Source organism: Methyloversatilis sp., from assembly GCF_030696805.1.
Classification (GTDB): Bacteria; Pseudomonadota; Gammaproteobacteria; order Burkholderiales; family Rhodocyclaceae; genus Methyloversatilis.
On sequence record NZ_JAUYRO010000053.1, the window covers coordinates 113,340 to 169,784 of the forward strand.

A 56,445-nucleotide genomic window follows, 5' to 3' on the forward strand; every position below is an offset into this window, starting at 1 on the left:
CGCGCAACCGGCGCGTCTGGTCAGCGTGGAATTACCTGGCGGGCGAAGGCGCGCCCGACGAGCGGCCGGTCAGCGTGTCCTACCTGATGAATCGTTTGCAGCCGCTGCCGTTCAGGCAGCCTGTCGTGGTGACGCTGAACCCGTTCATCGAACCCGATCCGGCCAGCGTGATCGCGCGCATCGAGTATGCGCACCCGCTGTTCGACGGTCCGGCGATCGATGCGCAGCAGCGGCTGCCGGAAATACAGGGCCGCGATCGCATCTGGTTCTGCGGCGCGTGGACCGGCTACGGTTTTCACGAGGACGGCCTGTCATCGGCGGTGCGCGTGGCGCGTCAGCTCGGTGCCGACGTGCCCTGGCAACGCAGCGAACCGGTGCTTGCCGCATGATGGCTGCAAGCGATGTCAGCCTGTGCCGCGGCGCTGTCATGCACGAGCGGACCGCACAGGTCCGTCGCCGCTTTGCGTACCAGTTGTTCTTCATGCGTTTTCGCCTCGATGCACTGGGCAAGGCGAAGATTCCGATGCTCGCACTGAACCGCTGGGCGCCGTTGTCGCTGCACTACCGTGATCACGGTGCGCGAGACGGATCGCATCCGCTGCCCTGGATACGCGAATTGCTGGCGCATGAGGGGCTGGCCGGCGTCGATGGGGAAGTCATCCTGCAAACCATGCCGCGGCTGTTCGGTTATGTGTTCAACCCGGTCAGCTTCTGGTTTTGTCACGACGCCGACGGTGCCTTGCGCGCCGTGCTGTGCGAGGTCAGCAACACCTTCGGCGAACGCCATGCCTACCTCGTGTCGCATGACGACCGTCGCCCCATCCTGAATGGCGAGTGGCTGGAAACGCGCAAGGTTTTCCACGTGTCGCCCTTCTTTCCGGTCAGCGGTCGCTATCGCTTCCGTTTCGATCAGCGCGACACCCAGCATGCGGTCGCGATCGACTACTTCGAAGGCACGGATCGGCAGTTGCGCACGCGTGTCTCAGGGCGCGCCGTGCCGATGAGTCGCGCCGTGGCGTGGCGTGCGCTGGCGGCTTTCCCGCTGATGACGCTGGGCGTGATCGCGCGCATACACATTCAGGCATTTCACCTGTGGCGCGCAAACGTGCCCTTTTTCAGAAAACCCGCTCCTCCAGTACAGGAATTGACCCGATGAACCAACCGGATGCCATCATCGCGCTTGCGCGACACGGAAAGCTTCCATCGGCCGCGCGCCACGTATTCAAACTGCTTGAACGCATCGAGCACGGCTGGCTGATGATGTCGCTGCCGGACGGCGAAATGGTGTCTTTCGGCGGCCGGGGCGAGCCGGTTGAAATGCGCGTTCGCGACTGGGGAGTGTTCGACCGCGTGATCGCGCGTGGCGACATCGGTCTCGGCGAAGCGTGGTTCGACGGCCTGTGGGACACCGACGAGCTCGGCCGCGTCCTGACGCTGTTCGCGCAGAACCGCGACGCGCTGCAGCGTGCGGTGCATGGCAATCTGCTCGCGCTGGTGTTTGCGCGCATGCGACATCTCGGACGTGCCAATACACGACGCGGCAGCCGCCGCAACATCGTCGCTCACTACGATCTGGGCAACGAGTTCTACGGCCTGTGGCTGGATGGCAGCATGACCTACTCGAGCGCACTGTACGAGGGCGACACCCGACGCGACCTGGAAACGGCGCAGCGCGCCAAGTACCAGCGCATTGCGCGCGTGATGGGGCTGTCGGCCGACGACAGCGTGATCGAGATCGGTTGCGGCTGGGGTGGTTTCGCCGAGGTCGCCGCGCAGCGTTCCGGTGCGCGCGTGCACGGCGTCACACTGTCGCCCGCACAACTTGCATGGGCACGACAGCGCGCCGAGCGTGGCGGCTATGCCGACCGCGCGACCTGCGAATTGCGTGATTACCGTGACCTGCGCGGCAAGGCTTCGCACATCGTATCGATCGAAATGCTCGAGGCGGTCGGCGAGCGCTGGTGGCCGACCTATTTCGCGAAGCTCGACAGCCTGCTGGCATCCGGCGGACAGGCGGTGGTCCAGACGATCAGCATCGCCGACGATCTGTTTGCGCGTTACCGTAAAGGCACTGACTTCATCCAGCAGTATATTTTCCCCGGCGGCATGCTGCCGTCGCCCAGCGTGTTCGTGCAGCAGGCGGAAAAGGCCGGCCTGCAGGTACGCGACGATTTCCGTTTCGGGCTGGACTATGCGCTCACCCTGGCACGCTGGCGCGCCATTTTCGAAGCGCGCACCGACGCCTTGCGCGCGCTGGGCTTCGATCGGCGCTTCCAGCGGCTGTGGCGCTTCTATCTCGCTTACTGCGAGGCGGGCTTTCGTGCCGGTTCGATCGACGTTCATCAATTTCATCTGGAGAAAACCTGATGCGCCGAATTCTTGTCTTGCTGTTGATGGTCGCCGGCATTGCCTCCGCCCAGCCTCTGGCGGGTGCCGGCGACTTGCTGCCCGACCTGAAGCCGCTCGGCAAGGGGGAAATGCGCTGGTTCGGTTTCAAGCTGTACGACGCTTCGCTGTGGGCCAGCGGCGGCACCTATTCGCCGGACGGCGGTTTCGCGCTGAGCCTCCGCTACGCCCGTTCGTTCGAGGGCTACAAGCTGGCGGAAGCGAGCATTGACGAGATCAAGCGGCTGGGCGAGCGTGACAAGAAGCGGCTGGCACGCTGGAAGGACACCTTGACGGGCGTGTTTCCCGACGTGAAGGAAGGCGACGTGCTGACCGGCGTGAAGATGCCTGACGGCAGCGCGCGTTTCTTCCACCAGGGTGTCGAACTGCCGGCGATCGAGGACACGGCGCTATCCGACGCCTTCTTCGCCATATGGCTTGACGCCCGCACGCGTGAGCCCAGGCTGCGCACCCGCCTGCTGGCCGAATCGCTCCCTTCAAGTTGAGATCGTCTCGCCTGTTTGCCTATGGCGTGCTCGGCGCGCCACTGGCCGCCGCGGCGTTGCCCATTTACGTCCACATACCGAAGCTTTACGCAGACAGTTTCGGCGTATCGCTGACGGTACTGGGCATCGTGCTGTTCGCAGCGCGCTTGCTCGACGCCCTGATCGACCCGCTGATTGGCGCTGCCAGTGATCGTGCGCGGAGTCGCCGCCGACTGGTGTGGATAGGTCTGCTGCCGCTGGCGCTCGGGCTGCTCGCACTGGTGCGCCCGCCCGAAGGCACCGACCCGGTGTTCTGGCTGATCGGTGCGCTGGCACTGGTCTATGCCGGCTACAGCATCAGCACCATCAACTATTACGCCTGGGGCGCCGAACTATCGGCAACGCCGGCACTCGGCACCCGACTGGTCGCGGTGCGCGAAGGCTGCGCGCTGGTTGGCGTCGTGGCGGCGTCCATCGCGCCCGGCCTGCTGGCGCCGGATGCGGCACAGGGTCTTTGGCAGGCGGTGCTCTACTGGCTGCCCTTGCTGGCGGTGAGCGCGGTCATCACGCTGTTTGCCGTGCCGGAAGCAAGCCATGTGCGGCCGCTGCGACACGAGCCGCTGCGCGCCGTGCTGGGCGAGGTACTGCAGAACCGGCGCTTCCGCCGTCTTCTAGTGGTGTTTGCGCTCAATGGCATCGCGTCCGCCATTCCGGCCACATTGGTGTTGTTCTTCATCGCCGACGTACTCGGCGCAGCGCAGCGGGAAGGTCTGTTTCTGGCGCTGTATTTCGTTGCCGGCGTACTGGCGCTGCCGCTGTGGACGCGCCTGTCGGACCGCTACGGTCGCGCACGCAGCTGGGCGGCGTCGATGGTGCTGGCGATATCGGTCTTCGCCTGGGCGTTCACGCTCGGCCCGGGCGACGACACGGCCTTCATGCTGATCTGTGCCGCATCGGGCATCGCGCTGGGTGCCGACCTCGCGTTGCCGGCGGCGCTGGTGGCCGGCCTGGTCGGCCGGCGCGATGAGCCGCTGTCGGCTGGCGGCAGCTTCGGCGTGTGGAACTTCGTCACCAAGATGAATCTGGCACTGGCCGCCGGTCTGGCACTGCCGCTGCTCGGCCTGCTCGGCTATCAGCCAGGCGCCACCGACGCTGATGCACGACTGGCGCTGGCGGCGGTCTATGGCCTGGTGCCACTGGCGCTCAAGGCGGCCGCTTGCGTGCTGCTGTGGCGCCATGCGGACTGGCTTGAACCGGAAGTGGAACCCGAATTGACGAACGAAACGGCAACCGGAACGGAAGCCGGATATGGAGGACTGAAATCGTGAGATCGATGCTGTGGCGGATGCGGAGCTTCATCGGTGCGCTGTGTGCCGCCGTGCTGGTGGCCGGGTGCGGCGGCGTGGCCGTTGATCGCTATGCAGGCCAGACGCCGGCCATGGACCTGCGTACTTACTTCAATGGCACGGTCAATGGCTGGGGGATGTTCCAGGACCGCGGCGGCGAAGTGATCAAGCGCTTCACGGTGCGTATAGAGGCGCGCTGGGAAGGCGATACCGGCACGCTGGACGAACACTTCTCGTGGAGCGATGGTACGACCAGCCGCCGCGTGTGGACCATCAGGGATCTCGGCAATGGCCGCTATACCGGCCGCGCCGACGACGTGGTCGGCGAGGCGACCGGCGAGGCGAATGGCAGTGCGCTGCGCTGGCGGTATGTACTGGCGCTGCCGGTCGATGGCAGCGTCTACAACGTCGACTTCGACGACTGGATGTACATGATTGACGACAAGGTCATGCTGAACCGCTCGGCAATGAGCAAGTTCGGCATCCACCTCGGCGAGGTGACGTTGTCGTTCACCCGCGGTGCACCCTGATGTTCGCGCCGCTCAACCCACCGCTGGCCGACTGGTCGGGCAAGCGCGTCTGGCTCATCGGTGCGTCGTCCGGCATCGGCGAAGCGCTGGCGCGCCGGCTGATGGCGCAGGGTGCGCGGGTGGCGCTGTCGGCGCGCAGCGCCGACAAGCTCGCAACGCTGTGTTCGTTGTCTGACCAGGCGGTCGCGCTGCCGCTCGACGTGGCCGAACCCGACGCGCTGGCTCATGCGGCCGCCACGCTGACCGCAAGCTGGGGTGGCATCGATGCCGTGCTGTTCGTCGCCGCGCGCTATCAGGCGGTGCGGGCCTGGGAACTGGATCCGGCGGACATCGATGCAACACTCAACACCAATGTTGCCGCCGTCATGAAGGGCTGTGCCGCGGTGCTGCCCGACATGCTTGCCGCGCAGTCGGGTGCGCTCGTCATCCTGTCCAGCGTGGCGGGATATCGCGGCCTGCCCAAGGCCATCATCTACGGTGCGACCAAGGCGGCGCTGATCAACTTCGCCGAAACGCTCTTCATGGACGTACGGCCGCGCGGGCTGGGTGTGCATCTGGTCTGCCCCGGCTTCGTCGAAACGCCGCTGACCGCGCAGAACGACTTCAACATGCCCGCGCTCATTTCCGCCGACGAGGCGGCCGGGCACATCCTGAACGGCCTCGCCCGCGGTGATTTCCACATCCACTTTCCGCGTCGCTTCACGCGCTGGCTTCTGCTGCTGCGACTGCTGCCCTACCGCATGTATTTCGCCGCGGTGCGGCGGATGACCGGGCTTTAAGCTCAGCGGAGTCCGGACTCAGCGCGCTTCGACCGTCGCGGCATCGTCGTCCCGACGCATCGCCAGCGCCGCCAGCCAGTCCAGCACGCAGTAGAACGCACCGGCGGCGATCGGTGGATTGGCGGCGCTAAACGGCAGCCCCGGCACGAGCAGCGCCCAGGTCCAGTTGCCCATCGCCGTGCCGTACAGTTCCATCAGCAGTGCGAGTGCGAACATGGTGCCGTACAACCGTGGTGACGGACCGTAGCGAACGCACAACAGGAAGAAGGCAAACAGCAACAGGCTGATGGTGTCGGCTTCAAACCACGCGAAGGACAGGACCAGACCGGCGCCCAACGCGGGAACGGCATCCGGCAGTGCTGCGGGCAGCCGCTCCGTGAGCCACATGCCGAGCGCGAACAGCAGCACGTGGCCGGGCGGTACGAACAGCGGCAGATTGCCGAGCCGGTATTCGTACAGCCCCCATACCAGCGCCAGCACGATTTCGCCGAAGGTCGCCCACGCCAGGCAAACCAGCCACAAGCGGCGATGGTCGGCGTCGGCGCGCCAGCACAGCAGGCCGAACAGCATCCAGGTCCAGATGGACACCACCGGCTGTGCCCAGGCGAAGGCCTGTCCGTCCAGCCACAGGCCGGCGACGATGGTGAGCACGATGACGAGGGCGAAGCGTTGTGTCATGACGAAGGCGGATGCGATCACGGGTGGCCTGCGCCGGAAAGGCGCGACCGGGGCGCATGGTAAACTCCACGCCTTGAAAAATCGCGGGTTTTCCCATGTCCGGCAACACTTTGGGCACGCTGTTCTGTGTCACGTCCTTCGGTGAATCGCATGGCCCGGCCATCGGCTGCGTGGTCGATGGCTGCCCGCCGGGGCTGGCGCTGACCGCGGCCGACATCCAGCATGAACTTGATCGGCGCAAGCCCGGTACATCGCGTCACGTGACGCAGCGACGCGAGCCGGACGAGGTGGAAATCCTGTCCGGCGTGTTCGAGGGTATGACGACCGGCACGCCGATCGCATTGCTGATCCGCAACCAGGACCAGCGTTCGAAGGACTACGGCAACATCGCCGAAACCTTCCGCCCGGGTCACGCCGACTACGCCTACTGGCAGAAGTACGGCATCCGCGACCACCGCGGCGGCGGTCGTTCTTCGGCGCGCGAGACGGCCGTGCGCGTGGCGGCCGGCGCGATCGCGCGCAAGTGGCTGAAGGAGCGTCATGGCATCGACATCCACGGCTGGATGAGCCAGCTCGGCCCGCTGCGCATCACTTACCGTGACCGCACGGCAATTGCCGACAACCCCTTCTTCGCCCCCGACGCAGCCATCGTTCCCGAGCTTGAGGCCTTCATGGACACGCTGCGCAAGTCGGGCGATTCCTGCGGCGCGCGCATCGATGTCATCGCATCCGGTGTGCCGGTCGGCTGGGGCGAGCCAGTGTATGACAGGCTTGATGCAGACATCGCGCACGCGATGATGGGCATCAATGCGGTCAAGGGTGTGGAGATCGGCGCCGGTTTTGCGAGCGTCGAGCAGCGCGGCACCGAACACTCGGACGAAATGTCGCCGCAGGGCTATCTGTCGAACAACGCCGGCGGTGTGCTCGGCGGCATTTCGACCGGTCAGGACGTGCGTGTGTCGATCGCCATCAAGCCGACGTCGAGCATTCGGCTCGATCGACATTCGATCGACAATGCGGGCAACCCGGTCATCGTGAATACGCACGGCCGGCACGATCCGTGTGTCGGCATTCGCGCAACACCGGTGGCTGAAGCCATGCTGGCGCTGGTGCTGATCGACCATGCGTTGCGTCACCGCGCGCAGTGCGGCGACGTCGAATGTGCGACGCCGCGCATCGCCGCGGCGGCGCCGGCCGACGTGATCGCCGGCATCCGCGCGCAGCGCGACACGGCGGTCGATGATCCGGAGCCGGACGAGGCCTGAAGGCGCCAGCTGCGCGTCAGCCGGCGACGGCCGGGTTCAGCGAGTACACTCCGGTCAGCTTCGCTTCACCGAGTACATGGCCAGCCATCGCCTTGAGTGCATCGGCGGCCGTGAAACGTCCGTCGACCGGCAGCCGCTCGACGTCCAGCGCGTACAGCGTGAACACGTAGTGATGCAGGACTTCGTCGTTCCACGGCGGGCAAGGGCCGTCGTAGCCGTGGTAATCGCCCTTCATCTGCTCATCTGCGGCAAACCAGGCCGTGTAGTCGTTGATGCCCTGGCGGGTGCCGCGCGGTCCGGTCGGACCTGGCTTGCCGCAGGGGGTCACGTCGGACGAAAACTCGCCCTCGGCGATTTCCCCGGCCGGGGCGAGATCCACCAGCACCCAGTGCGAAAAATCGGTGCGCGGCAGGCTGGCGGGGACGGTGCGTCCTTCCTGATTGACGTCGTCCGGCCGGGTCGGTACGTCCGGGTCGTTGCAGATCAGCACCAGCGATCGGGTGCCGGTCGGCAGGCCGGACCAGGCGAGATGCGGATTGCGGTTCGCGCCCAGGCAGGCGTGGCCGGTGTCAGCCGGAATGCAGAAGGCGTTTTCGCCCGGAATGCGGCTGTTGTCTGCGAAGGTGTTGCTCGTCAGTTTCATGCTTTCCCTCCAGTCAGGATGCTGCGCGCCGCGAAAAGTCGCGCAGCCGGAAACCCAGTGCAAACAGCGTGGCGAAGTAGGCACCTGCGCCCGCCAGAACGATCCACGTCAGGTTCAGGATGCGCGTCATCGTACCTGCGCGCAGCCAGTCGCCGGCAAGATCGGCGCTGATGTACAGCACGCCGCCCATGACGGCCAGCGCCACGAGGATTTTCAGCCAGAAAGCGGTCCATCCGGGTGCCGGCAGGTAGGCGCCGATGCGCCGCAGGCCGCGATACAGCAGTGCGGCATTGACCAGCGAAGCAAGACCGATCGACAGCGCCAGCCCGGCGTGCGCCAGCGGTTTGATGAAGGCGAGGTTCATCAGTTGCGTCAGCACCAGCACACCGAGCGCGATTTTCACCGGCGTGCGGATGTCCTGGCGCGAATAAAAGCCCGGCGCGAGCACTTTCACGAGGATCAGCCCCGTCAGGCCGACACTGTAGGCGACCAGTGCGTTGCGCGTCTGCAGCACATCGTGCGCCGTAAACTGGCCGTGGTGGAACAGCGTCGCAACAAGCGGCGTGGCGAGCAGGGCGAGCGCCAGCGCAGCGGGCAGCGTGAGCATCAGGGTCAGCCGCAGGCCCCAGTCGAGCAGGCCGGAAAATTCGCCGGCATTGCCGTCTGCATGGCTGCGCGAAAGCGAGGGCAGCAGGATGGTACCCAGCGCCACGCCGAGCAGACCGGCTGGAAATTCCATCAGGCGGTCTGCGTAATACAGCCACGACACCGATCCGCTCTCGAGGAAGGACGCGAAGATGGTGTTGATGAGCAATGAAATCTGCGACACCGACACGCCGAGGATGGCCGGCAGCATCAACTTGAATACACGCCGCACGCCCGGGTCCTGCAGATCGAGCCTGATGCGCGGCAGCATCCCGATGCGCATCAGCGCCGGCACCTGCAACGCAAGTTGCAGCACGCCACCGATGAATACCGCCCAGGCCAGCGCCAGCACCGGCGGATCGAAAAAGGGCGCCGCGAACAGGCTCATGCCGATGAAGCTCAGGTTCAGCAGCACCGGCGTGAATGCAGGTATCGCGAAACGGCTGAAGGTGTTCAGCACGCCGCCGGCCATGGCCACCAGCGACATGAAAAGGATGTAGGGGAAGGTGATGCGGGTCAGCATGACCGTCAGGTCGAACTTTTCTGCGTCTGCCGCGAAGCCCGGCGCCGATATGTAGATCAGCCAGGGCGCGCCGAGGATGCCGAGCAGCGTCACACCGGTGACGATGAGCGCGAGCAGGGTCGCCACCCGATCGATCAGCGCCCGGGTGTCTTCTGTGCCGCGCCGATTGCGGTACTCGCCGAGAATGGGTACGAAGGCCTGCGAAAACGCGCCTTCGGCGAACATGCGGCGCAACAGGTTGGGCAGGCGGAAGGCGACGAAAAAGGCGTCGGTCGCTGCGCCCGCACCGAAAGCGCGTGCGATGAAGAAGTCGCGTGCGAAACCGAGGATGCGCGATAGCAGCGTCATGCTGCTGACAGTCGCGAGTGTGCGGAGCAGATTCATCGAATGGAGGCGATGCCGGATCAGCGCGCACCTTACCAGAGCGCGCTTCGCCAACGTGGTTGCCGGAGGTGTCGCCGAGGGCTTGCGCCATACGGGCAGCTTACGTATACTCGCGTGTTTTCCCGAACACGAGTTCGCAACATGGCCAATTCAGCACAAGCACGCAAGCGCGCCCGTCAGGCAAACGTTCGTCGCGATCACAACACCAGCCAGCGCTCTGAACTGCGCACGGCGATCAAGAACGTCCGCAAGGCGATTCTCGCTGGCGACAAGCAGGCTGCGCAGGCGATTTTCCTGAAGGCACAGACGACGATCGACAGCATCGCCGACAAGAACATCATTCACAAGAACAAGGCTGCCCGCCACAAGAGCCGCCTGTCCGGTGCAATCAAGTCGATGGCCGCTGCCGCCTGAGCGTCGATTTGAAAGAAAAAGCCGACCTTCTGGTCGGCTTTTTTGTTTTGTCCGGCAGTTTTTCCGGAACGACGACCTGATTCGTCGGTGTGTCGTCCGGATCCCGATCCGGAATTCATACATCTTCCGGGACTTCCGTGCTGGCGGCAGTCTTCATTCCGGACGCGGCATGTCCTTCGCGACCGTGCCGTGCCGGTCAGGACAGCGTGTCGCTGACTTCAAAGTCGACACGCAAGCCGTTGTCACGCGCGAAGTGCATCAGAAAATTGTAGGCCAGCGGTTCGAGTACATACAGCCGTGCATCGACGAAGACACACTTTTCCCCGGTAATCCAGCAACCCGGTCGCACAAATGGCGAATACCGCATCTTGCGCTGGCTGCCGAATGACGACATCACGCCGCACAGGCGGTCGCACCAATCGCTGGGGCGGAATGGCTTGCCATTGGCGGTAGCGCCGATGATGGTGAAACTGCGTGGTGCCCGGTTTCCTTCACGCAATGCGTCCTCGGCAGTGCGTGTCGACAAGACTTCGTTCGCCGGAGAATCGGCAATCGTTAAAGTTGTAGCTTCAATGTGCGGGACGGCGCTCATATCGGATTTACGACCTGTGCAGTGGAATTCTTGACCGAAGCCGCAGATGCATGCGCTTGCAGGCAAAGCGAGTCAACCGAGAAATCCTTTAAAAACAATCGGAACGAATTGTAAAGTTACCAACTAGTTTCTATACTCGCGCTATCTCCATGACGAGATTGCGATTTATGCTTAATTCACCCATGCGCGCTCACAGGGCAGCGAAGCCTTCGACGGTGCGGTCTCCGGTAGCACGGTTCGGATTCACCATTCGCACACGCACTGGCGTGTTGATGGAGAACCTGAGCATTCCAGGTACGTCGGCTGACGATGCCGAACGCAAGCTCAAGCAGATCTACATGGGTTGCTCAGTGCTAGCACGCTTTGTGCCAGATTGATGCCTGCGCATCGCACTTACGGATGATCCTTTCTGGATCAGGACGCTAGCGCTGGTGACGCCGGCTTCAGGGGGCTCTGACGCGATGTGTCACCCGCGTTCGTTGCTGCGCTGCGGTGACGATGTGCGCCGCAACATGAAGGTTTGGCGCTACACAGCGTGACGGCTTTGCACTAAAATCGTGGCTTGATCAAGCACGGCGGCGCGAGCCGCCGTGCTTTTTTCGTTTTCCATAGTGCGCCTCACGGCGCACTCGCCACGCGGTCGCGGAGCTTTCGATGACGCATCTGATGAATACCTACGGCCGGCAGCCGGTCGCCTTCACGCACGGCAAGGGCGCTCGCCTGTATGACGACGCCGGACGCGAGTATCTGGACGCGATGGCGGGCGTGGCGGTCAACACGCTGGGCCATGGCCACCCAGATCTGGTGCAGGCGATCTCCCGCCAGGCCGCCGAGATGATCCATTGCTCGAACCTGTACCGGGTGACTGCACAGGAAGATCTGTCGGACCGTCTGGCAGCACTGTCGGGCATGGATGAGGTGTTCTTCTGCAACTCCGGTTGCGAGGCCAACGAGGCGGCGATCAAGCTGGCACGTTTGTACGGGCATCAGCGCGGCGTTGAACTGCCCGGCATCATCGTCATGGAGCACGCCTTTCACGGCCGCACGCTGGCCACGTTGTCGGCCACCGGCAACCGCAAGGTGCAGGCCGGGTTCGAACCGCTGACACCGGGTTTCTACCGCGTGCCGTTCAGCGACATCGCTGCCGTGAAAGCGATTGCCGAACACAACCGCAATGTGGTGGCCGTGCTGTTTGAACCCGTTCAGGGCGAGGGCGGCATCCACCCGGCAGACCTGGACTACGTGCGCGAACTGCGCGAATTGTGTACCCAGCATCAGTGGTTGATGATGGTCGACGAAGTACAGAGCGGCGTCGGCCGCACCGGCAGTTGGTTTGCCTTCCAGCATGCCGGCATCGAGCCGGATGTGATGACGCTGGCCAAGGGTCTGGGTTCCGGTGTCCCGATCGGTGCCTGCGTGGCGCGTGGCCCGGCAGCCGGCGTATTCAAGCCCGGAACGCACGGATCGACCTTCGGCGGCAATCCGCTGGCCTGCGCCGCCGCACTGACCACGCTGCACGTGATCGAGCGCGATGGCCTCATGGAAAACGCCGTGCGTCAAGGCGACGCCATCCGCACCGCCTTCCGTACGGCACTGGCCGACACCGCCGGCGTGAAGGATATTCGTGGCGTCGGCATGATGATCGGTGTCGAACTCGATCGGCCGTGCGGTGCGCTGGTCGCGCGGGCGCTTGAGGCGGGCGTGCTGATCAACGTCACGTCGGAAAGCACCATCCGTCTGGTGCCGCCGCTGATCTATTCCGATGCCGACAGCCAGGAACTGGTGCAGCGCCTCACGCCCCTCATTCGCAACTTTCTCGCGGGCTCACAGCTCGCTGCCTGACGATGACCCGACCCAGACACTTTCTGCAGCTCACCGACCTGTCGCGCGAAGAACTGGATTACGTGTTCGCGCGCACGCGCTGGATCAAGGACAAGTTCAAGCGCTATGAGCAGTACTGGCCGCTGCAGGACCGCACGCTGGTGATGATTTTCGAAAAACAGAGCACGCGCACGCGGTTGTCGTTCGAAGCCGGCATGCATCAGATGGGTGGCAGCGCCATCTACCTGAATACGCGCGATTCGCAGCTCGGTCGCGGTGAGCCGGTGGAAGACGCAGCGCAGGTCATTTCGCGCATGTGCGACGTGGTCATGATCCGCACCTTCGAACAGACCATCATCGAGCGCTTCGCCGCCAACTCGCGCGTGCCGGTCATCAACGGTCTGACCAACGAATACCACCCGTGCCAGGTGCTGGCCGACATCTACACCTGGATCGAGCACCGCGGCGAGATATCCGGCCGCACGGTGGCGTGGATCGGTGACTCCAACAATATGTGCCACACCTGGATGCAGGCGGCCGAGCTGTTCGACTTCAAGCTGAACATTTCAACACCGCCCGGCTACGAAGTGGAGCCGGAGCGCGCCGGCGTCGGGACCGATCACCACGAATGCTTTGCCGACCCGATGGACGCCGCGCGCGAGGCCGATCTGGTGACCACCGACGTATGGACCTCGATGGGCTGGGAGGCGGAGAACGAGGCGCGTGCCGCGGCGTTCGCCGACTGGCAAGTAGACGCCGACATGATGAAGGCCGCGAAGCCGGATTCGCTGTTCATGCACTGTCTGCCGGCGCATCGTGGTGAAGAGGTCAGTGCAGACGTGATCGACGGCCCGCATTCGGTGGTTTGGGAAGAAGCCGAAAACCGCCTGCACGCGCAGAAGGCGCTGATGGAATTCCTGTTGCTGGGCCGCGTGTCCGGCAGCTGAATCGACGAATCTACTGAAAGCGAAAGACGAAGACGATGAGTGGCACGATGACAAGCGGCGACATCAAGAAAGTGGTCCTGGCCTATTCGGGCGGCCTGGACACCTCGGTCATCCTGAAGTGGCTGCAGGATGTATATCAGTGCGAGATCGTGACCTTCACCGCCGATCTCGGACAGGGTGAAGAGCTCGAACCGGCGCGTGCCAAGGCGATCAAACTGGGCATCAAGCCGGAGAACATCTACATCGACGACTTGCGCGAGGAGTTCGTGCGCGACTTCGTGTTTCCGATGTTCCGCGCCAACACGATCTATGAAGGCGAGTACCTGCTCGGCACCTCGATCGCGCGTCCGCTGATCGCCAAGCGCCTGATCGACATCGCGCGCGAAACCGGCGCCACCGCCATTTCACACGGCGCGACCGGCAAGGGCAATGACCAGGTGCGTTTTGAACTCGGCGCCTACGCACTGATGCCGAATGTGAAGGTGATCGCGCCTTGGCGCGAGTGGGATCTGCTGTCGCGCGAAAAGCTGCTTGCCTACGCCGAAACACACGGCATACCGATCGAAATGAAGCACAAGCAGGGTGGCTCGCCGTACTCGATGGACGCCAACCTGCTGCACATCAGCTACGAAGGCCGTCATCTGGAAGATCCGTCGGCCGAAGCCGAAGAATCGATGTGGCGCTGGACGGTGTCGCCGGAAGCGGCGCCGGATGCGGCCGAATACCTCGACCTCGAATTCGAGCGCGGCGACCTGGTGAGCATCAACGGCACCCGCATGCCGGCGCACGAGTTGCTGGCCACGCTGAACCAGATCGGTGGCAAGCACGGCATCGGCCGCCTCGATCTGGTGGAGAACCGCTACGTCGGCATGAAGTCGCGCGGCTGCTACGAAACACCGGGCGGCACCATCCTGCTGCGCGCCCACCGCGCCATCGAGTCGATCACGCTGGACCGTGAAGTCGCCCATCTGAAGGACGACCTGATGCCGCGCTACGCCAGCATCATCTACACCGGCTACTGGTGGAGCCCGGAGCGCCGCGCGCTGCAGGCACTGATCGACCACACGCAGCAATCGGTCAATGGCTGGGTCCGCGTAAAGCTGTACAAGGGCAATGTGATTGTCGTGGCGCGCGATTCGAAGACCGATTCGCTGTTCGATCCGACCATCGCCACCTTCGAGGACGACGCCGGTGCCTACGACCAGAAGGACGCGGCCGGTTTCATCAAGCTGAACGCGCTGCGCATGCGCATTGCCGCCAACGCGGCGATCAAGCGCGGCAAGTAAGTCTCCGGACGCATACCCACTTACAGGAACGGAAGCATGTCCCAGTTCGACAACGTCAATGTCGTCAAGAAGGCCAACGTCTATTTCGACGGCAAGTGCGTCAGCCACAGCATCCAGTTCGCCGACGGCACGAAGAAGTCGGTCGGCGTCATCCTGCCGGCCACACTCACCTTCAACACCGGCGCACCGGAAATCATGGAAGGCGTGGCAGGCAGCTGCCGTGTGCGCCTGAAGGGTGAGGCCGAATGGAAGACTTACGGTGCAGGCGAGTCCTACAATGTGCCGGGCAACTCGTCGTTCGACATCGAAGTGGCCGGCGAGCCCTATCACTACGTCTGCCACTTCGGCTGAGCGGACACTTCCGGGAACCGACGCATGCCTTCCTTCGACATCAGTTCCGAAATCGACATGGTCGAACTGCGCAATGCGGTCGATCAGGCCAACAAGGAAATTGCCAACCGCTTCGACTTCAAGGGATCGGATGCGCGCGTCGAGCAGGGTGACAAGCTGTTGACGCTGTTTGCCGACGACGACTTCAAGCTCGACCAGGTCTACGACGTGCTGCTCGCCAAGTTCGCCAAGCGCAACATCGACGTGCGTTCGATCGAGCGTGGCGACGCGCAGAAGATCAGCGGCAACAAGTCGAAGCAGGAACTGAAGCTCAAGGTGGGCATCGAGAGCGAATCGGCGAAGAAGATCGTGCGCATCCTCAAGGACAGCAAGCTCAAGGTGCAGGGCAGCATCCAGGGCGAAGAAGTGCGCGTCACCGGCGCCAAGCGGGACGTGCTGCAGGACGCGATCGCGCTGCTGCGCAAGCAGGTGACCGATATTCCGCTGCAGTTCGGCAATTTCCGCGACTGAGCGGCGCGCTGCCGCGTCAGCCGGCGGCGCACTTCAGTCCTTCAGACCTTCGCTCCACTTCGCGTAGGCGCATTCTGCGACGGCGTGCAGCGCCGCCACGCGCGCCTCGATGTCCTGCTGCATGTCGTCGGCAGATTGCACCGTCGGCTGGGCCGACGCTTCGTGGATTTCCTTCTGCCCGCCGACACACCACTCGCGGATCATCGCTTCGGTCATTTCGATGTGGCACTGCATCGCCAGATGCTTGCCGATCGCCCACGCCTGATTGGTGCAGGCGTCCGACGCCAGCAGATGGCTGGCACCGTCGGGCAGCGAAAAAGTTTCACCGTGCCAGTGAAATGACAGGAAGCCCTCCCGGTCGCCGAACCACTCGCGCGCAGCCGGGCCGCTCAGCGTGACTTGGCGCCAGCCGATCTCCTTGACCGGATTGGCGCCCACCGTACCGCCGAGCGCCTTCGTCATCAGCTGCCCACCCAGGCAGTGGCCGATGACCGGGATGTCGGCATCCATCGCGCGGCGGATCAGCGCCAGCACCTCAGGTATCCAGGGTAGCGGGTCGTTAACACTCATCGGGCCGCCCATGAAACACAGGCCCGAGAATGGGGTCGGATCAGCCGGAACGGTATCGCCGCGGTCGATGGCGACCACCTTGATTTCGCGGCCTATGCCTTTCATGTATGTTGCGATATGCCCTGGCCCCTCGGTCAGGCTGTGACGGAAAACTGCAATGGGCTTCATCAATAGACCTCCTGCGCACATTCTAGCGATGCTTCTGTCGCTGGCGAGCGGTTCTGCCTACTCGGCGGACCTCTCGCTGGCGGGCGTGTTTGGCGGCAAGGCGGTGCTGGTGGTCGATGGCGGCGCGCCGCGCACGCTTGCCGTCGGAGCCCGGTCGCCGGAAGGCATCCGGTTGTTGTCGGTTGACCGCGACAGCGCGTGGGTTGAAGTCGAAGGCAGGCGCGTGCAGCTGCGCATCGGCGAAAACGTCGCCTCGTCGCGCAGCAGCGATGCCGGCGCAGTCGCCATCCACCTGAACGCCGATTCGCAGGGGCACTTCCTGTCCGACGGCGCCATCAACGGCACGCCGGTGCGTTTCCTGCTCGATACCGGCGCCACGGTCATCGCGCTCGGGCGCAGCGACGCCCTGCGCGCCAACATCCGCACGGCGTCCGCCCCGGTCATCACGGTGCAGACCGCCAATGGCGTGGTGCGCGCCTGGCGGGTCAAGCTGGCCAGCGTCAAACTGGGCAGCGTGACACTGAGCAATGTCGAGGCGGCAGTGATGGAAGCCGACATGCCGCATGTGCTGCTGGGCATGAGTTTTCTGAACCGCATGGACATGCAGCGCTCGGGCCAGATCATGACGCTGAAGCAGCGCTTCTGATGGACACGCTCCTGCTTTCGACCGCCGGTTTCGATCCGCAAGGTTTGCGCAGTCGCCTGCGCGCACTGCCGCCGTGTCCGATCGACGAGCGCTTCGCCGGCTTCACGCCGGCCGCCGTCCTGGTGCCGGTGGTGATTGGCGGCGCCGAGCCTACCCTGCTGCTGACCCGGCGTAGCGCGCATCTTTACGATCACCCGGGCCAGATCGCGTTTCCGGGTGGCCGGGTCGACCCCGGCGATGTGTCGCCCGAAGCCACCGCGTTGCGCGAAGCGCAGGAAGAAATCGGTCTGGCGGCCGAACAGGTCGAGCTGCTCGGACGCCTGCCCGACTATTTCATCACGGCGAGCGGATTCCGCGTGACGCCGGTGGTCGCCCTGCTGCGTACGCCGCTTGCGTTGCAGCTCGACCCGTTCGAGGTTGCCGAGGCCTTCGAAACCCCGCTGTCCTTCCTGCTCGATCCGTCCAACCGCAAGCGCGGTCGCATTGAGCACGAAGGTGTGATGCGCGAATACTGGGCCATGCCGTGGCAGGGCTACGACATCTGGGGCGCGACCGCGGGCATGATCGTCAGTTTCGCCGAGCACCTGCGCGCCGATCATCCACTGCGGCGGTGACAACGGGCTGTGTTGACTTCTGACCGCTGACGCCCGCCCGGCGCCGGATTCCGCGGTGTGCTATCGTCCGCAGGCTGGCATGGCAACTGACGCTTCTTCATGACTTGGCTGTCTCTCTTCGTCGCACTCCTGATCGAGCAATTCAAACCGCTGTCCTACGAACGCGTAGTGGCGGGGCCGCTTGCGCGCTACGCCTTCTGGTTCGAGCAGCGGCTCAATGCCGGTGAAGCCCGGCATGGCGTGATTGCGTGGGTACTCGCTGTCGGCCTGCCGGTGTTCGCGGTGTGGTGTCTCTACCTCGTGCTGGTGTGGATCAACCCCTTGCTCGGCTGGGCGCTCAATGTATTGGTGCTTTATGCCACCATGGGTTTCCGCCAGTTCAGCCATCATTTCGAGGCGATTGCCGATGCATTGCGCGCCGACGACCCGGACTCAGCGCGACGCGAGCTGTCGGACTGGCTGCAGCGCAATACCGACCGCCTGAAGACCGAGGAAATCGCCCGGCTGTCGATCGAGCAGGGCATCCTCGCGGCGCATCGGCACGTGCTTGCTCCGCTCGCGCTGTTCGCACTGCTGCCCGGACCGACCGGCCCGCTGCTGTATCGTCTCACCGAACGCCTGTCATGGTCGTGGGCGCGGCGGGAAAACATCGAATTCGGTGCATTCGGCCGCTTTGCGCGCCGCATGTACGAATGGCTGGACTGGGTACCCGTGCGCATGACCGCCGCCACGTTCGCCATCGTCGGCGATTTCGAGGATGCGGTGCATTGCTGGCGTACGCAGGCGGCAAAGTGGCCCGAACAGGCGGCCGGCATCCTGCTGGCCAGTGGCGCCGGCGCACTGGGCGTCAAGCTTGGCGCGCCGCTGTTCGAACTGGGCGAGGTGGCCGACCGGCCCGAACTGGGCATGGGCAATGACGCCGATGTTGATCTGATGCAAAGCGCGATTGGCCTGGTCTGGCGCACACTGGTGTTTTGTCTGATCCTGCTTGGCTTGCTGACGCTGGCCGGCTATATCGGAAACTGATTCGAAACGTGTTCAGAAACTGATTTCAAGGGAGGTTGTGGCGATGGCTGACAAGAGAGAAGTGGTGATCGTGGGTGCTGCGCGTACGCCGATCGGCGCCTACGGCGGTTCGCTGAAGGATTTCACGGCATGTGATCTGGGCGCGCACGTCGTCAAGGCCGCCTTTGCGCGCGCCGGTGTCGATGCCAAGGAAGCACAGCATCTGGTGTTCGGCAACGTGATCCACACCGAAGCACGCGACATGTACGTGTCGCGCGTGGTCGCACTCAATGCCGGCATGGCCCAGGAATCCTGCGCAATGGGCGTGAACCGCCTGTGCGGGTCCGGCTTCCAGGCCATCGTGTCGGCCGCCAATGCCATCCAGCTTGGCGACGCCGAATGTGCGGTCGGCGGAGGCGTGGAAACCATGAGCCGCGGCGGTTACCTGATGCCCGCTGCGCGCTGGGGCGCCCGCATGAACGACACCAAGATGATCGACATGATGGTCGGCGCACTGACCGATCCGTTCGAAACGACCCACATGGGCATCACGGCCGAGAACGTTGCCAGCCAGTTCGGTTTCGGTCGTGAAGATCAGGACGCGTTCGCCGTCGAGTCGCACCGCCGCGCTGCCGCCGCAACCGATGCCGGCCATTTCAAGTCGCAGATCGCACCGCTTGAAGTGCAGACCAAGAAGGGCACGACGGTCATCGACACCGATGAGCATTTCCGCCGCGACGCCACGGTCGAAGGCATGGCCAAACTGCGCCCGGTGTTCAAGAAGGACGGCTCGGTGACTGCCGGCAATGCTTCGGGCATCAACGACGGCGCGGCCGCCATCGTCATGATGGAAGCGGGCGCCGCTGCCCGTTCCGGTGCCAAGCCGCTGGCCCGCCTGGTGTCCTATGCGGTTGCCGGCGTCGCGCCCAGCATCATGGGCACGGGCCCGATTCCTGCCGTCAAGCTGGCGCTCGCGCGCGCCGGCCTGAAGGCGTCCGATCTTGACGTGATCGAATCGAACGAGGCGTTTGCTGTGCAGGCAATGTGCGTCACGCGCGAACTGGGTCTCGATCCGGCCAAGGTGAATGTCAATGGCGGCGCAGTGGGCCTCGGTCATCCGGTCGGTGCGACGGGTGCGGTCCTCACCGTCAAGTGCCTGTACGAACTGCAGCGCACGGGCGGCCGCTATGGCCTGATCACGATGTGCATCGGCGGCGGTCAGGGCATTGCCGGCATCATCGAACGCATCTGAGTGCGGGTCGCTCCAACACTCCTGAACGCCCCGCACCCCGCGGGGCGTTTTGTTTTGCGGCTCTGCACCAGATGAATCCGGGTGCCGCACCGTTGTGGTGCAAAAACCCATTCGGGGCAGGGGTTTTCAAGTATGGACGCGGCTTTGGGGCATGGCACATTTCTCGCTGTGCTCCGGATGAAGTCAGCACAAGCGCCACATCACCACCGAGACAACACGATCATGGCAAATCCGTCGTCGATCTATGACGAAATGAACAGTGCCGACGGCACGGTGCGAAGTCACTACGCCGGATACAAGAAGTGGCTTGCGGAAACGCCTCCCGAGCGCATTGCCCAGAAGCGGGCCGAAGCCGACCTCGTCTTTCACCGCGTCGGCATCACCTTCGCCGTCTATGGCGAAGAGTCCGGCAAGGAACGCCTGATTCCGTTCGACATCGTGCCGCGCATCATTCCGGCGCAGGAATGGAAGCAGCTCGCAGCCGGCCTGCGCCAGCGGGTCAAGGCGCTGAACATGTTCCTGAACGACGTCTATCACGATCAGGAAATCATCAAGGCCGGTCACGTACCGGCCGAACAGATACTGTCCAACAGCCAGTACCGCCCGGAAATGCAGGGCGTCGATGTGCCCGGCGGCATCTATGCGCACATCGCCGGGGTCGACGTGGTGCGGGCCGGCGCTGGCGAGTTCTACGTGCTGGAAGACAATCTGCGCGTGCCCTCCGGCGTGTCCTACATGCTGGAAGACCGGCGGATGATGATGCGGCTGTTCCCGGAGCTGTTTTCGCGCTACCGCGTGGCACCGGTCGAGCACTACCCGGACATGCTGCTGACCAATCTGCGCGCTGTCGCACCGGCCGGGGTGATCGACCCGACTGTCGTCGTGCTCACGCCGGGCGCCTACAACTCGGCCTACTTCGAACACGCCTTCCTCGCGCAGCAGATGGGCGTCGAGCTGGTCGAGGGGCAGGACCTGTTCGTGCGCGACGAGCACCTGTACATGCGCACCACCCAGGGTCCGCAGCGGGTGGACGTGATCTACCGCCGCATCGACGACGACTTCCTTGACCCGCTCGCCTTCCGGCCCGATTCCATGCTTGGCGTGCCGGGGCTGCTGCAGGTCTATCGCGACGGACATGTCACGCTGGCCAATGCGATCGGTACCGGAGTGGCCGACGACAAGTCGATCTATCCCTATGTGCCGGACATGATCCGCTTCTATCTCGGCGAAGAACCTCTGCTGAACAATGTACCGACGTTCATGTGCCGCAAGCCGGACGATCTGGCTTACGTGCTCTCTCATCTGGGCGAACTGGTCGTCAAGGAAACGCACGGTGCAGGCGGCTACGGCATGCTGATCGGCCCGCGTGCCACGAAAGAGGAAATCGAACGCTTCCGGCAGCTCATCATCGACACGCCGGATCGCTACATCGCCCAGCCTACGCTTGCGCTGTCTGCCTGCCCGACCTTCGTCGATGCCGGCATCGCGCCACGCCACATCGACCTGCGCCCGTTCGTTCTGTCGGGCAAGGACATCAACATGGTTCCGGGCGGCCTGACCCGCGTGGCGCTGCGCGAAGGATCCCTGGTGGTGAATTCGTCGCAGGGCGGCGGCACCAAAGATACCTGGATACTGGAGGTCTGAGAATGGAAGCCCCCACGCTCACTTCCTTCGCGCAGGGCCGGCTTTGCACGGGCGGCCCGTTCGGCAGGCGCAGCACATGTGCTGCGAAACCCCTGCCTCACCCCTGCCGGGGGGGCTGCGCTGGCCCACGTTCGGCTTTGCACAGCCGACCGGTTGCGCGGGCGGCGAGCAATGCTCGCCGAAACGCCCGCTACACCCCTGGGCGCGGCGCGCAAGCGTCGCATTTTGCCTATGCGGATAACTGGATCGAGTCACCATGCTGAGCCGCACCGCAGATCACCTCTACTGGATGGCCCGCTACATTGAGCGCGCCGAGAACGTCGCCCGCATGCTGGACGTGAATTACCGCATGTCCATGGTGCCCCAGGCCGACGGGGGCATTGACGCCGGTTGGGGGGCGACGCTGTCGATCACCGGTCTGGAAGACGCGTTTCGCGCCAAGCACAGTGCAGCGACCATGGAGTCGGTGCTCGAATTCATGGTGTTCGACGGCACGAATTCATCGTCGATCATGAGTTGCCTGCGCATGGCGCGCGAAAACGCCCATGCGGTGCGCGGCACCATCACGTCGGAAATGTGGGAAACCACCAACGACACCTGGCTCAAAATGCGCGACTACCCGCGCTGGAAGCTCGCCGGGAGTGAAATCGGCGAGTTTTTCGAATGGGTGAAGTTCCGCTCACATCTTTCGCGCGGCGTCACGCTGGGCACCATGCTGCGCGACGAGGCCTTTCACTTCATCCGCCTCGGCACCTTCCTCGAACGGGCCGACGCGACCGCGCGCTTCATCGACGTGAAGTACCACATGCTGGTCGATGGTGCGGCGCCGCCCGACACCGCTGCCGACTACTACCAATGGAGCGCGCTGCTGCGCTCGGTGTCCGCGTTCGAGGTGTATCGCAAGGTCTATCGCGACATGATCACGCCGGTCAAGGTGGCCGAGCTGCTCATCTTGAATGACCAGATGCCACGCTCCCTGCGTACGAGCCTGGACGAAGTGTTCGAAAACCTGAGCGCGCTGTCGAACTACCGTTCGAGCGAAACCGAGCGGCGTGCTGGTGAACTTCATGCCAGCCTGAAGTTCGGCCGCATCGAAGACGTGTTCACGCGTGGCCTGCACGAATACCTGACGCAGTTCATCGTACGTGTCATCGATCTGGGCAACCGGGTGTCCGAAGACTTCCTGGTGCCGATGTCGTCGAATTGACCGCCCCCTGGGCCGTCCTGCGACCGTCCCGCCCCCAGAGGGGGCACGTCGTCCGGGGGGCAGCCCGACGGCGACTTTTCTGCCGATATCAGAGGAGATGATCATGCTGCTCGACATCCGCCACGAAACAACGCTGCGCTTTACGCGGCCGGTTCCATACAGCATCCAGCAGTTGCGGCTGACGCCGCGCGAGGATTCGACCCAGCGTGCGCTGGCCTGGAAGGTTCAGGCGCCCGGCAGCGCGCGCCGGTCGATCGATGCGCACGGCAATGTCGGTCACCTCCTGACACTGGACCGCCCGCACAGTGAGTTGTCCATCCTGGTCAGCGGTACGGTTCGCATGACCGACGATGCCGCATGGATGCCGCGTGATGCGGGCACGCTGTCGCCGCTGTCCTATCTGGCGACCAGCCGCCTGACGGAAAGCGATGAACAGGCACATGCGATGGCGGCCACCCATCTTCGCGCGCGCCGCGACACCGTGGGCGAATTGCTCGACCTGAGCGGCGCGATCTGCGGCGCGGTACGCCACCAGCCTGAATGCGTGCCGCCGGCCGGCGCCGCCAGTGCATTCGAAGCCGGGCGCGGTTGCGGCGCCGATATCGCGCATGCCTTCATCGCATGCTGCCGCGCCGCCGGCCTGCCGGCGCGTTTCGTCAGCGGCTATCTGGTCGACACGGCCGGAGAATGGGCTGCACCGCACACCTGGGTCGACGTCTGGCTCGCCAGCGGCCCCGCCGCCGGCGGCGAAGCCGGCTGGGTCAGCGTCGATGTGCTCGAACGATCGCTGGCCGGGCAGGGCTACTGCCGACTGGCCGTCGGTCGCGATCATCTCGATGCCTGCCCGGTGCGTCTGAGCGACACGGCTGACCATGCCGTGATGACAGTGACGCGGGTGTCTGTGCACCGCCACTGAACCGTCGGCCTTTCCGGATGGACTCGCATGGCTGTGGCTTTTCGGGCCGCACCGCGCACAGGCCAGCCGACACGGATAACATTCCTCTCCCACACCTGCCGGAACTTCTGCCATGACTTACTGCGTGGGCATGCTGCTCGACGCCGGGCTGGTCTGCCTGTCGGATTCACGCACCAATGCGGGGGTCGATCACATCAATACCTTCCGCAAGATGAATGTGTTTGAGCGGGCGGGCGAACGCGTGCTCGTGCTGATGAGCGCCGGCAATCTGGCGGTGACCCAGACGCTGGTGAGCCTGTTGCGCGAGCGCCTGGCCACCGACGGGCCGAATCTGTACACCGTTTCCAATCTGTTCGAAGCGGCCCGCCATGTCGGCGACTGCCTGCGCGAGGTGTATGCGCGCGACGCCGATGCGCTGCAGGAATTCGGCATCGAATTCAACGCCTCCTTCATCCTCGGTGGTCAGATACTGGGCGAATTGCCCAGGCTGTTCCAGATCTACTCGGCAGGCAATTTCATCGAGGCGACACGCGATACGCCGTATTTCCAGATCGGCGAGGCAAAGTACGGCAAGCCCATCATCGACCGCGTGATCCGCCCGGAAACCTTGCTCGACGATGCGGCCAAGTGTGCGTTGATATCGATGGATTCGACGATACGGTCCAACCTGTCGGTCGGGCTGCCGCTCGACCTGCTGGTGCTGCGCCGCGACGGACTCAAGGTGTGCTCCAGCCTGCGCATCGACGCCGACAACGCCTACTTCGAAATGATCCGCAGCCGCTGGGGCGAAAGCCTGCGTGAGGCCTTCCACGCGCTGCCCTCGCCGGACTGGATACCGGGCTGATATCGCTCGGGGCCTGGCACACCGCGCCGCAGCGCGCGTTGCGCCGCACAGGTACGTTGTCCTTTCTGGCGTTTCTGCCGGCCCGCCCGCAAAGCTAAAGGTTCCCGCAGGGACGTCGTTAATCCGGATTCCAGCCACGAACCTGTCCGGAGCATGTCCGCCCAAGCCGACTGGCCTTGCGCACGCGCAACCGATGCGTGCTATACGCCGCCTGCCCTGATGCCCAGGGCACTGCGAGGCGTGCTTTGTTTCCTGCTGTGTCTGGTCGCTGCAAGCTTCGCATGTGTGGCTACAGCGCGCGCGGCGGATCTGCCTTCCATCGCACTGCACTATGGCAAGCAAGCGCCGCTGGCTTCGCTCAAGGCGTTCGACATTGCGGTGGTCGAGCCCGATCACGGCTTCGATCCGATCGCCTACCGGGCTGGCAAGGCAGACGGTACCGGCAGCGAACTGTTCGCCTATGTCAGCGTCGGCGAAGTGCATCCGTCGCGCGGCTACGCCTCGCGTATTCCCGCAGCATGGCGCATTGGCAGCAACACCGACTGGCAGTCCATCGTGATCGATCAGGCGCAGCCGGACTGGCCGGCCTTCTTCGCCGAACAGGTCATTGCACCGCTGTGGGCGCGCGGCTACCGCGGCTTTTTTCTCGACACGCTCGATTCCTACTACCTGGTGAAAACCGCAGACGTTGCGGCGCAGCAGGCCGGACTGGTGGCGGTGATCCGCACGATGCGAGCACGCTTTCCGGGCATCCGTCTCATCATGAACCGCGGCTTTGAACTGATGCCCGCGCTGCAGGGCGAGGTGTTTGCGGTGGCCGCCGAATCGCTGTACCGCGGCTGGGACGCGAAGAAGAAGCGCTATGTCGAGGTGTCGCAGGCGGATCGCGACTGGCTGCTTGGCCAACTCGTTGCGGCACGCGAGCAGCACGGCGCCGCAGTGCTGGCGATCGACTACGTCGCGCCGACAGACCGCGCGCTGGCGCGCGACACGGCAAAACGCATCCTGTCGCACGGCATCGTGCCCTACGTGACCGATGCCGCGCTCGAAACCACCGGAGTCGGCCTGATCGAAGTGCTGCCGCGCAAGGTGATGTTCCTCTACAACAGCCGTGAGTCGTCGCGCATCAATTCGTCGAATGCGCACCGTTACGCTGAAATGCCGGTCAATCATCTGGGCTATGTGGCCGAGTATGTCGACGTCAACGGCAGCCTGCCGGACGTGGTGTCCGCCGGCGACTACGCTGGCGTCGTCGCCTGGTTCGATGGCTACGTGGCGCCGGATCGTACCGGCGCGCTGGCGAACTGGCTGGCCGCGCGCATCGCCGAAGGTACGCGGGTTGCGATGTTCGGCAGTTTCGGGTTCCAGCCGGCAGGCAGCTTCGTCCGCGCCGCGGGGCTCGAAGACGCCGGACCGCCGAAAGGGGCGCTGAAGGTCGTCACCGCCGATGCGTTGATCGGCTACGAGTCGCCGGCGCTGCCGGAGCGACGGGGCGTCGAGGCGATACGGGTGTCGGCGCCCGGGGCACGGGCGCTGCTGCGCCTGTCGGACGCAAACGGTACGCACTACGACGCGGCGGCCTTCACCGCGTGGGGCGGCTATGTGCTGAATCCCTTCGTTGTGCGCGTGCTGCCGGGCGAGGACGAGCAGTCGCGCTGGATCGTCGAACCCTTCGCCTTCATCCGCCAGGCGCTGGCGCTACCCGCGTTGCCGGTCGCCGACACCACGACGGCCGCCGGCCGCCGCATGTTCTTCGCGCACATCGACGGCGATGGTTTTCCGTCGCGTGCCGAAATGCCGGGCCGCCGTCTGGCTGCTGAAGTGCTGCTCGACGAGGTGCTCAAGCGCTACGCCGTGCCGCATGCGATGTCGGTGATCGAGGTCGAAACCAGCCCGCAGGGCGCGTATCCGAAAGAGTCGCCGCTGATGGAAGAGGTGGCGCGCCGCATGTTCGCGTTGCCGCATGTCGAAATTGCATCGCACAGCTATACGCATCCCTTCTTCTGGGACAGCGTGGAACGCGGCGAAGTGCGCGAGTCGCTGCAGGGCTATTCGCTGGCACCCAAGGGCTATGTGCCGAGCCTGCAGCGCGAAATACTGGGTTCGAGCGAATACATCCGCAGCCGTCTGGCACCGCCCGGCAAACCAGTCGGGCTGATGTTGTGGACCGGCGATGCGTCGCCGACCGAAGCTGCGCTGGACATCGTCGACGCGGCAGGCATGGTGCAGATGAACGGCGGCTACACGGTGGCTACCCGCAACTACGCCAGTCTTGCCGCGGTGTCCGCGCTGGGGTCTTGGCAGGGCCGGCGCTTCCATGTGCATGCGCCGATCATGAACGAAAACGTCTACACGAACTTGTGGACCGGCCCGTTCTACGGCTTCGAACGCGTCATCGAAACCTTCGACTACACCGGCGCACCGCGCCGGCTGAAGCCGATCAACATCTACTACCACACGTATTCGGCCAGCAAGCGGGCGGCGCTCGACGCGCTGCACAAGGTGTATCGCCATGCGCTTGCGCAGGACGTTCACCCGGTCTTTCCGAGCGAGTACGTGCGCATCGCGATGAACTTCAACGATCTGGTGCTGGCGCGCTCGCTGGACGGCCAGCGTTACCTGGTGCGCAATGCGTCGCATCTGCGCACGCTGCGCCTGCCGACCGAACTGGGTTATCCGGATCTCGCCGCAGCGTCTGGTGTGGCCGGTTACACCGCCGGGCCGGAAGGCCGCTATCTGCATCTGGCCGCCGATCAGGCGAGCTTCGGCCTGCTGCCGACGGCGCCAGCGGCACCCGCGCTGTCGAGCAGCAACGGGCGTATCGCCGCCATGACGCGCGACGGCGACCGGCTGGTGCTGGACCTGCGCGCCCACGTTCCGCTTGAATTCGTGCTCGCGAACATCGACCACTGCACCGCCAGCGCCGATGGCAAGGCGCTCAAGCCCTACCGTCGCGACGCAGCACTTTCACACTTCAGACTGACCGCGCATGCTGCGACGATCGAGTTACGCTGCCGCCTCGCTTGAGCGGCCGCGGCTGGTCGCGCCGCATGTGCTGCTGGGCATCGCGCTGCTGGTGGCGCTGTTGCTGGTCGTGCTCTATCCGTATCGCGAGCTGGTGCAATACACGCTGAACGCGACCCGCGGCGACACGCTGACCATCGCCTATCTGCGCAATCTGTTGCGCACCGACCCGGACAATCCCGAACTGCGCCTGGCGCTGGTGCGACAGGCGCTGGCACGGCGCGACTACGACGGTGCGCGCTTCGCGCTCGCGCCGCTGCTGTCCGCTACGCCAGCCGGCGCCGCTGGCACCGAAGCGCGCTGGGTCGAATGGACGGTGTTCGAAAGCGAGCTGCTGGCCAGCCTGCCCGGATCTGCACGGCGCGCCGAACTCGAGGCGACCCTGCCCGAAAAGCTGCGCCGCACCGTGCTGATCGACGGCCTGACCGACCAGAACCGCATGGCGCTGGTCGAACGTGCGCTGTCCTGGGGGCAGGCGGTGCTGGCGCTGGAATTGCTGTCGGGCTTCACGCGCGAAGGGGCGCGCCCCGACGCGCGCATCTATCGCGAGGCGGCGAAGGAATTGCTGGGTCACGGCGAATACCAGAACGCCGCGAAAATCCTGCTGTTGCTGCGTGCCGCCGAACCTGATGCCGCAAACCGCCGCCAGCTCTACCTGCAGGCCATCCGCATCCTGCAGTCGGGCAACTTGCTGGCGCTGGCGCTCGAAACGGCCGAACGCGAACTGGGCGAACTGTCGGGCGACACCGAAGTGCTGTACTACCTGGTCACGCTGGCGCGCGCCGCCAACCGTCCCGACGCGGCAGCGCGCTTTGCGCGCGCCATGCTGAAGCTGTCGCTGCAGCAGCAACTGCGCCGCACGCTGCTGGCGCAGTCCGGCTTCGATGCCCAGCCCTGGCGGGTGGCGACGAATGGCGTGCCCGATCTGCCATTCGATGACCGTATCTACACGCTCGGTTTCGAAGCCTTTCTCGGCAACCGCCAGCTCGACGACGCACAGCGCGTCGCCGCATCGGCGGTGCGCCAGGCGCCCGACAGCATGATCTGGCGCGAGCGCCTGGCCACGTCGTCCGAGTGGGCCGGCAAGCCGCAGGAAGGGCTGGACCAGTGGCTGGTCATCGCCCGGCGCACCGGTCGCGAAGACGCGTGGGACGCAGTGCTCAGGCTGGCGCCCGGTCTGCTCGACGACGAAGCGCTGCTGGCCGGCCTGCGTCACCGCATTGCGCGCCAACCCGGCGACAGCCGCCTGCTGAGCGCCATCATCGCCACCTATGAACGGCTCGGCAAACCGCGCGAGGGCATCGAATTCCTGCAGGGCGTGGCCGGTGCAAACCCGCCGCTGCCGGTGCTGGTTGCGCTGGCCGATCTGGCCGAACGCGCAGCCGACATCGATCTCGCACTGGCCACGCTGGCACGCATCGATGCCACCGCCACGCCGGATGTGCGTCGCACATCGCGCCGCGCGGCGCTGCTGATTTCGCGCAACCGCTTCGATGAAGCGATGGCCGCGCTCGAAGCGGCCCGCCCGGCGGCGACCGACGCAGATCGCGATTACTGGCGGCTGTATTCGTCGCTGGCACAGCTACTGCAGGACGACGACCGGGCGCGCGATGCGCTGGCCCGCATCACGCGCTTCGACGATGTCGAGGTGTCCGAACTGCAGGATCTGGTCGAACTGCTGCTGGATGTCGCACCGCTGCAGGCGGCGCGCGAGGCTGAGCGCGGCTGGCGCCACTACGGCGATCGAACGTGGCTGATGCGCACGCTGGATCTGTATGTGTTCACCGGCCGGTCGCAGGACATCGGCCGCATCATCGGTGAGCTGTCGGACGCCCAGCGGCGTGATGCCGAACAGCTTCCGCTGTTCCTGCAGATCCGTGCGCGCTGGCATCAGGCCGCCGGCCGCAAGGCACAGGCGCTGGACGATTTCAGCGCCGCGCTGGCCATCGACCCGGGCTCGGTCGACGTGCGCTCGGCGCTGCTGTGGCTGTTCATCGATGGCAACGACACGCTGGCGCTGCGCGAACTGCTGGCGCGCCACGAACAGGCGTGGGCGCGCGAGCCCTTGCTGCATGACGCGCTGGCTGCGTCCTGGCAGGCGCTGTCGCGCCCGCAGACTGCGCTCGAACGCTATCTGCTGCCGCGCATCGGCGCGCAGCGCGGCGACTTCCTCTGGATGATGAACGTTGCCGATGCACTGGAACAGAATCAGGAAACGGAGCGCGCCTGGCGGCTGCGCGAACAGCTGTGGCGCGCCGAGCGGCCGAAGTTGCGGGTGCTCGCCGCCGACGACATCGCGCAGTTGCAGCGACTGGCGCGCGTGCGCCTGGCGCGCGCGCAGCAGCCGGGCGACGCATCGCATGCGCTGCTGCGCGAGGTGCTGCGGCTCGATCGCGCGCCCGACGGCGAATGGCTGCCCGCGGCGAAGGAACTGGCGCTGTCCTGGTTCATCGATCACGGCGAGTACGAGGCGGTGCGCGGCTTTCTGTGGCACCAGTACGGTCGCGCGCTGAACCGTCCACTGTGGGCCGACATCACGGCCGCGCTCGGTCAGGGCGACGTCGCGGCGGTCGGCGCGCTGCTCGAGCAGTGGGACGAACGCCTGCCGCGCTACGACCGCGTCAACAGCGCGCGTATGGTCGGCGACGTGCGGCGTGCCCAGACGGCCGCCTTCGAAACGATGGACGCACAGCGCGACGACGCGCCGCTGCACCTGCAACTGAGCGACGCGCTGCTCGATTACGCCGACCGCTTCGACCTTGACATCGCACAGCGGGAACTGGCCGGCATCGACGAGCGCCAGCAGTCGGCCACGCTCGACATCGGTGTCGCGCCCGACCTGCGGTTCAGCGTCGAGTTCGGTTCGATCACGCGCGGCCGCGGCGACAACGTCGATTTCTCGGCGGTGCCGGACGAACGCGAATACCTGCTCGGACGGCTGGCCTGGGCGCACGACGACGGCGTGACCCGCATCACCGTCGGTCAGCGCGACGGCTTCGAAACGATTCATCCGTTCGCCATTGAGCGTGAACAACGCATCGACCGGCGCCTGTCCGGATCGCTGGGCATCGGCCTGAACATGCCGGCCACCGAAAACCTCGGGCTGCGCGTCGCCGGCATGCGCGATCAGGTCGAACTTCGCGGCACCTACCGGGTGTCGCGTTACGACCGCATCGGTCTGCAACTGTCGCGCTACCGCTACCAGGCGCAGAACGATCTCGACATCGGCCGCGGCCGTCTGTGGCTGGCGGAATACGTGCACTCGATCCGCACCGAACTGCCCGACCTCGAAGTCAGCGCCTATGTGGCGGGTTACCGCTTCAACCCGTCCGACATTGATCTTGCCGATGCGCGTGCCGTAGATATCAAGAACCGGCTGTTCTTCGCCAGTGCGTCTGACGCCACCGCGCTGCGGCCGCAAAGCTTCGACCTGCACGGCGTGCGCCTCACCCACAACGTGCGGCTGGTGCGCGACTACACCAAGGCGCTGCGGCCCTTCGGATCGGTCGGCGTGCTCAACAACAGCGTGTCGGGTGCCGGTTACGACGTGGCCCTCGGGCTGGCGGGCAGCGTGCTCGGCACCGACCATTTTTCGCTGTCCTGGCGACAGAACAAGGGCGGTGGCGGGCTGTTCGCGCGCACCACCGAATTTTCGCTTCACTACCGGCTGTTCTTCTGAAAGCCGTCATTTTTCGTACAGGGAGACACACCATGACCCGCCTGATCCACCGCACTCTCGGCCTGCTGGCCGCCGTCACGCTGCTCGGCGGCTGCGCCGTCATCGACCACTCGCCGCCGTCCGGCGCCGACAAGAGCGCCGCCTGGGTGGTGCTGCCATTCGCCAACGCGACCGAAACGCCGTTCGCCGGCCAGCGCGCCGAAAGCGTCACTGAAGGTCTGCTGCGTGCGCTCGGCGTGGCCAACCTGAAGCGCTACCCGGTGAGCCTGCAGAACGACAACCTGTTCGAATCCGGCAAGCCGAAGGACGCCGACAAGGCGATGGACTGGGCGAAGGAGCAGGGCGCGCGCTACGCGGTCAGCGGTACCGTCGACGAGTGGCGCTACAAGGTCGGCGTCGATGGCGAACCGGCGGTCGGCGTGGCGCTGCAGATTGTCGAGGTCGACGGCGGCAAGGTGGTGTGGAGCGGCGTCGGCGGCAAGAGCGGCTGGAGCCGTGAATCCTTGTCCGGCGTGGCGCAGGAACTGATCAAGTCGCTGCTCGTGCCGGCCCTGAAATAAATGAATCCGCGCGCGCCCGGCGAAAAGCCGGTCATCCGCCGGGTTGATGAGCCGCTGGTTCGGCGCATCATCGAACGCTTCACGCCGACCGGCTCCGGGGCCGGCGCATCGGCGCTGACCGAAACCCTGGTGCTGCCGGTGCTGGCACTCGCACTGGCGTTCTGGCTGAATCCGCTCGACCCCTTCTTCCTGCGTTCGCAGTTCGCGTGGGTGTGGCTGGGCCCGGTGCTGGTGGCGTTGCGCTACGGGCCGATACCGGGTCTGGCTGGCAGCGCCATCGTATTCGGGGCCTGGTTCGTGTTCGCCGAGCTGGGCGTGGCGCTGGGCGAACTGCCCAAGCTTTACTTTCTGGGCTGGCTGATCACTGTAATGATCTGCGGCGAGTTCTCTTCGCTGTGGCGTGGTCGCGTGCGGCGGGCCGAAAGCGTGCAGGCCTATCTCGAACAGCGGCTCGAATACCTGACGCACCAGCACTATCTGCTGCGCCTGTCGCATGACCGGCTGGAGCAGGACCTCATTTCGCGCCCGGTGTCGATGCGCGATGCGCTGGTCAGCCTGCGCGGTCTGGCGTCGGCACCGGCGGCAGCGGGGACCTTGCTGCCCGGTGCGGCCGAGCTGCTGCGGCTGGTGTCCCAGTACTGCCAGATCGAGCGCGCCGCCTTGTTGCAGGTCGATCAGAACGGCCATGCGGACGGCACCGCGCCGGTTCATCTGGGCGCGCCGTTCGACATCGACATGGCGGATCCGTTGATCGGCTTTGCCTGCGAACGGCGCCGCCTTGCTCACATTGCACTCGACGGGGAACGCGCACTCAGCGGCTCGCGCTACCTGGTCGTCGCGCCGCTGACCGACATGGGTGGCGACATGCGCGCGTTGCTGGTGGTCGACGGCATGCCCTTCTTTGCGCTGCATGACGAAACGCTGCAGATGCTCAACCTGCTGCTCGGCTATTACGCCGACGGCCTGTCGGCGAGCGAACTGGCGGCACCGATCCGCGCGGTGTACCCCGACTGCCCGCCGGATTTCGCCTTCGAACTGGCGCGCATGTGGCGCGTGCGGGTCGAATCCGGCGTGGCCAGCGCGCTGGTCACGCTCGATTTTCCGGCCGCTGCGCCGGAAGACGATCTGGCGCTGCAGATCAGCCGCATCCAGCGCTCCCTCGATGTGGTCTGGCTGGTGCGCAGCGCTGCCGGTTCGCAGCTGATCACGCTGATGCCGCTTGCCGGCAGCGCAGCGGTCGAAGGCTATCTCGCACGCATCGATGCATGGCTGGCGCAGCACCGCAGTGGCGGACTGGATGCCAGCGGCGTCGGCAGCCGCATCAATCTGATCGATACGATCGAACCTCTGACGCTGCTGGAACGCCTGCTGAAAGGTCGCCATGGGCGCTAGCAAATTCGGCCTGATGGCCCTGCTGACCGAGCTGGGCGCCCTGCAGGCGCTGCTTGTGATCGAGCACGCCGATCAGGCATTGCTGGCCTACCTGGCCATTCACGCGCCGGCCAGCGGCCTGCTTGCGCTGGCCGTCTACCTGCTGATTCCGGCGCGCCAGTCGAGACCGCGCGCCAGCGTGCTGGCGCTGCTGTTCAGCTGCATCTTCTTCGTGCCGCTGCTCGGTTTCGTCGGTGTGGTCATCGGTGCGCTGCTGCGCCACCTGCTGCCGCGGCTGCGTGCGCCGCAGCGTTTCACCGCGGTGCGCCTGCCCGATCTCGATACGCACGAAAGCAGCGAAAAGTCGTCTGCGGGATTCCGCCAGGCCGGCGTGCGCCAGTTCCTGAAGAACGAACGTGCGCCGGTGCCGCAGCGCCTGCGCGCCATGGTGGCGCTGTCGCACGCGCCGTCGCGCATCGGCTCGCCGGTACTGCGCGAACTGCTGGGCGACGCCGAAGACGACCTGCGCCTGCTCGCCTACGGCTTGCTCGACGGGCGCGAAAAGCAGCTCAACGCCTCCATCCACGAAGCGCGCCAGCGCCTCGCGGCCAGCGGCGACGTCGCGGAACGCAGCACGGTCGCGCATCAGCTCGCCGCGCTTTACTGGGAACTCATTTATCAGGGTCTGGTGCAGGGCGACCTGCTTGATTACGCGGTCGGCGAAGCACTGCGCCACACCGAAACGGCGCTGCAGGGGCTGACCGACGATCCGGCGCTGCACCTGCAGCACGGCCGGCTGCTGCAACAGTTGCAACGCTTCGACGAAGCCGATGCCGCCTATCGGCGCGCGCGCGAGCTGGGCCTGCCGGCGTCGCGCGTGGTGCCCTATCTGGCCGAGCTGGCGTTCGCCCGGCGTGACTACGCGCGGGTGAAAAGCCTGCTGGCAAGCATGCAGGACTGGGAGGGCCTTTCGCGCCTGCAGCCGGTACTGCGATTCTGGGGGCACGCATGACAGGCCTGACAAAACCCGCGAGCGTCGATGTGGCGCTGTTGCTCGAAGGCACGTTTCCGTACGTATCGGGCGGCGTGTCGAGCTGGGTGAACCAGATCATCCGCGCCTTCCCCGACCTCACGTTCGCCGTCGTGTTCATCGGCAGCCGGCGCAGCGATTACGGCGACATGCGCTACACGCTGCCGGACAACGTGAAGCACATCGAAACCCACTACCTGCACGACGACCTGGGCAGCGCCAGCGCACACGACCGCAAGACCGGCATGGCGGGCGACACCGAAGGTTTCGCCCGCATGGCGGCCCTGCACGACGCCTTCCGCAGCGGTGGCGACGCGCTCGACCTGTTCGGCGCGGCATGCCGGGAAATCAGTCCGGGCGGGCGGGTAAGCCTCGACGACTTTCTGCGCAGCGAAGCGTCGTGGGACATCGTGACCGACCGCTACCGCAAGTACTGCAGCGACCCCAGCTTCGTCGACTATTTCTGGACCGTGCGCATCATGCACCAGCCGCTGTGGCAGCTCGCGCGCGTTGCGCACGGACTGATTCCGGCCAGGGTGTATCACAGCGTGTCGACCGGATACGCCGGTTTCCTCGGCGCCATGCTGGCGCAATCGACCGGCCGGCCGCTCGTGCTGTCGGAGCACGGCATCTACACCAAGGAACGCAAGATCGACCTGTACCAGAACGAGTGGATACGCGACAACCGCAACGTGTTCCAGAAGGATTCCTCCGAACTGAGCTATTTCCGCCAGTTGTGGATACGCTTTTTCGAATGGCTGGGCCGGCTGACGTATGGCGCGGCCGACCCCATCATCGCGCTGTATGAAATCAACCGCCTGCGCCAGGTCGCCGACGGAGCCGATGCGGCGCGCACGCGCAACATTCCGAATGGCGTGGCGATCCACAAGCTGGCGCCGCTGCGCGAACAGCGGCCGGAAAGCGTGCCGCCGGTGCTGTGCCTGATCGGCCGCGTGGTGCCGATCAAGGACATCAAGACCTTCATCCGCGCGATGCGTCGCGTGGTGAATCGCATGCCCGAGGCACAGGGCTGGATCGCTGGGCCGGCCGAAGAAGATCCGGCCTATGCCGAAGAGTGCCGCAATCTGGTCGACAGTCTGGGCCTGACGGAGAACGTGCGCTTTCTCGGCATGCAGAAGATCGACGAATTGATGCCGAAGATCGGCCTGGTCGTGCTGTCGTCGATTTCCGAGGCGCTGCCGCTGGTGCTGCTGGAAGGCTTTGCGGCGGGCGTACCGGCGGTGTCGACCGATGTCGGTTCATGCCGGCAACTGATGTACGGTTTGGGCGAGGAAGACGAGGCGCTCGGTGCGGCCGGTCGCGTGGTCGGCATCGCCGACCCGCAGGCGCTGGCCGATGCGGCGCTCGAACTGCTCGGCGATCCGGTCGCCTGGGTGTCCGCGCAGCAGGCCGGCATCGCGCGCGTCGAACGCTATTACAGCGACACGCAGATGTTCGACCGCTACCGCGAGGTCTATACGCAGGCGCTGGCGCGCGAGGGGCGCACCGGCGGTGGCTGCCCGTTCGGGCATGGAGCGCGCTGATGGCCGGCATCGGTTTCGAACTGCGCAAACTGCTGAAGAAGGACAGCCTGCTCGGGCTGGCGCAGGCTTACAGCTACGCCGGGGTGATCGGGTCCGGACCGTGGGTGCTGTCCATCGTCGGCATCCTGATGGTCGGCCTGCTGTCGCGTGCCGTCGTGGTGCCCGAATTCCTGGTCACGCAGTTCCAGGTGTCGGTGACCTATCTCATCGCCACCTCGCTCATCCTGACCGGCCTCGTGCAGCTGGCGTTCACCCGTTTCGTGTCGGACCGCCTGTTCGAGAAGCGCGACGACATCATCATGTCGAACTTCAACGGTTTGCTGCTGTGGGTGATCGCGCTGGCCGGCATCATCGGGCTGGTGCTGGCGTTCACGCTGTTTTCCGGCCTGTCGGTCGCCTACCGGCTGCTGATGCTGTCGGGCTTCGTGCTGCTGTGCGGCATCTGGGTCGCCACGATCTTCCTGTCCGGGCTGAAGATGTACCGCGCCATCCTGCTGCTGTACGCACTGGGTTACGCGATCACCGTCACGGCTGCGCTGCTGGCCCGGCCGTGGGGGCTGGAAGGCCTGCTCGGCGGCTTCGTGCTGGGTCACTTCGTGTTGCTGGTCGGCATGTGGATCATGACGTCGTGGCACTACCGCTCGGCGGTCACCATTTCGTACGAGTTCGCCGACCGCAGTACGCGCTATCCGACGCTGATGGCGATCGGCCTGCTGTACAACCTCGGCGTGTGGGCCGACAAGTTCATGTTCTGGAGCTGGCCGGAAACGTCGGACGCCATCATCGGGCCGCTGCGCGCCTCGGTCATCTACGATCTACCGGTGTTCATGGCCTACCTGTCGATCATCCCCGGCATGGCGGTGTTCCTGGTGCGCATCGAAACCGACTTCGTCGAGTACTACGACCGGTTCTTCGACGCGGTGCGTGCCGGCGGATCGCTCGAATACATCGAGGACATGCGCGACGAAATGGTCTATTCGATCCGCCAAGGCCTGGCCGAAATCGGCAAGATCCAGACGCTGGCCATGCTGGCCGCCATCGTGGCCGGCCCGGCCGTATTCGCGCTGCTGGAGATTTCCGAGCTGTATCTGCCGCTGCTGTACATCCAGACGCTGGCGGCCAGTCTGCAGGTCGGCCTGCTGGCGCTGCTGAACGTGTTCTTCTATCTGGACCAGCGCCGGCTCATTCTCGGCCTGTGCGCCTTCTTCTGCGTGTCGAACATCGTGTTCACCGCGCTGTTTTTCAAGCTGGGCGCCAGCTTCTACGGCTATGGCTACGCCCTGTCGGTGCTGCTGACGTTGCTGTTCGGGCTGTATGCGCTGGACCGCAAGCTCGCCCGGCTGGAATACGAAACCTTCATGCTGCAGTGATCGCAGGACCGGACATCGGGCCTGAAAATCAGGCCTGACGTCGTCCGTCCTGCTCGGCCAGAGATCCGCCGCGCGTCAGGTCGGGCGCTGCGGTCGAAATCGCCCGCAGCGCGTCCGAGGCGTCGGATTGCATGTCGCTGGCGTCGCACAGCGTCGTGATCAGCAGACGGCCAGCCGTCTGCTGCGCCTCGCCCTGCATGCTGATGGCCGGCAGATCGCTGGCGTCGCGTCCGGTGCCGATGCGGATCAGACGGCCGATCGGCGCCGTGCCGGCCGGATCGAACAGATACCAGCGATCTCCCAGAAACACCTCGATGCAGCAGTGCAGACCGGACAGCCCTTGTCCCGAACTGCTGCCCGGACCGGTCACGCTGACCAGCCGCGCCGGAATGTAGAGCGCGCGGCACAGCGCAATTGCCAGATGGGCAAAGTGTTCGCTTGCGCCGCTCTTGTCCAGCAGGGTGTCCATGACCGACTTGTCGGCGCCGGTCTGGGCCGGATCGAAGCACGTGCGGTCACGTACGCACTCGCACAGCGTGGCCACGCGCCCGAAGCCGGGTTTGATGCGGCCGAAGGTGCGAAAGGCCAGACGGACCAGCGGCTCGGTCTGGCAGAACGGGCTTTCGTGCAGGAAGGGCAGTACGTCGAAAGGCAGTTCGGCGACGCCGATTTCGGCCAGCGTGGTCGGGTCGGCCACGTGATGGGTGGTCAGCACGCGCGCCGAATAGTCGATTTCAAGTGGGCCGGGCGGCGCCTGCACGTGCAGTACGCGCTGGCCGAGGCGGCCATTGACGATGCGGCTGCGGGCGCCGAGCGACGACACCAGCGACTCGCCGCTCACCCTTTGCTGCGGAGTGGCGGCGGGCAGGATGCGCAGCGCCAGGCTGCCCGCGGTGCCGACGTCGTAACGCAGTGAAACAGTGACGTTCATCCTGGGCATGGGTACGGCTCCGGTATCGAATTGATGCGACCGGCCGGATGCTAGACGTGCAGGGTGCCCACGGCTGTAGGACGGGGACTACCTGCTTGCGGGCGGGGGTGCGGATCGAAAATCTCCCGGACAGGGCCTGTTCCCAATTCAGAACCGGATGGGAAATGCGATCAGGAAACGGATCAGATCCGGTTCAATACAGCGGCCGCTGCAGTTCGTTCCGCAGGATGCGATAGAGCGACATGCGTCCGGGGGCGACGTTGTCGCGCAGGGCGCAGTCGGGCTCGCGGTCATGCGCGCAATCGCGGAAGCGGCACTTGCCGAGCCAGGGACGGAAGTCGACGAAGGCGTATTCCAGCGCCGGCACGTCGAGGTGCGACAGGCCGAATTCCTGCAGGCCGGGGCTGTCGATCAGTTCGCCGCCGCCCGGCAGTTCGTACAGGCGGGCGTAGGTCGTGGTGTGCTTGCCGGAATCGAGCGCAGCCGATATCTCGCGCGTCGCCGCCGCGGCACCGGGGATCAGCGCGTTGACCAGCGTCGACTTGCCCATGCCGGACTGGCCGATGAACACGTTCAGCCGGCCCTTCAGATGGCTGGCAAGCAGCGACACGTCCTGCTTCGCCGACAGCTCGAGCACCGTGTAACCCATGGCGGCGAAGCCGGCGAGTTGCGCACGGGCGCCCGCGAGGCCCTCGGCAAGGTCGCACTTGTTGAGCACGATCAGCCCGTCGACGTCCTGCGCACCGATCGCAATGAGGATGCGCGCCACCAGGTCGGCGTTGAAGCCGGGTTCGGTCGCGGTGACGATCACCACCTGGTCAACGTTGGCGGCGACCGTCTTCTGCTTGAAGGCATCCTTGCGGTAAAGCAGGCTGCGCCGTTCGTGAATGCGTTCGATGCGCGCCTGATCCGCCTGCAGCGACAGCTCGACCCGGTCACCGCAGGCGACTTCGGAACGTTTGCCGCGCGGAAAGGCCTGCAGCACCTGTCCGTCGTCGAGCCGCACCATATAGTGCCGGCCGTGCGCCGACACGACGCGACCTGGAACGGTGTTCAAAGGTCGCGCATCGCTTCGATGCGGGCGGCGCAGATCAGGTCATTGATCGATACGCCGCGCACGCTGTGCGTCGTGAACACCACGCGCACCCGGTTGAAGCCGAACATGATGTCCGGGTGATGATCTTCGGCTGCCGCCAGTTCCGCCACCTGGTTCACGAACCCGATCACCTGCCCGTAATCGGCGAACTGGAAGTCCTTGGAAATGTGGTTGTCCGCCTCAATCCAGCCCGGCACGCCGCGCAGGTGGGTGGCAAGCGTGTCGCCGGTCAGTCGTTTGTGCGCGCCCTTCTGCGGCGTGCAGTGCTGTTGTGCAAGTTCGTGTGCGTCCATGAGTTCCTGAGGGGTCAGAGCGTCTGCAATTTCGCCACGCGCAATGCGGCGGGCGGGTGCGAATCATAGAAGCTGGAATACAGCGGATCGGGCGTAAGCGTCGAGGCGTTGTCGCGGTACAGCTTCACCAGCGCCGACACCAGCCAGCCGGAACGCGTCTGCGCCGCGGCGTAGGCGTCAGCTTCGAATTCATGCTTGCGCGACATCAGCGACATGATGGGCGACAGCGGGAAGGAGAACACCGGCATCACCAGCGCGAACAGCATCAGTGCGATCACGTTGCCCTCGCTGGTCACCCCCAGTTGCGCGTAGAACCACGACTGATCGATCAGCCAGCCAAGCAGGGCGAAGAAGGCCAGACTGCCGCCGCCGATCAGCGCCACCCGCTTCCAGATGTGGTGATGCTTGTAGTGGCCCAGTTCGTGCGCCAGCACGGCTTCGATCTCGTCGCCGCCGAGCCGGTTGAGCAAGGTGTCGAAGAACACGATGCGCTTGCCCTTGCCGAAGCCGGTGAAGTAGGCGTTGCCGTGCGCCGAGCGGCGCGAGCCATCCATGACGAACAGGCCGTCGGCGCGAAAACCGCAGCGCTCGAGCAGGCCTTCGATGCGGCTGCGCAGCTCACCGTCGGGCATCGGCTCGAACTTGTTGAACAGCGGCGCGATCAGCGTCGGGTACAGCAACATCGCGGCCAGGCTGAACGCCAGCCAGAACGCCCAGGCGTACACCCACCAGGCACTGCCCAGGCTGTCCATGATCCACAGTACCGCGGCCAGCACCGGCGCGCCGATGGCGGCCGCCACCAGGCCGTGCTTGATCAGGTCGCCGAAGAACATGGCGGGCGTCATCTTGTTGAAGCCGAAGCGCGCTTCGATGACGAAGGTGCGGTACAGCGTGAACGGCAGGTCGATCACACCGGACGCCAGGGTCAGCAGGCCGACGAACACCAGGTCGCGCAGCAGGCCCTCGCCAGCAAGGCTTCCGGCAAGGTCGTAGAACCACTGCAGCCCGCCGCCCAGCGTCAGCACCAGCAGCCACAGTGCGCTCACCACCACGTCCGCGCGGGCAAGGCTCACGCGCGCCATCGTGTAGTCGGCTGCTTTCTGGTGGGCGTCCAGCGGAATGCTGTCGCGGAAGGCCTGCGGCACTTCGGCGCGGTGCGCCGCGATGTGCGCGCGGTGGCGGGTCGCGAGCCACAGGCGCACGCCGGTGGTCAGCACGAGTGCAAGGATGAAGATTTCGGTCAGCATGATGGAGAGCCTCGGGTGGATGCGGTTCCTGTCCGGCCGAGTCTTTGTTTAGACTCAGTCCAGGCCACGTGAGTGTGACAAAATCAGGCCGATCCGCGTTCGGACGAACGCATTAATCCCGCTTGGAAATTTTCTCGATTATGGCACAGGACCCCACCTACCTCGTCTGGCTGGACATGGAAATGACCGGTCTCTATCCGGACAGCGACCGCGTCATCGAACTGGCCTGCGTGGTCACCGACGCGCATCTGGAAGTGGTCGCCGAAGGGCCGGTGATCGTCGTGCACCAGTCGGACGAGGTGCTCGCCGGCATGGACAAATGGAATACCAGCACGCACGGCAAGTCGGGCCTGACCGAGCGCGTGCGCGCCTCGACCGTTACGGAAGCCGCCGCCGAAACCGACATGATCGCGTTTCTGAGCCAGTACCTGCCCGAGCGCACCAGCCCGATCTGCGGCAACTCGATCTGCCAGGACCGCCGCTTCCTCGCCCGCCACATGCCGCAGCTCGAAGCCTGGTTCCACTACCGCAATCTCGATGTGTCAGCGCTGAAGGAGCTGTGCAAGCGCTGGCGGCCCGAGCTCGCGGCGCAGTTCAAGAAGGCGCAGCGGCACGAGGCGCTGGCCGACATTTACGAATCGATCGACGAACTGAAGTTCTACCGCGAACACTTCCTGCGCATGGAGTGAGGCCATGAGCACCCTCCGCATTGCGGTTGCGCAGATCAACTGCGTGGTCGGCGACCTTGACCACAACGCCCGCCTCATTCTCGACGTCGCGCAGCGCGCGGTGGAGCAGGGCGCCCAACTGCTGCTGACACCCGAACTGGCGCTGTGCGGCTATCCGCCTGAAGACCTTTTGCTGCGGCCGGACTTCATCCGCGCCTGTGCCGCCGCGCTGGCGCGTCTGGCGGCCGAAGCGCCGGCCGGCCTTGCGCTGCTGGTCGGTCACCCGCATGCGACGGGCGAACACCTGTACAACGCCGCCAGCATCGTGCGCGGCGGCCGCGTCGAAGCGACCTATTTCAAGCAACGCCTGCCCAATTACGAAGTGTTCGACGAACAGCGTTATTTCGACGAGGGCACGGCCCCGCTGGTGGTCGACATCGCCGGCGTAAAGGTCGGCGTGAACATCTGCGCCGACGTGTGGAAGGCCGGCGCGCCGGAAGCTGCGGCGGCCGCGGGTGCCCAGCTGCTGGCCGTGCTCAACGCCTCGCCCTATCACGTCGACAAGCCGGTCACGCGCGAACAGGTGCTGGCCGAACGTGTGCTCGCGACGGGCATGCCCGCGGTGTACTGCAATCTGGTCGGTGGTCAGGACGAACTGGTGTTCGACGGCGCCTCGTTCGCGCTCGACCGGCTCGGCCGCCTCGCCTGGCGCGCGCCGCATTGCGCCGAACACTTCGCCACGGTCGATTTCAGCGACGGCGACATCGTCGCCCAGCCGCTGCCGCCGGTCACCCCGGTCGAGCAGGACTGTTACGAAACGCTGGTGCTCGGCGTGCGCGACTACCTCGGCAAGAACGGCTTCAAGCAGGCGCTGATCGGCCTGTCCGGCGGCGTCGATTCCGCACTGACGCTGTGCATCGCCGTAGACGCCATAGGCGCCGGAAACGTGCGCGCCGTCATGATGCCCTCGCCCTACACCGCGCAGATGAGCCTCGACGATTCGCGCGCACTGGTGCGCAATCTGGGCGTGCGCTACGACGAAGTGTCGATCGCCCCGGCCATGGCCACCTTCGAGCAGATGCTGAAGCCACTGTTCGGCGACGCCGCGGCCGACACCACCGAAGAAAACGTGCAGGCGCGCGCCCGCATGATCGTGCTGATGGCCCTGTCCAACAAGACCGGCGCCATCGTGCTCACCACCGGCAACAAGAGCGAAATGGCCGTCGGCTATTCCACGCTGTACGGCGACCTGGCCGGCGGCTTCGCCGTGATCAAGGACATCTACAAAACCTTCGTCTATCGCCTGTGCGCCTGGCGCAACCGGCAGCGCCCCGACATCCCCGACAACATCCTGACCCGCGCCCCGTCCGCCGAACTGCGCCCCGACCAGACCGACCAGGACAGCCTGCCCAGCTACGAAATCCTCGATGCCATCATCCAGGCCTATATGGAACGCGACGAATCACCGCGCGAAATCATCGCGCAAGGTTTTGCCGAAGCGGATGTGAAACGGGTGATCGGGTTGCTGAAGCGCAATGAATACAAGCGCAGACAGGCGCCGCCGGGGGTGAGGGTGACCGAGCGGGGGTTCGGGAAGGATTGGCGGTATCCGATTACGAATCGGTATGGGGATGATTTTTGACTATTGCTCACCAGCCTGTTAGACCGCCTCATCAAAAGTAAGTAATCCAAGCATTTCAAGAAATGAATCTAACGACTGCTGCACATACGGTTGCTTCTCAGTATGAGGTTGAATAAGCAAATATCCCCTCAACATGGTAGTCACCCGCGCGCAGTAGGCAGGGAAAAATTTATCCGTTACTTCAAGCTCATGCGGATAGCCTTTCGGGCCGGCATAAAGCAAAAGGTTGCGCTTGTTTGCGAGTTCAGGTAAGCGGTTGTCCACTTCCTGAGCGCCACAAGATTTAATGTAGTCATTGACATGCTCGCTATAGGAGAAGCGTTTGGCTTCATTGACTACGGAAAAATTGAGCGGTGGGGTGGGCAAGAACTCCGTTTTTTGTCCGTTTAAAGTGATCGGGATTGCGACAAATAGCTGCTTGACGCCGTCCAGGGTTCTCAGCTGAATTTCCGGCTCAGCACCATGAATGCCGAGCGACTCGTCGTAGAACTTCTTAAGGATCGTAAGAAAAGGGATCACGGCGTTCTTTTTCTTATGACTCTTCGGGTTCAGACGCTCCGCGTTCACATATCGTCGTTCTTTTAAGCAATGCATCAGAGCTGACGCGGCCTCTTCCTCTGCCGTATAGCAGCGAAAGCCCGGCCATAGGGCAATCAACCGGCAAGAGAACCTTAGCGCGACGCAGGTGATTTATCGCGGACCGCATTGAGTCTCGTGACTGGGTACGCGGCGATGCCTCAAGCAGTTCCAAACAACTTTGATCAAAACTTGTCAGTTCCATGGAGCATAAGTGGTCTACGTGGAGTTGAGGCGTCTGTGCGCCTTTAAAAAAAGGTTGAATCGCACCGGGTTTGAACTGACTCCCGCGGAAATGTTGCTACGACCCCAGTTCCCACACGCACCACATCGTCCATGCCCAGGCTGATGAACCAGTGAAACGGGTTGAATTCGAGTTGCTCGACGAACTGGCGCTCGCTTTGGAGGGTGAAAAGAATCTGCAGGAGCAGTGCGCGCAGCAACTGCTCGGGCGGGATAGGCGGGAGGCCGGTAGGCGAATAGCGTTGGTCGAACAACGTACTCATGTTCGCGAGAATGCCGTCGACCAGCGCACGCAGGGCGCGCAGCGGATGGTCCTCCGGAACACGATGCTCAAGGCTCACGTAGCTGAACATCGACGTCTGGGGATTCTCTTGGCCGCGCATGGAAAATCTGGAAAAGTAGGAAGACGATTCGAGGTGGAAGTCTGCCTCAAAACCCGCACCCGGAAACAGGAGAGGGGTTTCTCACCAGCCTGTTGGAGCGCCAATCTTTTATATGCGTGAATGATATCCGAATCGGCCAATCTACCTTCCATTTTATAATCACATTAACGGTTCGGGCGATATCATCAGCCTTACATTATCAATTTCAACCAGTGGCCGCTTTTCCTCATTATCGTCCGATACCAATGACAAGCTTACTTCAGAAATCGACCATGTCGAATTCTTAGCTTGACGCGCTGCCAAGGGAGATATCTGGTAGATAATTGAGGTTCCGTGCTTGGCATGATGACCGAGTTGGAAAGAATTTATGACTCCGAGATAAAAGTCTCTGTGCTGATGCTGCGAGCCTGTTTGCTTGGGTAAATTGGCGTACACCCGATATTCAAAGCCGTGCTTTAAACCAAGGTCAGTTACTCGCACTCCTTCCAAAACAACACTGAGTTGGGCTGACTTTCCAGCCGGAGCAGTAGCCATTGTGGAAATCTTATCTTTACTTTTGGCTGGAATTAGAAATTGAATGTTCAAGGATTCGCCAGAGAGCAGAACCTTCTTTTTTGTAGCTAGCGCCTGTGGTGTCATCCCCGAAACGTTCCCCGTTTCTGCTTGAACGATTTGGCTAATTATAGGGCGAGGTGGGATTGGATCTGTTGGGCCGGTCACGGCGACACTATCATAGCGATATCCAAGCATATTGCTGCTTAGCATATCACTAACGACAAGTGCCTTATTCCCATCAACATCAAATGCAAAGCGCTGCTTGAGCCAGTTTACGTCGGTTGGGTTTTTGCGTGAGCTATCAAAGGCAAGCCACACGTCCCACATGCGATCTATATTTGTGTGGTGCGCCCAGAACACCGGATCGCGGGCTGAAGTACCGACTGAACCCATTTCACCACCAACCATAACATGCACTGTCCCATGTGGGTTACCTTCTAGACTACTCTGAAAGGCTTCAAAAGTAGGTTGCTGCAATGAGTCTCGTATTAGGGTGCGCGATCGAAATGCCCGTTGACTATGGAATAACGGGTTTTTCTTGCCCGAATTAGTGGGCTCTCCAAATGATTTAGGAATGCCGTTTGAGCCGTACCAATCCCAGTATGGAAGTGCGAAATCATTCTGTTGTGTGATCTCCCGAATCACCGATTCGAAGAAGAAAACATAAGCTCTGTGCCACGTTAGGAAATGTAGGGTTCCGTGGTGGCATTGCGACCATACTTTTGCCATAGCTGGAGGTACTGTGCCCGGTGTGCCATGGCTGTTTGCCCAATACATCCAGCTTTTGTATTCAGTTGAGGCCGAATCGCTTGCTAACATTTCGACACCCTTTCGAAGGGTGTCTATATCCACAACAGCAGCGGATGTCGTTGCGGACTTGCGCGTACGAATCGTGGTCGCTTGAGCGAACGCCATCTCTCCAAACCAACCTGAGAGACCTAAAGCGTGTGCAAAATTAATAAATTTCCGTCTATTCATATCAGCCCCTCCCTCTGATGTGAAATGAAACTTCTAACATAAAAGTGAGGGACCGCACGCTTTTGCACAGTGCCTCTCGACTGATGGTGTGTGCAGTGTCAGGCTACTTTGTGACCCCGCCTTCAACCATCTTAATTTGTATTGGAAATACAGCAGGGGATTTAAGGTCCGGAACGCCATTCATTACCGGATACAGAATTGCAGAGGGCTCGCATATGGCCTGCTTTACTCCTTTCTCGGCAGACAATGTCGCAATCGCAGTGCCAAGGCTCGCGATTGAGGTGATTGTTTCTGGTACTTTCGCGTCTACCTTTTGCCCAGCATTAGTCAGGATTCCGTTGGAAAGGGCAACAGAGAGGTCTGACGATCCATAACCAGTTTTGAACTTCACGAACTTTTTGTCACCAGGAAGAGAGATTAATGTAGCGGTAGAAACGCAGTCCTTATTCACTGATACGAACAAATATGGTTTTGGTTCGAAGAAAGAGAGTCCTTGCTCTCCAAAGTCCAGACCAGCGCACCCACCAAGAATTGTTGAAGCTCCAAGCAATATAGTACTCTTTGCGTATTTCATTTATCTCTCCTTGGCTATTAACAGGGTAATAAATAGGCCGATTAGGATGTAATTCGTGTATGGAAAAGAATGACACTCTAGAGCTTCCTGGGTACGCTCAGGACGTATCGATATGCGGATCCGCACCGCGCGAGAGTACTTGCTGCATTGGGGCTACGCGCCATAGCGGCCGATAAAGGGCGCGCTGGAACAAAACGCGCTCAAAGTCGAGTGTTGGCTCAACGAGACCTACACGCAAATTATGGCGTGCGCTTAGGCCGTGGAGAACACAATCTACCGGGGCGCCGAGACGACCGTGGCCGAGGACGGACACTGGTTGCGAACCGACGCGACCTTGGATCAGACATCCGTGCTGGCGGCTCCGAGCGAGCGAAACGGACTGACATTGATTTTGGCCGTCAGCATTCATTGACCGGTGCGGTTCAAATTCATTAAAGGAGTAATGAACACGGACCAGATGATCGGATTCTTGTAAGGTTGCATTTCCGACAGTACCCGCAAGGTTTTTCTGGTACTGGATATCCTGCGCCTTCATCACGCCAGACCGATTACCGGATGGCTTAAAGAGCACCGGGAGAAAATCAAAGTGTTTTACCTGGCGTCGTACTAGCCGGAACTCAACCCTGATGAATACCTGAACAGGGAGGTCAAAACCCGGCTCCGGCTGAGTGATCGCGCGCAGACTAGGTTTTCCCTGCTGGAAAAGGCGCAGACATTCATGGAGTTTCCCGAGGAAACGCCGCAACGAGTGATGGCGTATTTCAAACATCCGTCTGTGCGTTATAGCTCACGTTAATTTCTCGAATTCATTGTCGGATTTACAATTTAGACACCGACCACAACCCATTCATCCCCCAAATTGGGTAAGTGTTCCTCGATCGGGCCAAACTCGAGCCTGTGAGCCCATCGTCTCCTCCATCCGGATGAGAGGCTCATACCCCGATCGCATGTAACATCATGTAAGCATCGTTTCCGCCACCATGCGGCCCGGCTTTGCATGGGTGATGCGTCGTTCGGAGGTGTCATGGAACAGGGCTCGGAGCTGGACGAGGTCGTTGCGCGGCTTTACGAGGCGGGAGCCGGCCTTGCCGGCGTGAGTTGGGCGCAGGCGCTGGCGGGGATGCTGCGCGTGCTTCAGGCGCATGCGGTGTTGCTGCTGACCATGGACGTTTCGCGGAGCGCGCTGCTCTTCCATGCCGAGGCGGGCGATGCGCCGCCGGAGGCGCTGCTCGATTACACACGCAGCTATCACCTGATCGATCCGCGGCTGGCGCGTTTGCTGCCCATGGCAGCGGGGCGCTGGGCGCATTGTCATGAGGTGTTCGACGACGATTTCGTCGCTGCCGACCCTTTCTATCAGGAGTTCCTGCTGCCCTATGGCGGGCGCTGGAGCAGCGGCATCAAGCTGATGGAAGAGGGGGATGTGGCGGTGATCTTCGCGGTGACGCGACGGCTGGATCAGGGGCCGCTGGTGGGCGATGCGTTCGTGCTGTGCGAACGGCTTGCCTGGCATGTCACCAAGGCGTATCGCCTCAATCAACTGCGCGCGCCGCCGGACGATGGCCCGGGCGTGGTTTCGGCAGCGCTGCATCAGCTCAGCGTGCCGGTGTTCCTGCTCGATGGCGAATGCCACATTAGATTTTCGAACCGCAGCGCGGGGTCGCTGATGTCGTCCGGCGGCGCGCTGTACGCGCTGGATGGCCGCCTGGCCTTGCGGCATCCGGATAACGACCGGGCCTTCCGTGCGGTGGCGAAGTCGTTGTTCGGCAAGGCGGGCGACGACCGCTTTCCGGCCAGTGCTTACCTGCCGCTGGCGGTGAGCGGCCACGAAGGTGTGGCGCAGCCCGAGAGGAGCCGCGTGCTCGGCATGATGCTCAGTTCGCTGCTGCCCGAGCGCACGATAGGCGCTTTCGGGGGGAATCCGGCCTTGCTTGCGGTCGCTCATGAACAGCGCGGGCTGTCAGAGCCCGATCCGGCGGTCGTTGCGAGCGCCTTCGGTCTTACACGCGCGGAGGCGCGGATCGCCATCGCGTTTGCGTTGGGTCTTTCAGTGGAGCAGATCGCGGAGCGCCGCTGCAAGGCGGTGAGCACGATACGCAGCCAGGTGAAGTCCATGCTCGCGAAAATGGGCTGCACCCGACAGAGCGAGGTGGTGAGTCGCGTGCTGTCCTTGCCCTTCATCTTTCTCGGTATGCGATGCAGTCGCGGTGAGGCCCTGGGCCCGTCGAGACTTGCGCGGGGGGCGGGCATTCATATTGGTGCGGTCGCCGGTTGCCAGGGCACCGCAGCAAAGCGTGCAGGTCGCTGGCCGGGTGGAAGCGCCTGAGCGGCGTAGCGCCTGCCATCCTCTACCTGAGTTCGGGCCACACTGGCGGCGAGTGTTGGTTGCAGGCCACCTGACTTCGATCCATGTGCGGCGTTGCGGGCGGGTATGAGGTAAGGAGGTTGGGCATGGAACAAGGAAAGGAGCTGCGTCGGGTCATCGAGCAGCTATATCGCGCTGCGACCGGAAGTTCGGAGGCGACCTGGGCGTACGCGCTGTCAGACGTGAAGCGCGTGGTTCGAGCCAACACGGTTGCGCTATGCGAAATCGAGGTGTCGCGGCGAGAGCTTGTGTTCCATGTCGAAGTTGGGGGCGTGCCGCCCGAGGCGCGGCGTGCATTCAAAAGTCGAGTCAGCCTGGGTGATCCGCTGCTGGATCGTCTGCACGCAACGAGCCCGGGGTGCTGGGTTCACTGTCATGAACGGGTCGACGATGCATCCGTTTGCAGCGACCCCTTCTACCAGGCGTTTCTGCCGCCCGGCGAAGGGCGCTGGGTCAGTGGCATCAAACTGATTGCGAGCGGTGACAAGGCCGTCAGTCTGTTGGTCACACGGCGCGCAGAACTGGGGCCGCTGGCAGCAGATGATTTTCTGGCCTGCGACCTTCTTTCCTTTCACATCGCAAAAGCCTACGCGTTTGCGCAGTTGCACGCGCGGCTCGGACGCCAGCATGCGGCGGCTGAACTCGTGATGCGGCACCTCGGTTCGCCGATCGTTTTGCTGGATGGCGAGTGCAGGGTGCTTTTCGCGAACCGGCCTGCCCGCTCGCTGATGTCGTCTGGTTCAGCGTTATCGGAGCGTGAAGGTCGCGTTGCGCTCGCACACGCAGAGGACGACCGGGCCTTGCGAGCACTGGCCGACAAGCTTTATCGCGAGGCGGACGCTGCGCGATTGTCGGCCGGACCCCATCCCACATTCGCTGCCAGCGAACATGTCGGTATTGCGCGGCCGGCAGGGTTGCGTGTCGCGGGCATGATGCTGCTGCAGGATAATGAGACGTCGGCTTTCAGTTCGTGTCCGGTGCTGCTGGCGGTGGTGCATGAACTGAAAGGCGATCTTCAGTCTGACTCGAGCATTCTGGCCAGCGCTTTTGACCTGACGAGAGCGGAAGCGAAGGTGGCCATTTGCATTGCACAGGGCATGCCGGTGGCACTGATCGCCGAGCTGCATTGCTTGGCACTCAGCACGACACGGCGCCTGGTGCAGTCCGTGATGGCAAAGGCGAACGGCATCCGGCTGGTCGAGATGATCAACCGGATGCGATCCATCCCGTTCATGTTTTTCGGTCTGCGGAGGGATGACGAGGACGGTACGGCAACTGCGGTGTTTTCGCCGCGCCGTCCTGCTCCACCCTTGCCGCACGCGTCCGGAATGTTCGCACCGGATGACTTCGCCTGAAGCCTGGAGGTGACCCGTCACCTTGATGGTTGCCGGATCGCCGGGGTCAATCGGGTTGTGCCGCGCAGGCTTGCGCGCTTGAGAGGCGTGCGCCTGCCCCGAGTGCTCAACGACCGCGCCGCCAGACACTCCCCGCCAGCGCCGCGGCCAGACTGGCCAGCGCCCAGCCGGGCAATGGCACATCGCCGTCGCTCGGGCTGGTCGCCGCGGCCGCAGTGACGGCGAAGGTCATGCTGACCGGTGCAGCGGCGAGCCAGCTGTCGTTGCCGGACTGGCTGGCCTGCACGGTGCAGGTGCCGGTGGCGAGCAGGCTGGCCAGATTGCCGGCGGTGCTGCACACGTTCGGTGTCAGGCTCAGATAGCTCACCGCGAGACCTGAACTTGCGCTGGCGGCGAGGGCGGCGGGGCCGGCGTCGAGGGCGAAGGCGGGTGGGGTCGGGAAGGTGATGGTCTGCACGGCGCGCGCCAGCCTGATGGTGAAGGTCATCGTGACCGACGCGGCGGCGAAGAAGTCGCCATTGCCGGGCTGACTGGCGGTGAGGCTGCACGGGCCGGCGGCGATCAGCGTGGCGAAGGCGGCGCCGGGGCTTCCACCAACGCTGCAAGTGGCTGGCGTGACCGAGGCGTAGCTCACCGCGAGGCCGGAACTGGCGAGCGCGTCGAGCGCGACGCTGCCCTGGTCCAGCCAGACGTTGTCGGGCGCCGGAAACACGATGGTCTGTTCGGCCCGGTCGTCGAAAGCGAGGTTGAGCACCACGCTGCCGGTGGCGGCTTCGAAGCCATCGACCGCGATGCGGTAGGTGGTGCCGGCGGACACCAGTGTTTCCAGTCGGCTCTGCACGCCGGCACCGCCGTCGTCATCACTCGCAAGCAGCGCCAGCGACGACAGTGCATTGCCGGTGTAGATCGCCAGCATGGTGTCGAAATTGCTGCCGTTGGTGTCCAGCGTCAGGATGCCTGAAGCTGGCGCGGTCCATACCCACCACAGCGAGCGCGTCGCCTCGATGCCGTCGTGCGCCGGCTCACCCGTTTCGCTGCTGGCCAGCAAATTGCTGCCGCTGTCGCTGTCCGATACGCCATTGAGCACGCGAGCAGCCGCAAAGGCGTCGTTGCTTTCGGTGCCGACGCCCGCCAGCGCGGCGCCCAGTGCCAGCCGCGGCCGCTGCAGGCCGTTGCGCGCATCGGTCACCGTGGTGCCGCTGAGTACCAGGCGGCTTTCGATCTGTTCCGCCGTATCGAGCGGGAAGCGCTGCTTCAGCACGGCGATGGCGCCGGCCACGATGGGGGCGGCGAAGGAGGTGCCGTCCAGCGTGTTGCCGCCGACGCTGATGACCGAGCCCGGCGCGAGCAGATCGAGCGGCTCGCCGCTGTTCGAATAGCAGGTCACCTTGTCGGCCGCGGTCGTGCTGTCGGTGCAGCCGCCGAAGGCGCGCTGGCCGACGTTGGCGTCGTAGGTCGCGCCGACGGCCACGGCGTTGGCGACGCAGGCGGGTTCGGCGACACCCGCCGTGTAGCTGTCGTTGCCGGCGGCGATCACCACCACCAGCCCGGCATTGCGAGCCCGGCGCACCGCAGCGACGTAGGGTGTCCGCGTGCAGGTGACGGCATTCTGCAGGGTGTCGCCCAGGCTCAGATTGAGCGCGACGATGTTGTAGGCCGTGCGCTGCGAAATCGCCCAGTCCATGCCCTCGATCACGTCGGAATCCCAGGCGCCGTCGGGTTCGAACACGTCGATGGCGACGATGGACGATTGCGGCGCGACCATCAGCGTCGTCATCGCGACCTTGCTGCCATGCCCGTTGTCGTCGCGCGCATTGTCTTCGATGGCCGCTTCGTACGCCGCGACCACCCTGCACGGGCCGGCCGGCACGCCGACAGCCGTGCAGCCGCCGAACGGGCCCAAGATGAAATCGACACCGGTATCGAGCACGGCTACTGCCGTGCCCGCGCCCTGATACCCCGTACTGACTGCCGCCGGCTGGCCGATCAGCGGCAGCGCCTGCGCGCCGATCGCCTTGCGCCGCTTGTCGATGAATATGGCGGCGACCCGGTCGTCGCTTCGAAGCGCGCGCAGCGCATCCGCATCCTTCAGTGTGAGCGCCAGCAGGGGCATCGTGCTGTAGCGGCGGCGCACGCTGATGCGGTCGGCCGGCAACGCGGCGATCACCGCCGTCTTCATCGTGTCGCGACGCCGCTGCACCGCGCTGATCTCCGGCACGCTCCCGTCGTCGACCAACTCGACGATCACCCGTGGCGCCTCGCCCCGTGCAAGCGCCGCGGCCACGTCGGCATCGACGTGACGCGGGGCGGCGTGGGCGGCCGGATGGGCAAACGCCGACGCGACCAGCGCGCCGAACAGCCAACGCAGCAGAAATGATCGACGCAAGTGCGGCATATCGGTATTCAGGGCGGGGGCGGGTGCTGTCACCCTGGCGGGGCTTTGTTCCATCCTTGTGTCAGCGTGATGTCCTCGAACGCCATCCTTCTGCGAGGGTGTGGCTTGCGGCGATGACCGCGGCGGCAGCGGCGGCGCCCAGCAGAAATCGTCCGCCAGCCTTCAGAAAGGCGCTCCACACAAGTATCGTCGAGGTGCCGTGCGGGTCGTGGGCGTCGCGATGCAGCCCCCACAAAAGCGCATCCAGGACGAAGGGCGCGTCGAGCAGGAGGACGAATGCCAGCGCCGGGATGGCGAGCGCAAGTCGCATCAGCGTCGCTGCCGTGCTCGATGCAGGCCACGCCATCAACAGCGCCAGGGTCATGCTGGGCGCCAGCCAGAAGGTCGCCAGTGGCGTGGTGATGACGGCACGGGCGCGCGGGTCGGCGTAGGTCACATGCGTGCCGGTCAGGATCAGCTGACGGATGCCGGCTTCTAGGCGGATCACCGTGTCGGCGCCGGTTTTCGTGATGTCGAGAGACAGCACGTTGTGATGACGATCGATCAGGTCCATCGTCAGCGCGATCGACGGCAGCAGGCGCTGCATCATCGCTTCGCCCTGCCACAGCACCAGCGCGCCCACGATGCACAGCGATGCGATGAAGCGCGGTGCAAGACTGCGCGGATTCATCGGTAGCCGATGTCCGGTTCCGGTTCGGCGACGGGCGCGCGCTGCATGACCCACTGGAAATACAGCGCCAGCAGCGCCACCAGCACGATGGGCCCGATGTAGTTGTGCAGCCAGTCGAACCAGCGCGGATCGCTGCGCCAGGCGAAGAACAGCGCCGTGATGCGCGTGACGTTGAGCAGCCACGCGAGCAGCAGTCCGGCCAGCCAGCCAGCCAGCCGCCAGCGCCAGGCGAGCGGTGCCACGGCGAAGGCGGCAGTCATCAGCCACAGCAGTTCGGCGCCGTCGCAACCCTGCAGTACATTGATGCCACCACCCGGTGCCTGCACGCGCGGTCCGGCCGCCGCGGCGCCGCTGTCCGGCTGGACGGCGGCGATCAGCACGACGGCGGCGCGCACATTGAGATCCTCGACCCAAAGCCGGAACACTGCACTGTCCTGCTGCACCGACCAGCCCCACTGCAGCGCGGCGAAGATCAGCGCGAACAAGCCGACTCGCCAGAACGCCATGGCACCGGCTGATTCATTTTCGGGCTTGCCCTCCATCACGGTTTCGAAGTTTCCGATTCACGTTTGCGCAGTCGTGGCCTGACCGCAGCGCCAAGCAGGGAAGCAGCCAGTGCGCCCAGCGCCCAGGCGGGAAGAGGCACATCACCCGACGCAGCGACCGGCGGATCGTATTCGAGGGTCAGCAGCGGCACATTCACCCCGCCTTCCCGACTGACCAATCGCTTGGCGGAGCGCGTCGCCGCTTCGGAACCGCGGATCAACCAGCCGTGGTTCGATGCAGGATCATTCACCCATCCCTGAAGATCGGCCAGCATTTCCGGCGTGCCTGCCCACACGAAGCCGCCGGTCGAGACCATCGGAATCGATGCGCTTTCCGCCGCAAAGTCGCCACCCGGGGTGCTCCAGGTCTGGGGCGAGGCGGCCGAATAGAAGCGCTGCGTCCAGGTGACGTCGCCGGCCACCGCAACCTCGCCGCCGCCGTTGCCGCCGCCGCCTGAACCCGAAGCGCCCTCACCCCACGAGGCGAGCAGCCGGTGCAGGCTCGCAACACTGTCGTCGGGTGCGCCATTGGCGATGCGGTCGATCACCACACGCAGTGAGGCAGACCGGACGGTCGATCCGGGCGGAACTTCGGAGAGGTCGAAGCGCACCAGGGCGCGTCTTGAAAAACCGGCCGCCGTGGCACCGATGAACAGATGAGAACCGGAACCGTTGGCCAGACCCGGCTCGTCGCCGAACAGGGTCGCATCGGCCGCCGGCGCGCGCTGCATTTCGACACCTTGCGCCGCACCGGCGAGAGCGATCAGCACGAGCGAAAAACACCACGGCCGCACAGGGGGAACCACCACAAATCGCGACATGGCACTCATGCGACGGCTCCGGAAAGGTAACCGCGGGAGTCTAGGTACGAAACGTGATGGTTTCGTGATGCGTGGGTGCGCCCGTGCTGCGCGGCGCACGAGGTCAAGGAGCGCTGCGCCGTGCGGTCGGTCAGAATGCCTTCAGCTTTTCCATCAACTGCGCAAAGTTGATCGGCTTGGCGAGAAAGTCGTCCATGCCGGCGTCCAGGCACTTGCGGCGGTCGAACTCGAAGGCGTTGGCGGTCAGCGCGATGATGCGCGGCTGCGCTCCGGCGTGCGCGCGGATGGTGCGGGTGGCTTCGAGGCCGTCCATCACCGGCATGCTCATGTCCATCAGGATCACGTCGTGGCCACGTTCCGACCACAGGCCGAGCGCTTCTGCGCCGTCGTTCGCGAGATCGGGTTCGACACCGAGACGCTGCAGCAGGCGCTGCACCAGCAGGCGGTTGACCCCGTTGTCGTCGGCCACCAGCACGCGCAGACCGGCGGGCAGGCGTGGCGCCTCTTCGATCACGCTTGCCGCGGGTTTGCCGGCGCTGGCTTCGGTCAGCGGCAGCACGAAACTGAAGGTACTGCCGGCGCCGGGCGCGCTGTCGACGACGATCAGGCCGCCCATGGCCTGCACCAGCCGCTGGCTGATCGCCAGCCCGAGACCGGTGCCGCCGAAGTGGCGGGTGGTGGAGGTGTCGACCTGGGAGAACGGGCGGAACAGCCGGGCGCGCTTGTCGTCCGCGATGCCGACGCCGGTGTCGATGACGGCCCACTCGACACCCGGTGTGCCGTCGGCCATCGGTGCCGGCCGCACGCGCAGTGCGACCGATCCGGTGGCGGTGAACTTGATGGCGTTGCCGACCAGATTGACCAGCACCTGACGCAGCCGGCCCGCGTCGATCATGGCGTGGGTGTCCGGTGCGATCGCCGAGTCGAGTTCAAGTGACAGCGACTTCGCCCTTGCCTGCGGCCGGGTGATCGACAGCACGCTGTCGTGCAGGTCGGACAGCGTGCTGGCGTGGATGTCCAGCTCCAGACTGCCCGCCTCGATCTTGCTGAAATCGAGGATGTCGCTGATCAGACCGAGCAGCGAATCACCGCATTCGAGAATCGTATCGACGTACTGCCTTTGTTCGCCGTCCAGCTCGGATGCTGCCAGCAGCTGGGCCATGCCGATCACGCCATTCATCGGCGTGCGGATTTCATGGCTCATCGTGGCGAGGAAGTCGGATTTCGCGCGGTCGGCCTGTTCGGCCCGTGCCAGCGCTTCGGACAATCTGGCGGTCCGTTCGGCGACCTGGGTTTCAAGCGAGACGGCGAGGCCACGCAGCGCCTCGTTGCTGTCGAACAGCTCTCGTGCCTTGTCTTCAAGCAGTTTTTCGGCCGCATGCCGCGCGGCACGCTCGCGCGCCAGCCGGCGCTCGTACAGCGCGACCTTGCCGTCCGGCGGTGTGCTGCCCTGTTCGCTCATGCCTCGCCGCGGGTGAGCGTGAAGCGGATGACGCTGCCGGGCGCATCCGAAATGTCTTCGCGGCGGATGCCGATGTTCTCGTTGAAGTGCGCGATGCAGGCGGTGATCAAGCCTTCCGCGAGGTCGCCGAAGTGGCGGTCCGAGCGGTAGGTCATTTCCAGCGTGTTGATGCCGTCGCCACCGATGTCGAAGCGCGGCGGTCGGGCATCCGGGTAGAGCTTGCGCACTTCGGGATGGATGATGGATTCGATGCTCGACAGCATGTGGAAGGCGTCATTCAATCCCGTGAAAAGGTGGCCGTAGCCTGTGTGGAAACGCCCGAACAGGTATTCGCCGAAGGTGCGCACCAGTTCCGGCACCGTCGTGCCGGTTCGCGCAGACAGCTCGATCACCATTTTCACCAGTTCATGGTGGTCGTACTGCCCCACAGCGGTGTAGGCGCCTGCATTCGGCGGTGCCGCCGCCTCGATGACTTCGTCCATCAATTCTGGCGAGTAACGCGCCTCGACCATATCGATGAATTCGGTGAACACCATGCCCTTCATGTCGAACCTCCCCGCGACCGCTGACGATGGCCGGTTAACGGCGCTGTCAGTGAGGCCTGAAGCCTTTATACTT

General features: G+C 64.2%; 53 protein-coding genes (1 of these 53 cut by a window edge). 33 read left to right on the top strand and 20 right to left on the bottom strand.

From position 1 onward, the window contains the following. The 7 genes in view from Q8R75_RS09790 to Q8R75_RS09820 are tightly spaced (at most 5 nt apart) and all read left to right on the top strand, a layout consistent with a single transcriptional unit that may run on beyond the window. Positions 1–389 carry the end of an FAD-dependent oxidoreductase gene (locus tag Q8R75_RS09790; RefSeq protein ID WP_305611877.1) on the top strand. The gene continues 895 nt to the left of window position 1, outside the view, so the window shows 389 of its 1,284 coding nt (coding positions 896–1,284); the start codon falls outside the window, past its left edge; the stop codon is at positions 387–389. Continuing rightward, positions 386–1,156, top strand: coding sequence for a DUF1365 domain-containing protein (locus tag Q8R75_RS09795; RefSeq protein WP_305611878.1), 771 nt, complete (start codon positions 386–388; stop codon positions 1,154–1,156). The genes Q8R75_RS09790 and Q8R75_RS09795 overlap by 4 nt, the downstream gene beginning before the upstream one ends. Next, positions 1,153–2,367 (top strand): cyclopropane-fatty-acyl-phospholipid synthase family protein, encoded by a 1,215-nt coding sequence (locus Q8R75_RS09800; protein ID WP_305611879.1) that lies wholly within the window; start codon positions 1,153–1,155, stop codon positions 2,365–2,367. The genes Q8R75_RS09795 and Q8R75_RS09800 overlap by 4 nt, the downstream gene beginning before the upstream one ends. Further along, complete coding sequence (locus Q8R75_RS09805) at positions 2,367–2,891, top strand: chalcone isomerase family protein (protein ID WP_305611880.1); 525 nt, start codon at positions 2,367–2,369, stop codon at positions 2,889–2,891. The genes Q8R75_RS09800 and Q8R75_RS09805 overlap by 1 nt, the downstream gene beginning before the upstream one ends. Further along, positions 2,888–4,198 (top strand): MFS transporter, encoded by a 1,311-nt coding sequence (locus tag Q8R75_RS09810; protein ID WP_305625981.1) that lies wholly within the window; start codon positions 2,888–2,890, stop codon positions 4,196–4,198. The genes Q8R75_RS09805 and Q8R75_RS09810 overlap by 4 nt, the downstream gene beginning before the upstream one ends. A gap of 5 nt (positions 4,199–4,203) precedes the next feature. Then, positions 4,204–4,746 (top strand): DUF3833 domain-containing protein, encoded by a 543-nt coding sequence (locus Q8R75_RS09815; protein WP_305611885.1) that lies wholly within the window; start codon positions 4,204–4,206, stop codon positions 4,744–4,746. Continuing rightward, positions 4,746–5,525 carry an SDR family NAD(P)-dependent oxidoreductase gene (locus Q8R75_RS09820; RefSeq protein WP_305611882.1) on the top strand — a complete coding sequence of 260 codons (780 nt, stop codon included), beginning with the start codon at positions 4,746–4,748 and terminating at the stop codon, positions 5,523–5,525. Before Q8R75_RS09815 ends, Q8R75_RS09820 begins: the two co-directional genes overlap by 1 nt. A gap of 18 nt (positions 5,526–5,543) precedes the next feature. Here Q8R75_RS09820 and Q8R75_RS09825 read toward each other — a convergent pair whose 3' ends face one another. Beyond that, positions 5,544–6,224, bottom strand: coding sequence for a hypothetical protein (locus Q8R75_RS09825; protein ID WP_305611883.1), 681 nt, complete (start codon positions 6,222–6,224; stop codon positions 5,544–5,546). 74 nt (positions 6,225–6,298) lie between these two features. Between Q8R75_RS09825 and aroC the strand changes: the two genes are divergently transcribed. Further along, the gene (gene aroC, locus Q8R75_RS09830; protein ID WP_305625982.1) at positions 6,299–7,468 is read left to right on the top strand and encodes a chorismate synthase; all 1,170 of its coding nucleotides are present in this window, start codon (positions 6,299–6,301) and stop codon (positions 7,466–7,468) included. Between the two features lie 16 nt (positions 7,469–7,484). Here the strand turns inward: aroC and Q8R75_RS09835 are convergent, their stop codons facing one another. Next, positions 7,485–8,111 carry a YbhB/YbcL family Raf kinase inhibitor-like protein gene (locus Q8R75_RS09835; RefSeq protein ID WP_305612041.1) on the bottom strand — a complete coding sequence of 209 codons (627 nt, stop codon included), beginning with the start codon at positions 8,109–8,111 and terminating at the stop codon, positions 7,485–7,487. A gap of 13 nt (positions 8,112–8,124) precedes the next feature. After that, positions 8,125–9,663, bottom strand: a complete 1,539-nt coding sequence (murJ, locus tag Q8R75_RS09840; RefSeq protein ID WP_305625983.1) for a murein biosynthesis integral membrane protein MurJ — start codon at positions 9,661–9,663, stop codon at positions 8,125–8,127. A 141-nt stretch (positions 9,664–9,804) separates the two neighbouring features. Here murJ and rpsT point away from each other — a divergent pair, with 141 nt between their 5' ends. Beyond that, the gene (rpsT, locus tag Q8R75_RS09845) at positions 9,805–10,077 is read left to right on the top strand and encodes a 30S ribosomal protein S20 (protein WP_257080127.1); all 273 of its coding nucleotides are present in this window, start codon (positions 9,805–9,807) and stop codon (positions 10,075–10,077) included. Positions 10,078–10,273: 196 nt separating this feature from the next. Here rpsT and Q8R75_RS09850 read toward each other — a convergent pair whose 3' ends face one another. Next, complete coding sequence (locus Q8R75_RS09850; protein ID WP_305612046.1) at positions 10,274–10,669, bottom strand: DUF3579 domain-containing protein; 396 nt, start codon at positions 10,667–10,669, stop codon at positions 10,274–10,276. Positions 10,670–11,323: 654 nt separating this feature from the next. On the opposite strand from Q8R75_RS09850, the gene Q8R75_RS09855 reads away from it, so the two are divergent. From Q8R75_RS09855 to Q8R75_RS09875, 5 genes are read left to right on the top strand one after another with little or no spacing between them, the layout of a single operon-like run. After that, positions 11,324–12,511, top strand: coding sequence for an acetylornithine transaminase (locus Q8R75_RS09855; protein ID WP_305612047.1), 1,188 nt, complete (start codon positions 11,324–11,326; stop codon positions 12,509–12,511). Between the two features lie 2 nt (positions 12,512–12,513). Beyond that, entirely contained in the window at positions 12,514–13,437 is a 924-nt protein-coding gene (gene argF / locus Q8R75_RS09860) for an ornithine carbamoyltransferase (RefSeq protein WP_305625984.1), read from the top strand. Positions 13,438–13,484: 47 nt separating this feature from the next. Beyond that, complete coding sequence (locus Q8R75_RS09865) at positions 13,485–14,723, top strand: argininosuccinate synthase (protein ID WP_305625985.1); 1,239 nt, start codon at positions 13,485–13,487, stop codon at positions 14,721–14,723. Between the two features lie 36 nt (positions 14,724–14,759). After that, positions 14,760–15,074 (top strand): pyrimidine/purine nucleoside phosphorylase, encoded by a 315-nt coding sequence (locus Q8R75_RS09870; RefSeq protein ID WP_305625986.1) that lies wholly within the window; start codon positions 14,760–14,762, stop codon positions 15,072–15,074. Between the two features lie 24 nt (positions 15,075–15,098). After that, a complete protein-coding gene (locus tag Q8R75_RS09875; protein WP_305625987.1) occupies positions 15,099–15,584 on the top strand; it encodes a YajQ family cyclic di-GMP-binding protein in 486 nt (161 codons plus the stop codon). 33 nt (positions 15,585–15,617) lie between these two features. Here the strand turns inward: Q8R75_RS09875 and Q8R75_RS09880 are convergent, their stop codons facing one another. Beyond that, positions 15,618–16,322: a type 1 glutamine amidotransferase gene (locus Q8R75_RS09880; RefSeq protein ID WP_305614423.1), complete on the bottom strand. Its 705-nt coding sequence runs from the start codon at positions 16,320–16,322 to the stop codon at positions 15,618–15,620. Positions 16,323–16,350: 28 nt separating this feature from the next. On the opposite strand from Q8R75_RS09880, the gene Q8R75_RS09885 reads away from it, so the two are divergent. The 15 genes from Q8R75_RS09885 (at position 16,351) to pelG (ending at position 37,028) form a co-directional block, all read left to right on the top strand. Further along, the gene (locus Q8R75_RS09885; RefSeq protein WP_305663645.1) at positions 16,351–16,968 is read left to right on the top strand and encodes a retropepsin-like aspartic protease; all 618 of its coding nucleotides are present in this window, start codon (positions 16,351–16,353) and stop codon (positions 16,966–16,968) included. Further along, complete coding sequence (locus Q8R75_RS09890; RefSeq protein ID WP_305613333.1) at positions 16,968–17,582, top strand: CoA pyrophosphatase; 615 nt, start codon at positions 16,968–16,970, stop codon at positions 17,580–17,582. The genes Q8R75_RS09885 and Q8R75_RS09890 overlap by 1 nt, the downstream gene beginning before the upstream one ends. A gap of 99 nt (positions 17,583–17,681) precedes the next feature. Further along, on the top strand, positions 17,682–18,608 hold the full coding sequence (locus tag Q8R75_RS09895; RefSeq protein ID WP_305625989.1) for a CobD/CbiB family protein: 927 nt from the start codon (positions 17,682–17,684) through the stop codon (positions 18,606–18,608). Positions 18,609–18,651: 43 nt separating this feature from the next. Beyond that, positions 18,652–19,839 carry a beta-ketothiolase BktB gene (bktB, locus tag Q8R75_RS09900; protein WP_305612834.1) on the top strand — a complete coding sequence of 396 codons (1,188 nt, stop codon included), beginning with the start codon at positions 18,652–18,654 and terminating at the stop codon, positions 19,837–19,839. Between the two features lie 222 nt (positions 19,840–20,061). Beyond that, positions 20,062–21,483, top strand: coding sequence for a circularly permuted type 2 ATP-grasp protein (locus tag Q8R75_RS09905; protein WP_305612836.1), 1,422 nt, complete (start codon positions 20,062–20,064; stop codon positions 21,481–21,483). 256 nt (positions 21,484–21,739) lie between these two features. Then, positions 21,740–22,690 carry an alpha-E domain-containing protein gene (locus Q8R75_RS09910; RefSeq protein WP_305612838.1) on the top strand — a complete coding sequence of 317 codons (951 nt, stop codon included), beginning with the start codon at positions 21,740–21,742 and terminating at the stop codon, positions 22,688–22,690. Positions 22,691–22,793: 103 nt separating this feature from the next. Continuing rightward, positions 22,794–23,606 carry a transglutaminase family protein gene (locus Q8R75_RS09915; RefSeq protein WP_305612840.1) on the top strand — a complete coding sequence of 271 codons (813 nt, stop codon included), beginning with the start codon at positions 22,794–22,796 and terminating at the stop codon, positions 23,604–23,606. A 112-nt stretch (positions 23,607–23,718) separates the two neighbouring features. After that, on the top strand, positions 23,719–24,450 hold the full coding sequence (locus Q8R75_RS09920) for a proteasome-type protease (protein WP_305612842.1): 732 nt from the start codon (positions 23,719–23,721) through the stop codon (positions 24,448–24,450). A 285-nt stretch (positions 24,451–24,735) separates the two neighbouring features. Then, positions 24,736–27,477: a bifunctional glycoside hydrolase 114/ polysaccharide deacetylase family protein gene (locus Q8R75_RS09925; protein ID WP_305612843.1), complete on the top strand. Its 2,742-nt coding sequence runs from the start codon at positions 24,736–24,738 to the stop codon at positions 27,475–27,477. Then, on the top strand, positions 27,440–31,153 hold the full coding sequence (locus Q8R75_RS09930; protein ID WP_305612844.1) for a tetratricopeptide repeat protein: 3,714 nt from the start codon (positions 27,440–27,442) through the stop codon (positions 31,151–31,153). Before Q8R75_RS09925 ends, Q8R75_RS09930 begins: the two co-directional genes overlap by 38 nt. 32 nt (positions 31,154–31,185) lie before the next feature. Next, the gene (locus Q8R75_RS09935) at positions 31,186–31,713 is read left to right on the top strand and encodes a penicillin-binding protein activator LpoB (protein ID WP_305612846.1); all 528 of its coding nucleotides are present in this window, start codon (positions 31,186–31,188) and stop codon (positions 31,711–31,713) included. Next, positions 31,714–33,105 (top strand): PelD GGDEF domain-containing protein, encoded by a 1,392-nt coding sequence (locus Q8R75_RS09940; protein WP_305612847.1) that lies wholly within the window; start codon positions 31,714–31,716, stop codon positions 33,103–33,105. Next, complete coding sequence (locus Q8R75_RS09945) at positions 33,095–34,096, top strand: hypothetical protein (protein WP_305612849.1); 1,002 nt, start codon at positions 33,095–33,097, stop codon at positions 34,094–34,096. The genes Q8R75_RS09940 and Q8R75_RS09945 overlap by 11 nt, the downstream gene beginning before the upstream one ends. Next, the gene (gene pelF / locus Q8R75_RS09950; RefSeq protein WP_305612850.1) at positions 34,093–35,658 is read left to right on the top strand and encodes a GT4 family glycosyltransferase PelF; all 1,566 of its coding nucleotides are present in this window, start codon (positions 34,093–34,095) and stop codon (positions 35,656–35,658) included. The genes Q8R75_RS09945 and pelF overlap by 4 nt, the downstream gene beginning before the upstream one ends. Then, a complete protein-coding gene (gene pelG / locus Q8R75_RS09955) occupies positions 35,658–37,028 on the top strand; it encodes an exopolysaccharide Pel transporter PelG (RefSeq protein ID WP_305612852.1) in 1,371 nt (456 codons plus the stop codon). The genes pelF and pelG overlap by 1 nt, the downstream gene beginning before the upstream one ends. 28 nt (positions 37,029–37,056) lie before the next feature. Here the strand turns inward: pelG and Q8R75_RS09960 are convergent, their stop codons facing one another. The 4 genes from Q8R75_RS09960 to Q8R75_RS09975 form a co-directional block, all read right to left on the bottom strand. Continuing rightward, positions 37,057–37,968, bottom strand: a complete 912-nt coding sequence (locus tag Q8R75_RS09960) for a transglutaminase family protein (protein ID WP_305612854.1) — start codon at positions 37,966–37,968, stop codon at positions 37,057–37,059. A 184-nt stretch (positions 37,969–38,152) separates the two neighbouring features. Continuing rightward, positions 38,153–38,968: a ribosome small subunit-dependent GTPase A gene (rsgA, locus tag Q8R75_RS09965; RefSeq protein WP_305612897.1), complete on the bottom strand. Its 816-nt coding sequence runs from the start codon at positions 38,966–38,968 to the stop codon at positions 38,153–38,155. 44 nt (positions 38,969–39,012) lie between these two features. After that, the gene (locus Q8R75_RS09970) at positions 39,013–39,348 is read right to left on the bottom strand and encodes a 4a-hydroxytetrahydrobiopterin dehydratase (RefSeq protein WP_305612856.1); all 336 of its coding nucleotides are present in this window, start codon (positions 39,346–39,348) and stop codon (positions 39,013–39,015) included. A 14-nt stretch (positions 39,349–39,362) separates the two neighbouring features. Further along, positions 39,363–40,595: a M48 family metallopeptidase gene (locus tag Q8R75_RS09975; protein ID WP_305625990.1), complete on the bottom strand. Its 1,233-nt coding sequence runs from the start codon at positions 40,593–40,595 to the stop codon at positions 39,363–39,365. Positions 40,596–40,735: 140 nt separating this feature from the next. On the opposite strand from Q8R75_RS09975, the gene orn reads away from it, so the two are divergent. Next, positions 40,736–41,284 carry an oligoribonuclease gene (gene orn / locus Q8R75_RS09980; RefSeq protein WP_305612859.1) on the top strand — a complete coding sequence of 183 codons (549 nt, stop codon included), beginning with the start codon at positions 40,736–40,738 and terminating at the stop codon, positions 41,282–41,284. A gap of 4 nt (positions 41,285–41,288) precedes the next feature. Next, a complete protein-coding gene (locus Q8R75_RS09985) occupies positions 41,289–42,905 on the top strand; it encodes an NAD+ synthase (protein ID WP_305612861.1) in 1,617 nt (538 codons plus the stop codon). Positions 42,906–42,923: 18 nt separating this feature from the next. Here the strand turns inward: Q8R75_RS09985 and Q8R75_RS09990 are convergent, their stop codons facing one another. The 5 genes from Q8R75_RS09990 to Q8R75_RS10010 form a co-directional block, all read right to left on the bottom strand. After that, complete coding sequence (locus Q8R75_RS09990; RefSeq protein ID WP_305625991.1) at positions 42,924–43,562, bottom strand: hypothetical protein; 639 nt, start codon at positions 43,560–43,562, stop codon at positions 42,924–42,926. Between the two features lie 167 nt (positions 43,563–43,729). Further along, positions 43,730–44,077, bottom strand: a complete 348-nt coding sequence (locus Q8R75_RS09995; protein WP_305612864.1) for a transposase — start codon at positions 44,075–44,077, stop codon at positions 43,730–43,732. Positions 44,078–44,266: 189 nt separating this feature from the next. Continuing rightward, positions 44,267–45,640 (bottom strand): tyrosinase family protein, encoded by a 1,374-nt coding sequence (locus Q8R75_RS10000; RefSeq protein ID WP_305612866.1) that lies wholly within the window; start codon positions 45,638–45,640, stop codon positions 44,267–44,269. A 103-nt stretch (positions 45,641–45,743) separates the two neighbouring features. Beyond that, positions 45,744–46,214, bottom strand: coding sequence for a hypothetical protein (locus Q8R75_RS10005; RefSeq protein WP_305612868.1), 471 nt, complete (start codon positions 46,212–46,214; stop codon positions 45,744–45,746). 97 nt (positions 46,215–46,311) lie between these two features. After that, entirely contained in the window at positions 46,312–46,983 is a 672-nt protein-coding gene (locus Q8R75_RS10010; RefSeq protein ID WP_305612869.1) for a hypothetical protein, read from the bottom strand. A gap of 255 nt (positions 46,984–47,238) precedes the next feature. Between Q8R75_RS10010 and Q8R75_RS10015 the strand changes: the two genes are divergently transcribed. Together Q8R75_RS10015 and Q8R75_RS10020 are read left to right on the top strand one after the other, a co-directional pair. Further along, positions 47,239–48,540: a hypothetical protein gene (locus tag Q8R75_RS10015; protein WP_305612871.1), complete on the top strand. Its 1,302-nt coding sequence runs from the start codon at positions 47,239–47,241 to the stop codon at positions 48,538–48,540. Positions 48,541–48,665: 125 nt separating this feature from the next. Beyond that, positions 48,666–49,934, top strand: a complete 1,269-nt coding sequence (locus tag Q8R75_RS10020) for a hypothetical protein (RefSeq protein ID WP_305625992.1) — start codon at positions 48,666–48,668, stop codon at positions 49,932–49,934. A 106-nt stretch (positions 49,935–50,040) separates the two neighbouring features. Here the strand turns inward: Q8R75_RS10020 and Q8R75_RS10025 are convergent, their stop codons facing one another. The 6 genes from Q8R75_RS10025 to Q8R75_RS10050 all read right to left on the bottom strand — a co-directional run bounded on the left by Q8R75_RS10025 (position 50,041) and on the right by Q8R75_RS10050 (position 56,372). After that, positions 50,041–52,320, bottom strand: coding sequence for a S8 family serine peptidase (locus tag Q8R75_RS10025; RefSeq protein WP_305612875.1), 2,280 nt, complete (start codon positions 52,318–52,320; stop codon positions 50,041–50,043). Positions 52,321–52,390: 70 nt separating this feature from the next. Continuing rightward, on the bottom strand, positions 52,391–52,999 hold the full coding sequence (locus Q8R75_RS10030) for a hypothetical protein (RefSeq protein ID WP_305612877.1): 609 nt from the start codon (positions 52,997–52,999) through the stop codon (positions 52,391–52,393). Beyond that, positions 52,996–53,505 (bottom strand): archaeosortase/exosortase family protein, encoded by a 510-nt coding sequence (locus tag Q8R75_RS10035; RefSeq protein ID WP_305612879.1) that lies wholly within the window; start codon positions 53,503–53,505, stop codon positions 52,996–52,998. The genes Q8R75_RS10030 and Q8R75_RS10035 overlap by 4 nt, the downstream gene beginning before the upstream one ends. A 35-nt stretch (positions 53,506–53,540) precedes the next feature. Beyond that, positions 53,541–54,374 (bottom strand): DNRLRE domain-containing protein, encoded by an 834-nt coding sequence (locus Q8R75_RS10040; RefSeq protein WP_305612880.1) that lies wholly within the window; start codon positions 54,372–54,374, stop codon positions 53,541–53,543. A gap of 121 nt (positions 54,375–54,495) precedes the next feature. Further along, positions 54,496–55,827, bottom strand: a complete 1,332-nt coding sequence (locus tag Q8R75_RS10045) for a response regulator (protein WP_305612882.1) — start codon at positions 55,825–55,827, stop codon at positions 54,496–54,498. After that, positions 55,824–56,372 (bottom strand): heme NO-binding domain-containing protein, encoded by a 549-nt coding sequence (locus Q8R75_RS10050; RefSeq protein WP_305612884.1) that lies wholly within the window; start codon positions 56,370–56,372, stop codon positions 55,824–55,826. Before Q8R75_RS10050 ends, Q8R75_RS10045 begins: the two co-directional genes overlap by 4 nt. Positions 56,373–56,445 lie beyond the last annotated feature (73 nt).

Coding starts and splice junctions, on each gene's coding strand:
- Q8R75_RS09795 (WP_305611878.1), top strand. CDS start 386: ATGATGGCTGCAAGCGATGTCAGCCTGTGCCGCGGCGCTGTCATGCAC.
- Q8R75_RS09800 (WP_305611879.1), top strand. CDS start 1,153: ATGAACCAACCGGATGCCATCATCGCGCTTGCGCGACACGGAAAGCTT.
- Q8R75_RS09805 (WP_305611880.1), top strand. CDS start 2,367: ATGCGCCGAATTCTTGTCTTGCTGTTGATGGTCGCCGGCATTGCCTCC.
- Q8R75_RS09815 (WP_305611885.1), top strand. CDS start 4,204: ATGCTGTGGCGGATGCGGAGCTTCATCGGTGCGCTGTGTGCCGCCGTG.
- Q8R75_RS09820 (WP_305611882.1), top strand. CDS start 4,746: ATGTTCGCGCCGCTCAACCCACCGCTGGCCGACTGGTCGGGCAAGCGC.
- aroC (WP_305625982.1), top strand. CDS start 6,299: ATGTCCGGCAACACTTTGGGCACGCTGTTCTGTGTCACGTCCTTCGGT.
- Q8R75_RS09835 (WP_305612041.1), bottom strand. CDS start 8,111: ATGAAACTGACGAGCAACACCTTCGCAGACAACAGCCGCATTCCGGGC.
- murJ (WP_305625983.1), bottom strand. CDS start 9,663: ATGAATCTGCTCCGCACACTCGCGACTGTCAGCAGCATGACGCTGCTA.
- rpsT (WP_257080127.1), top strand. CDS start 9,805: ATGGCCAATTCAGCACAAGCACGCAAGCGCGCCCGTCAGGCAAACGTT.
- Q8R75_RS09850 (WP_305612046.1), bottom strand. CDS start 10,669: ATGAGCGCCGTCCCGCACATTGAAGCTACAACTTTAACGATTGCCGAT.
- Q8R75_RS09855 (WP_305612047.1), top strand. CDS start 11,324: ATGACGCATCTGATGAATACCTACGGCCGGCAGCCGGTCGCCTTCACG.
- argF (WP_305625984.1), top strand. CDS start 12,514: ATGACCCGACCCAGACACTTTCTGCAGCTCACCGACCTGTCGCGCGAA.
- Q8R75_RS09865 (WP_305625985.1), top strand. CDS start 13,485: ATGACAAGCGGCGACATCAAGAAAGTGGTCCTGGCCTATTCGGGCGGC.
- Q8R75_RS09870 (WP_305625986.1), top strand. CDS start 14,760: ATGTCCCAGTTCGACAACGTCAATGTCGTCAAGAAGGCCAACGTCTAT.
- Q8R75_RS09875 (WP_305625987.1), top strand. CDS start 15,099: ATGCCTTCCTTCGACATCAGTTCCGAAATCGACATGGTCGAACTGCGC.
- Q8R75_RS09880 (WP_305614423.1), bottom strand. CDS start 16,322: ATGAAGCCCATTGCAGTTTTCCGTCACAGCCTGACCGAGGGGCCAGGG.
- Q8R75_RS09885 (WP_305663645.1), top strand. CDS start 16,351: ATGCTTCTGTCGCTGGCGAGCGGTTCTGCCTACTCGGCGGACCTCTCG.
- Q8R75_RS09890 (WP_305613333.1), top strand. CDS start 16,968: ATGGACACGCTCCTGCTTTCGACCGCCGGTTTCGATCCGCAAGGTTTG.
- Q8R75_RS09895 (WP_305625989.1), top strand. CDS start 17,682: ATGACTTGGCTGTCTCTCTTCGTCGCACTCCTGATCGAGCAATTCAAA.
- bktB (WP_305612834.1), top strand. CDS start 18,652: ATGGCTGACAAGAGAGAAGTGGTGATCGTGGGTGCTGCGCGTACGCCG.
- Q8R75_RS09905 (WP_305612836.1), top strand. CDS start 20,062: ATGGCAAATCCGTCGTCGATCTATGACGAAATGAACAGTGCCGACGGC.
- Q8R75_RS09910 (WP_305612838.1), top strand. CDS start 21,740: ATGCTGAGCCGCACCGCAGATCACCTCTACTGGATGGCCCGCTACATT.
- Q8R75_RS09915 (WP_305612840.1), top strand. CDS start 22,794: ATGCTGCTCGACATCCGCCACGAAACAACGCTGCGCTTTACGCGGCCG.
- Q8R75_RS09920 (WP_305612842.1), top strand. CDS start 23,719: ATGACTTACTGCGTGGGCATGCTGCTCGACGCCGGGCTGGTCTGCCTG.
- Q8R75_RS09930 (WP_305612844.1), top strand. CDS start 27,440: ATGCTGCGACGATCGAGTTACGCTGCCGCCTCGCTTGAGCGGCCGCGG.
- Q8R75_RS09935 (WP_305612846.1), top strand. CDS start 31,186: ATGACCCGCCTGATCCACCGCACTCTCGGCCTGCTGGCCGCCGTCACG.
- Q8R75_RS09940 (WP_305612847.1), top strand. CDS start 31,714: ATGAATCCGCGCGCGCCCGGCGAAAAGCCGGTCATCCGCCGGGTTGAT.
- Q8R75_RS09945 (WP_305612849.1), top strand. CDS start 33,095: ATGGGCGCTAGCAAATTCGGCCTGATGGCCCTGCTGACCGAGCTGGGC.
- pelF (WP_305612850.1), top strand. CDS start 34,093: ATGACAGGCCTGACAAAACCCGCGAGCGTCGATGTGGCGCTGTTGCTC.
- pelG (WP_305612852.1), top strand. CDS start 35,658: ATGGCCGGCATCGGTTTCGAACTGCGCAAACTGCTGAAGAAGGACAGC.
- Q8R75_RS09960 (WP_305612854.1), bottom strand. CDS start 37,968: ATGCCCAGGATGAACGTCACTGTTTCACTGCGTTACGACGTCGGCACC.
- rsgA (WP_305612897.1), bottom strand. CDS start 38,968: ATGGTGCGGCTCGACGACGGACAGGTGCTGCAGGCCTTTCCGCGCGGC.
- Q8R75_RS09970 (WP_305612856.1), bottom strand. CDS start 39,348: ATGGACGCACACGAACTTGCACAACAGCACTGCACGCCGCAGAAGGGC.
- Q8R75_RS09975 (WP_305625990.1), bottom strand. CDS start 40,595: ATGCTGACCGAAATCTTCATCCTTGCACTCGTGCTGACCACCGGCGTG.
- orn (WP_305612859.1), top strand. CDS start 40,736: ATGGCACAGGACCCCACCTACCTCGTCTGGCTGGACATGGAAATGACC.
- Q8R75_RS09985 (WP_305612861.1), top strand. CDS start 41,289: ATGAGCACCCTCCGCATTGCGGTTGCGCAGATCAACTGCGTGGTCGGC.
- Q8R75_RS09995 (WP_305612864.1), bottom strand. CDS start 44,077: ATGTTCAGCTACGTGAGCCTTGAGCATCGTGTTCCGGAGGACCATCCG.
- Q8R75_RS10000 (WP_305612866.1), bottom strand. CDS start 45,640: ATGAATAGACGGAAATTTATTAATTTTGCACACGCTTTAGGTCTCTCA.
- Q8R75_RS10005 (WP_305612868.1), bottom strand. CDS start 46,214: ATGAAATACGCAAAGAGTACTATATTGCTTGGAGCTTCAACAATTCTT.
- Q8R75_RS10010 (WP_305612869.1), bottom strand. CDS start 46,983: ATGTTTGAAATACGCCATCACTCGTTGCGGCGTTTCCTCGGGAAACTC.
- Q8R75_RS10015 (WP_305612871.1), top strand. CDS start 47,239: ATGGAACAGGGCTCGGAGCTGGACGAGGTCGTTGCGCGGCTTTACGAG.
- Q8R75_RS10020 (WP_305625992.1), top strand. CDS start 48,666: ATGGAACAAGGAAAGGAGCTGCGTCGGGTCATCGAGCAGCTATATCGC.
- Q8R75_RS10030 (WP_305612877.1), bottom strand. CDS start 52,999: ATGAATCCGCGCAGTCTTGCACCGCGCTTCATCGCATCGCTGTGCATC.
- Q8R75_RS10035 (WP_305612879.1), bottom strand. CDS start 53,505: ATGGCGTTCTGGCGAGTCGGCTTGTTCGCGCTGATCTTCGCCGCGCTG.
- Q8R75_RS10040 (WP_305612880.1), bottom strand. CDS start 54,374: ATGAGTGCCATGTCGCGATTTGTGGTGGTTCCCCCTGTGCGGCCGTGG.
- Q8R75_RS10045 (WP_305612882.1), bottom strand. CDS start 55,827: ATGAGCGAACAGGGCAGCACACCGCCGGACGGCAAGGTCGCGCTGTAC.
- Q8R75_RS10050 (WP_305612884.1), bottom strand. CDS start 56,372: ATGAAGGGCATGGTGTTCACCGAATTCATCGATATGGTCGAGGCGCGT.